The sequence below is a fragment of the Liquorilactobacillus aquaticus DSM 21051 genome, from assembly GCF_001436755.1.
In the GTDB taxonomy this organism is placed as follows: domain Bacteria; phylum Bacillota; class Bacilli; order Lactobacillales; family Lactobacillaceae; genus Liquorilactobacillus; species Liquorilactobacillus aquaticus.
This window is the reverse complement of the sequence record NZ_AYZD01000011.1, coordinates 173,015-230,685: the sequence shown is the minus strand read 5'-3', so window position 1 is coordinate 230,685 and position 57,671 is coordinate 173,015. Positions and strand designations below refer to the sequence as shown.

The 57,671-nt window shown below is 37.7% G+C and carries 48 protein-coding genes (2 of these 48 running past the window's edge); 38 read left to right on the top strand and 10 right to left on the bottom strand.

The features are described from left to right. From FC19_RS02880 to FC19_RS02845, 8 genes are all read left to right on the top strand, one after another. Positions 1 to 80 carry the final stretch of an ACT domain-containing protein gene (locus FC19_RS02880; protein ID WP_057875489.1) on the top strand. 190 nt of this gene lie to the left of the window's left edge, so the window shows 80 of its 270 coding nt (coding positions 191-270); its start codon lies beyond the left edge, outside the window; its stop codon occupies positions 78 to 80. Between the two features lie 10 nt (positions 81 to 90). Beyond that, a complete protein-coding gene (locus FC19_RS02875; RefSeq protein WP_057875488.1) occupies positions 91 to 1,434 on the top strand; it encodes a PFL family protein in 1,344 nt (447 codons plus the stop codon). A gap of 387 nt (positions 1,435 to 1,821) precedes the next feature. Continuing rightward, positions 1,822 to 2,577 carry a DeoR/GlpR family DNA-binding transcription regulator gene (locus FC19_RS02870; RefSeq protein WP_057875487.1) on the top strand — a complete coding sequence of 252 codons (756 nt, stop codon included), beginning with the start codon at positions 1,822 to 1,824 and terminating at the stop codon, positions 2,575 to 2,577. Beyond that, a complete protein-coding gene (gene pfkB / locus FC19_RS02865; protein ID WP_057875486.1) occupies positions 2,574 to 3,491 on the top strand; it encodes a 1-phosphofructokinase in 918 nt (305 codons plus the stop codon). Before FC19_RS02870 ends, pfkB begins: the two co-directional genes overlap by 4 nt. 17 nt (positions 3,492 to 3,508) lie before the next feature. After that, positions 3,509 to 5,470 (top strand): PTS fructose transporter subunit IIABC, encoded by a 1,962-nt coding sequence (locus FC19_RS02860; protein ID WP_057875485.1) that lies wholly within the window; start codon positions 3,509 to 3,511, stop codon positions 5,468 to 5,470. A 573-nt stretch (positions 5,471 to 6,043) separates the two neighbouring features. Continuing rightward, positions 6,044 to 7,411 carry a glycosyltransferase family protein gene (locus tag FC19_RS02855; protein ID WP_157061240.1) on the top strand — a complete coding sequence of 456 codons (1,368 nt, stop codon included), beginning with the start codon at positions 6,044 to 6,046 and terminating at the stop codon, positions 7,409 to 7,411. A gap of 127 nt (positions 7,412 to 7,538) precedes the next feature. Continuing rightward, positions 7,539 to 9,191 carry a glycosyltransferase family protein gene (locus tag FC19_RS02850; protein WP_057875483.1) on the top strand — a complete coding sequence of 551 codons (1,653 nt, stop codon included), beginning with the start codon at positions 7,539 to 7,541 and terminating at the stop codon, positions 9,189 to 9,191. A gap of 188 nt (positions 9,192 to 9,379) precedes the next feature. Beyond that, complete coding sequence (locus FC19_RS02845) at positions 9,380 to 11,101, top strand: glycosyltransferase family protein (protein WP_057875482.1); 1,722 nt, start codon at positions 9,380 to 9,382, stop codon at positions 11,099 to 11,101. Positions 11,102 to 11,276: 175 nt separating this feature from the next. Here FC19_RS02845 and FC19_RS02840 read toward each other — a convergent pair whose 3' ends face one another. Continuing rightward, on the bottom strand, positions 11,277 to 11,729 hold the full coding sequence (locus FC19_RS02840) for an Lrp/AsnC family transcriptional regulator (RefSeq protein ID WP_057875481.1): 453 nt from the start codon (positions 11,727 to 11,729) through the stop codon (positions 11,277 to 11,279). A 529-nt stretch (positions 11,730 to 12,258) separates the two neighbouring features. Here FC19_RS02840 and FC19_RS02835 point away from each other — a divergent pair. Continuing rightward, a complete protein-coding gene (locus FC19_RS02835; RefSeq protein ID WP_338037335.1) occupies positions 12,259 to 13,632 on the top strand; it encodes a glycosyltransferase family protein in 1,374 nt (457 codons plus the stop codon). 108 nt (positions 13,633 to 13,740) lie between these two features. Here the strand turns inward: FC19_RS02835 and thrC are convergent, their stop codons facing one another. Next, a complete protein-coding gene (gene thrC, locus FC19_RS02830; RefSeq protein ID WP_057875479.1) occupies positions 13,741 to 15,237 on the bottom strand; it encodes a threonine synthase in 1,497 nt (498 codons plus the stop codon). Between the two features lie 236 nt (positions 15,238 to 15,473). Here thrC and FC19_RS02825 point away from each other — a divergent pair, with 236 nt between their 5' ends. The 19 genes from FC19_RS02825 (at position 15,474) to FC19_RS02735 (ending at position 35,430) form a co-directional block, all read left to right on the top strand. Beyond that, complete coding sequence (locus FC19_RS02825) at positions 15,474 to 16,757, top strand: homoserine dehydrogenase (protein WP_057875478.1); 1,284 nt, start codon at positions 15,474 to 15,476, stop codon at positions 16,755 to 16,757. A 26-nt stretch (positions 16,758 to 16,783) separates the two neighbouring features. After that, positions 16,784 to 17,659, top strand: a complete 876-nt coding sequence (thrB, locus tag FC19_RS02820; RefSeq protein WP_476703309.1) for a homoserine kinase — start codon at positions 16,784 to 16,786, stop codon at positions 17,657 to 17,659. A gap of 285 nt (positions 17,660 to 17,944) precedes the next feature. Beyond that, positions 17,945 to 18,592: a sugar transferase gene (locus FC19_RS02815; RefSeq protein ID WP_057875476.1), complete on the top strand. Its 648-nt coding sequence runs from the start codon at positions 17,945 to 17,947 to the stop codon at positions 18,590 to 18,592. A gap of 37 nt (positions 18,593 to 18,629) precedes the next feature. Then, a complete protein-coding gene (locus FC19_RS02810) occupies positions 18,630 to 19,412 on the top strand; it encodes a DUF4422 domain-containing protein (protein WP_083488307.1) in 783 nt (260 codons plus the stop codon). Further along, complete coding sequence (locus tag FC19_RS02805; protein WP_057875475.1) at positions 19,402 to 20,232, top strand: LicD family protein; 831 nt, start codon at positions 19,402 to 19,404, stop codon at positions 20,230 to 20,232. Before FC19_RS02810 ends, FC19_RS02805 begins: the two co-directional genes overlap by 11 nt. Further along, positions 20,229 to 21,374, top strand: coding sequence for a glycosyltransferase (locus FC19_RS02800; protein WP_057875474.1), 1,146 nt, complete (start codon positions 20,229 to 20,231; stop codon positions 21,372 to 21,374). Before FC19_RS02805 ends, FC19_RS02800 begins: the two co-directional genes overlap by 4 nt. 41 nt (positions 21,375 to 21,415) lie before the next feature. Beyond that, positions 21,416 to 22,282: a glucose-1-phosphate thymidylyltransferase RfbA gene (gene rfbA / locus FC19_RS02795; RefSeq protein ID WP_057875473.1), complete on the top strand. Its 867-nt coding sequence runs from the start codon at positions 21,416 to 21,418 to the stop codon at positions 22,280 to 22,282. Positions 22,283 to 22,300: 18 nt separating this feature from the next. Then, positions 22,301 to 23,275 (top strand): glycosyltransferase family 2 protein, encoded by a 975-nt coding sequence (locus tag FC19_RS02790; RefSeq protein ID WP_057875472.1) that lies wholly within the window; start codon positions 22,301 to 22,303, stop codon positions 23,273 to 23,275. Between the two features lie 27 nt (positions 23,276 to 23,302). Next, complete coding sequence (gene rfbC, locus FC19_RS02785) at positions 23,303 to 23,872, top strand: dTDP-4-dehydrorhamnose 3,5-epimerase (RefSeq protein ID WP_057875471.1); 570 nt, start codon at positions 23,303 to 23,305, stop codon at positions 23,870 to 23,872. Between the two features lies 1 nt (position 23,873). Beyond that, positions 23,874 to 24,857: a dTDP-glucose 4,6-dehydratase gene (gene rfbB / locus FC19_RS02780; RefSeq protein WP_057875470.1), complete on the top strand. Its 984-nt coding sequence runs from the start codon at positions 23,874 to 23,876 to the stop codon at positions 24,855 to 24,857. A 19-nt stretch (positions 24,858 to 24,876) separates the two neighbouring features. After that, positions 24,877 to 25,716, top strand: coding sequence for a dTDP-4-dehydrorhamnose reductase (gene rfbD / locus FC19_RS02775; protein ID WP_057875469.1), 840 nt, complete (start codon positions 24,877 to 24,879; stop codon positions 25,714 to 25,716). 17 nt (positions 25,717 to 25,733) lie between these two features. Next, complete coding sequence (locus FC19_RS02770; RefSeq protein ID WP_235809303.1) at positions 25,734 to 26,540, top strand: DUF4422 domain-containing protein; 807 nt, start codon at positions 25,734 to 25,736, stop codon at positions 26,538 to 26,540. Between the two features lie 36 nt (positions 26,541 to 26,576). Continuing rightward, complete coding sequence (locus FC19_RS02765) at positions 26,577 to 27,587, top strand: glycosyltransferase (protein ID WP_057875468.1); 1,011 nt, start codon at positions 26,577 to 26,579, stop codon at positions 27,585 to 27,587. Positions 27,588 to 27,635: 48 nt separating this feature from the next. Then, positions 27,636 to 28,751, top strand: coding sequence for a UDP-galactopyranose mutase (gene glf / locus FC19_RS02760; RefSeq protein WP_057875467.1), 1,116 nt, complete (start codon positions 27,636 to 27,638; stop codon positions 28,749 to 28,751). Positions 28,752 to 28,754: 3 nt separating this feature from the next. Next, complete coding sequence (locus tag FC19_RS02755) at positions 28,755 to 30,188, top strand: oligosaccharide flippase family protein (protein ID WP_057875466.1); 1,434 nt, start codon at positions 28,755 to 28,757, stop codon at positions 30,186 to 30,188. An 11-nt stretch (positions 30,189 to 30,199) separates the two neighbouring features. Continuing rightward, positions 30,200 to 31,396, top strand: coding sequence for a hypothetical protein (locus FC19_RS02750; protein ID WP_057875465.1), 1,197 nt, complete (start codon positions 30,200 to 30,202; stop codon positions 31,394 to 31,396). A gap of 321 nt (positions 31,397 to 31,717) precedes the next feature. Continuing rightward, positions 31,718 to 32,923, top strand: a complete 1,206-nt coding sequence (locus tag FC19_RS02745; protein ID WP_057875464.1) for a DUF2075 domain-containing protein — start codon at positions 31,718 to 31,720, stop codon at positions 32,921 to 32,923. 47 nt (positions 32,924 to 32,970) lie between these two features. Beyond that, a complete protein-coding gene (locus tag FC19_RS02740; RefSeq protein WP_057875463.1) occupies positions 32,971 to 34,575 on the top strand; it encodes an APC family permease in 1,605 nt (534 codons plus the stop codon). Between the two features lie 228 nt (positions 34,576 to 34,803). Further along, entirely contained in the window at positions 34,804 to 35,430 is a 627-nt protein-coding gene (locus FC19_RS02735) for a L,D-transpeptidase (RefSeq protein ID WP_057875462.1), read from the top strand. A 98-nt stretch (positions 35,431 to 35,528) separates the two neighbouring features. Here the strand turns inward: FC19_RS02735 and FC19_RS02730 are convergent, their stop codons facing one another. From FC19_RS02730 to FC19_RS02705, 6 genes are all read right to left on the bottom strand, one after another. Further along, complete coding sequence (locus tag FC19_RS02730; protein ID WP_057875461.1) at positions 35,529 to 36,026, bottom strand: DoxX family membrane protein; 498 nt, start codon at positions 36,024 to 36,026, stop codon at positions 35,529 to 35,531. Between the two features lie 317 nt (positions 36,027 to 36,343). Further along, entirely contained in the window at positions 36,344 to 37,207 is an 864-nt protein-coding gene (locus tag FC19_RS02725) for a DegV family protein (protein WP_057875460.1), read from the bottom strand. Positions 37,208 to 37,355: 148 nt separating this feature from the next. Further along, a complete protein-coding gene (menC, locus tag FC19_RS02720) occupies positions 37,356 to 38,483 on the bottom strand; it encodes an o-succinylbenzoate synthase (RefSeq protein WP_057875459.1) in 1,128 nt (375 codons plus the stop codon). Further along, positions 38,480 to 39,283 (bottom strand): 2-succinyl-6-hydroxy-2,4-cyclohexadiene-1-carboxylate synthase, encoded by an 804-nt coding sequence (menH, locus tag FC19_RS02715; protein WP_057875458.1) that lies wholly within the window; start codon positions 39,281 to 39,283, stop codon positions 38,480 to 38,482. Before menH ends, menC begins: the two co-directional genes overlap by 4 nt. Then, complete coding sequence (gene menD, locus FC19_RS02710; RefSeq protein WP_057875457.1) at positions 39,283 to 40,989, bottom strand: 2-succinyl-5-enolpyruvyl-6-hydroxy-3-cyclohexene-1-carboxylic-acid synthase; 1,707 nt, start codon at positions 40,987 to 40,989, stop codon at positions 39,283 to 39,285. The genes menH and menD overlap by 1 nt, the downstream gene beginning before the upstream one ends. Then, positions 40,964 to 42,292 carry an isochorismate synthase gene (locus FC19_RS02705; protein ID WP_057875456.1) on the bottom strand — a complete coding sequence of 443 codons (1,329 nt, stop codon included), beginning with the start codon at positions 42,290 to 42,292 and terminating at the stop codon, positions 40,964 to 40,966. The genes menD and FC19_RS02705 overlap by 26 nt, the downstream gene beginning before the upstream one ends. A 462-nt stretch (positions 42,293 to 42,754) precedes the next feature. Here FC19_RS02705 and FC19_RS02700 point away from each other — a divergent pair, with 462 nt between their 5' ends. The 3 genes from FC19_RS02700 to FC19_RS02690 all read left to right on the top strand — a co-directional run bounded on the left by FC19_RS02700 (position 42,755) and on the right by FC19_RS02690 (position 49,803). Then, a complete protein-coding gene (locus tag FC19_RS02700) occupies positions 42,755 to 44,803 on the top strand; it encodes a methyl-accepting chemotaxis protein (protein WP_057875455.1) in 2,049 nt (682 codons plus the stop codon). A 266-nt stretch (positions 44,804 to 45,069) separates the two neighbouring features. Beyond that, entirely contained in the window at positions 45,070 to 47,328 is a 2,259-nt protein-coding gene (locus FC19_RS02695; protein WP_057875587.1) for an ATP-binding cassette domain-containing protein, read from the top strand. Positions 47,329 to 47,736: 408 nt separating this feature from the next. Then, positions 47,737 to 49,803, top strand: coding sequence for a methyl-accepting chemotaxis protein (locus FC19_RS02690; protein WP_057875454.1), 2,067 nt, complete (start codon positions 47,737 to 47,739; stop codon positions 49,801 to 49,803). A gap of 471 nt (positions 49,804 to 50,274) precedes the next feature. Here FC19_RS02690 and FC19_RS02685 read toward each other — a convergent pair whose 3' ends face one another. Both FC19_RS02685 and motA read right to left on the bottom strand, forming a co-directional pair. Continuing rightward, the gene (locus FC19_RS02685) at positions 50,275 to 51,033 is read right to left on the bottom strand and encodes an OmpA/MotB family protein (RefSeq protein WP_057875453.1); all 759 of its coding nucleotides are present in this window, start codon (positions 51,031 to 51,033) and stop codon (positions 50,275 to 50,277) included. 17 nt (positions 51,034 to 51,050) lie between these two features. Beyond that, positions 51,051 to 51,839, bottom strand: coding sequence for a flagellar motor stator protein MotA (gene motA / locus FC19_RS02680; protein WP_057875452.1), 789 nt, complete (start codon positions 51,837 to 51,839; stop codon positions 51,051 to 51,053). Between the two features lie 491 nt (positions 51,840 to 52,330). On the opposite strand from motA, the gene flgB reads away from it, so the two are divergent. The 7 genes in view from flgB to fliI are tightly spaced (at most 24 nt apart) and all read left to right on the top strand, a layout consistent with a single transcriptional unit that may run on beyond the window. Beyond that, complete coding sequence (flgB, locus tag FC19_RS02675) at positions 52,331 to 52,705, top strand: flagellar basal body rod protein FlgB (protein ID WP_057875451.1); 375 nt, start codon at positions 52,331 to 52,333, stop codon at positions 52,703 to 52,705. A 19-nt stretch (positions 52,706 to 52,724) separates the two neighbouring features. Next, a complete protein-coding gene (flgC, locus tag FC19_RS02670; RefSeq protein ID WP_057875450.1) occupies positions 52,725 to 53,168 on the top strand; it encodes a flagellar basal body rod protein FlgC in 444 nt (147 codons plus the stop codon). 16 nt (positions 53,169 to 53,184) lie between these two features. Then, positions 53,185 to 53,508, top strand: coding sequence for a flagellar hook-basal body complex protein FliE (gene fliE / locus FC19_RS02665; RefSeq protein WP_057875449.1), 324 nt, complete (start codon positions 53,185 to 53,187; stop codon positions 53,506 to 53,508). 24 nt (positions 53,509 to 53,532) lie between these two features. Beyond that, positions 53,533 to 55,113: a flagellar basal-body MS-ring/collar protein FliF gene (fliF, locus tag FC19_RS02660; protein WP_057875448.1), complete on the top strand. Its 1,581-nt coding sequence runs from the start codon at positions 53,533 to 53,535 to the stop codon at positions 55,111 to 55,113. Between the two features lie 16 nt (positions 55,114 to 55,129). Beyond that, positions 55,130 to 56,134, top strand: coding sequence for a flagellar motor switch protein FliG (gene fliG, locus FC19_RS02655; protein ID WP_057736858.1), 1,005 nt, complete (start codon positions 55,130 to 55,132; stop codon positions 56,132 to 56,134). Beyond that, positions 56,118 to 56,846, top strand: a complete 729-nt coding sequence (locus FC19_RS02650; RefSeq protein ID WP_057875447.1) for a FliH/SctL family protein — start codon at positions 56,118 to 56,120, stop codon at positions 56,844 to 56,846. Before fliG ends, FC19_RS02650 begins: the two co-directional genes overlap by 17 nt. A 5-nt stretch (positions 56,847 to 56,851) precedes the next feature. Further along, a protein-coding gene (gene fliI / locus FC19_RS02645; protein WP_057875586.1) for a flagellar protein export ATPase FliI crosses the window boundary here: on the top strand, positions 56,852 to 57,671 show its 5' portion. It continues 527 nt past the right edge of the window; only the first 820 of its 1,347 coding nucleotides appear in the window; it begins with the start codon at positions 56,852 to 56,854; its stop codon lies beyond the right edge, outside the window.

The following is a 57,671-nucleotide window of genomic DNA, read 5'->3' as shown; positions in this document are numbered from 1 at the left end:
TGGATGAACTTGGCAAGCAACTGGGAGTTGAAATCAAAGTCAGACGTGAAGAGATTTACGATGCAATGCATCAACTGTAGGAGGAAATAAATGGAGACAGAAAAAATAAAAGAAACGATCCATATGATCTCCGATGAGAATCTGGATGTCCGCACGATTACAATGGGAATATCTTTGCTGGATTGTATTGATAGCGATAGTGATGTCGCATGTAAACGAATTTACGAAAAAATAACAACAAAAGCTAAACACTTAGTGGAAGTTGGACATCAAATTGAGATTGAATATGGAATTCCTATTATCAACAAGCGAATTTCTGTGACCCCAATCTCAATTATTGCAGCGGCTTCGAACGACAAAGATTATTTTAAATATGCACAGACGCTTGATAAAGCAGCTAAGGTTTTAGGAGTTAACTTTATTGGCGGTTTTTCAGCACTAGTTCAAAAGGGCTATCAAACTGGAGATTTGAAGTTGATTCGTTCACTGCCACAGGTATTAGCAGAAACAGAGCTGGTCTGTGCATCAGTGAATGTTGGCTCAACACGAAGTGGAATTAATATGGATGCTGTTGCTGAGATGGGAAAGATCATTAAGCAGGCTTCTGAGCGCTCGTTTATGTCCAATACTAAATTAGTTGTGTTCTGCAATGCAGTAGAAGACAATCCTTTTATGGCAGGAGCCTTCCATGGTGTAGGTGAACGTGACACGGTTATTAATGTTGGTGTCAGCGGGCCAGGTGTTGTTAAGCACGCACTTGAAAAGGTTAAGGGAAGCTCAATGGATGTTGTCGCTGAAACAATTAAGCAGACAGCATTCAAGGTAACAAGAATGGGTCAGCTGGTAGGAACAATTGCATCTGAGCGATTAGGTGTTCCTTTTGGAATTGTTGACCTTTCCTTAGCACCTACGCCAGCAGTTGGCGACTCTGTTGCACAGATTCTGGAAGAAATCGGTTTGGAGAAGGTTGGAACACATGGGACAACAGCTGCCTTGGCTCTCTTGAACGATGCGGTCAAAAAAGGTGGCATTATGGCTTGCAGTCATGTTGGAGGACTTTCAGGTGCATTTATTCCAGTTTCTGAAGATGCCGGAATGATCGATGGTGTAAACAGTGGGTCATTAAACATTGAGAAACTTGAAGCAATGACAGCCGTTTGTTCCGTTGGACTTGATATGATCGCAATTCCAGGTAAAACACCGGCTGAAACGATTTCAGCGATGATTGCTGATGAAGCTGCAATTGGGATGATTAATAACAAGACCACAGCTGTCAGAGTTCTTCCAATTCAAGGCAAGGATGTTGGTGAGACAGTTGAGTTTGGCGGTTTATTGGGGTATGCACCAGTAATGGCGGTCAATAATGCTTCATCTGCTGCTATGATTCACCGTGGGGGACTGATACCAGCTCCGATCCATAGCTTTAAAAATTAATTAGTTACTGTAATTTTCAAAACACGGTATAGTTTGTAGAGCAAGTATGAAAACAAACGATTTTTACTTAAAAATATGCGAAAAAACATGTTTATATTACAAAAGATTTAGATATTTGGACGAAATAGCAATTAAGTATGACAAATTAAATTTTGTCATATTTTTTTCTGCAAATTACAAGCAAAAGTTTGCAACATTTGAAGTCTTTTTTATATTAAAATATAGATTTAACAAGAGTTTCAATAGGGAATAATGGCCGTTTTAATTACTAATCTTTCAAAAACAATCAAATATACTTAATTATATGGCTAAAAATGAATTTTTTTGCGTTTTTGTGATTGATTTTTAGTTTGTTAGGTGGTAATATATTTTTTGGAGGTAATGTAAGTGCTTGCAGAAGAACGACAACAAGTTATCTTGTCCATGCTTAAAACAAGTAGTGTTGTTAAGCTTCAAGATATTTGTAAAAAAGTAAAGTGTTCTGAGTCGTCCGTGCGACGTGATTTGCAACTGTTGGAAGAAAAGGGCTTACTTATCAGAGTTCATGGAGGAGCAAAAGTTAAGCATTCGCTTCAACGCGAACTTGATATGACTGGTAAGTCCTTGAGGAACGTACAGCAAAAAAGTTCTATTGCGAGGTTTGCCGCGGAACAGATTCAAGATGAAGACGTTGTTTATCTTGATGCGGGAACTTCAACGCTTGCGATGATTCAGTTTTTACATTCTGGTCAACATTTAACTGTTGTTACGAACGGAGTAGTACATGCATCAGCTCTGGCGGATCGAAATATTCGCACGATTCTGGTTGGTGGTGAGCTGAAAACTACCACAAAGGCGATTGTGGGAATAGAAACAATCAACTCATTGCATCATTATCGCTTTAACAAAGCTTTTTTGGGTACGAATGGAGTTCACCCGCGTTTCGGTTATACGACCCCTGACCCAGATGAGGCTGCAGTCAAGAAAACTGCGCTTGATCAGAGTGAGAAAAATTACGTTTTAGCTGATGAATCCAAAATTGATCAGGTTTCGTTTGTTAAGGTGGCTGAACTCGCAAAAGCAATTATTATTACTAATAGATTACCCAAAGCGGTTCTCGATCAATACAGTGATCAAACAACAATTCAGGAGGTTTCAATATGATTTATACGGTAACGGTTAATCCTTCGATCGATTATATCGTCCAATTAGAGAAGCTCACATTAGGTGAAGTTAATCGAATGGACTACGATACCAAATTACCTGGTGGTAAAGGAATCAATGTTTCGCGTATTTTAAAGGAACTTGGACAAGATAATGTAGCTCTAGGATTTTTAGGAGGCTTTACAGGAAAGTTCGTTGAAGATGCTCTTAGAGCAAAGGAACTTAAGACAAACTTTACGCATATTGCCGATGATACAAGAATCAATGTTAAAATTAAGGCTCAAGATGAAACTGAAATCAATGGTAAGGGGCCGCAAGTAACAGCTGAAGAAGTCAATGCATTTAAGAAACAATTTGATAATTTGACTAGTGAAGATGCTGTTATTTTATCAGGAAGCTTGGTTCCAAGCTTGGGTCAGGACTTTTATTTCGATTTAATCAAGTTGGTTCGTTCAAAGGGTGCACAATTCGTTATTGATACAACGGGTGAGAGCTTGATGAAGACGCTTAAAGAAAACCCACTGGTTGTTAAGCCTAACCACCATGAGTTAGCTGAACTGTTTGGGGTTAAGTTTAACGGAATTGATGACATTGTTACCTATGGTAAAAAACTATTGGATTTAGGCGCACAGCATGTGCTTATATCAATGGCCGGTGATGGCGGTCTGCTGATCACGCCTACAGAAGTTTATTACAGTAAAGCTCCTAAGGGGACAGTTATTAATTCTGTTGGAGCTGGTGACTCGATGATCGGAGGATTCGTAGGAACATTTGCTGCAACTAAGGATCCCGTTGAGAGTTTCCGTTATGGACTTGCGTGTGGAAGCGCAACAGCATTTTCTGAAGATTTAGCTGATCGTGCTAAGATTGACGAAATTTTGCCTGCAATAAAAATTGAAAATTATTCTAAATAGATAGGGGAGTGTCTTTAGTGGATATTCGTGACTTGTTATTAAAAGACGTTATGATCATGGATCTTAAAGCTTCAACTAAAAAAGAAGCTATTGATGAAATGGTTCATAAGTATTATGTTAACGGCGTTATCAATGATGAAGACTTTTATAAGAAAGCAATCATTGCGCGTGAAGAACAATCAACAACTGGTATCGGTGATGGAATTGCCATGCCACACGCTAAAAACAAAGCTGTTCAGCGAGCAACTGTTTTGTTTGCTAAGAGTAATGCCGGAGTGGACTATGATGCCTTAGATGGCAATCCTGTACATTTATTCTTCATGATCGCTGCTCCAGAAGGTGCTAATGATACGCATTTGCAAGCATTAGCAGCATTGTCTGGTTTATTGATCAATCCTGATTTGGTTGCCAAACTGAAAAAGGCCCAGACACCTGATGAAGTTCAACAACTATTTGCAGATGCTGAAGCTGCAAAGGAAGCAAAAGAAGCTGAAAAGCAAAAAGCCGAAGCCGCAAAAGCTAAGTCTCCTGCAACAGAGAAAAGTGACCGTCCTTACGTTGTAGCTGTAACAGCTTGCCCTACCGGGATTGCTCATACTTACATGGCTGAAGAAGCATTGATCAAGCAAGCAGAAGCAATGGGAGTGGACATTAAAGTTGAAACAAATGGTTCAGAAGGTGTTAAGCATCTTTTAACAGCTGATGAGATCAATCGTGCAGCAGGGGTTATCGTTGCTGCTGATAAAAAGGTCGCTATGGACCGTTTCAATGGAAAACCTTTGGTAAATCGTCCCGTAGTTGACGGTATCAAAAAATCTGAAGAACTTATCACAGAAGCTGTGCAAGGCAATGCGCCAATTTATCACGCTTCGCAAAATGATTCTTCAGCTGAAGAAGAGGCTGCAAGTGGTTCTGTTGGAAGCCGTATTTATAAAGATTTAATGAACGGTATTTCACACATGTTACCATTCGTTGTTGGCGGCGGTATCTTAATGGCACTGTCATTCGTTATTGAACAATACTTTGGTGGACCTAAGTCAATCGAGTTTATTTTCTTGAATAATGCTGGTAGTATGGCGTTTGCCTTTATGATCCCTGTTTTAGCTGGTTTTATTGCTGAATCAATTGGTGATCGTCCAGCCTTGATGCCTGGGTTTGTTGGTGGATTCATGGCAACCGTTTATAGTGGTTCATTCGGTGGCGCTTATACAGCCAATGTGATGACACATGCTCAAAGTTCAGCCGGTTTCTTAGGCGGGATTGCTGCTGGTTTCTTAGCTGGTTACATTACTATTCTCTTGCGTAAGTTATTCTCTCATCTGCCAAAATCACTTGAGGGTATGAAACCGATGTTGCTTTACCCAATCTTCGGATTGCTGATTATGGCACTTTTGATGTTCTTCATCGTTAACCCGATTTTCTCTGTTATCAATGAAGTTGTTACAACCTTCTTGAAACATATGGGAACAGGGAACGCTGTTGTCTTGGGAATTGTTTTAGGTGGTATGATGTCAATCGATATGGGTGGTCCTTTCAATAAGGCTGCTTATGTCTTCGCGGTTGGTGCGTTCACTTCAACTAATAACGGTGACTTAATGGCTGCTGTTATGGCTGGTGGTATGGTTCCTCCATTCGCAATTGCGCTTGCAACAGCTATCTGGCCTAAGAAGTTCACGGATGATGAACGTAAAGCAGGTATTACCAATTGGGTTTTAGGTTTCTCATTCATTACCGAAGGTGCTATTCCATTTGCAACAGCTGATCCATTGCGTGTGATCACGTCTGGTGTAATTGGGGCTGCTATCGCAGGTGGACTGACACAATTCTGGCATGTTTCAGTTCCAGCACCACATGGTGGTTTCTGGGTAACACCATTAGCAACTAATCCATTTGGATATATTATTGCGGTTGTCATTGGAACAGTTATCGCAGCGATTATCTTAGGATTGTGGAAGAAAGAAAAGGAAACTAGTAAGTAAAAATAATTAATAATAAATAAAGTCTCACTATTATCAGATTTAACAATCTGTAATAGTGGGGCTTTTTTTGCTTGAATATAATTAAAATATAACAAGATAAAAGCACCTATTTATCTTAATTATTTGAAAATAGGGTGTACAAAGGGAAAAACCAACTTTATACTGATGTATATTATGAGGGATAAGTTCGGATGGGAGAGGAACAAAATTAGATTTTTTAAAATAAGCGACAAAACCAAACATATCATAGTTTATCCGTTTTTTATGGCCGTCTGCTTTTTAGTGATGGTTCCGTTTTGGAGACATAATGTTCTTAATAGCGGTTCGGATATGCAATTTCACTTGCAACGAATTTATGAAATTTATATGAATCTGAAAAACGGCAGTCTTTTTCCATATATTTCTGTGTATTCGTTCAATAATGTTGGTGCCCCTTTAAATTTGTTATATCCTGCATTATTTCTTTACCCATTTTCGATTTTTATGTTGCTGTTACGGAATCCAGTACACGCAATTTATTTAGGAATGTGGTTAATTCTTTTTTGCTCAATGGCGATTGCCTATTGGACTGGTATGAAGTATTGGAAGGGAAATTTTAAAAAAAGTGTGCTTTTTTCCTTTTTGTATACTATATCAGCTTGGTATTTTCATGTTCTTTTTAGCGGTTTCACTTTAGGTGAAGGAATAGGTATGATTTTTCTCCCGCTTATAGCTTTTGGTACATATAGTATTTTTTTTAGAGTTGAACATGAATGGTGTATCCTTGCAATTGGCATGAGTGGTGTGATTTATAGCCATTTATTGAGCGCGGCAATGTATTCAGTAGTAGTAGGCATCATTGTATTGTTAGGTGTTTTCTGTACTTCAAACTGGATTAGAAACTTGAAGTTTCTGTTGTTTGCAGTTTTGAGTACTATTTTCATTACTTCTTTCTATTGGATTGGATTTATTCAAACAATGTTCAATAATAAGTTGAACTTAACGATGGTCGTAAACCTACAAAAAAGTGCTTTGCCCTTTGGTGATTATATTACTACCTCATTGAATAATGATATGATTGGCATTTTACCCATTTTATTTATTTTACTCGCATTCATATTATGGAAAAAGTTAGACAATGAGACTAAGTGTATAGCAATTATTGGTGTGTGTTTCTTCTTAATGGTAACTTCCGTTTTTCCATGGCGTCTACTACAAAATACACCTGTGAAAAACTTACAGTTTCCTACACGTTTGCAAACAATTGTTAATTTGTTCCTGGCTCTATTAGGAACAAATATTATAGACTATCTAACTTCTTCCAAGATTTTAACGAAGAAGGTATATGTTTGTGTTGCAAGTCTGACAACTATGTTTTTCATAAGTAATGCTTTTAATTTCTTCAGCAACACCTCATCTCAAACAGAAGTAGATTATAAGCCGTCATCAAGCAGGAATATGCCTTTTATGGGATTCAAGATCGATCCCAAAACTTTTTACAACATTTTAGGATACAATTTGGGAGTTGGGTCAACGGATTACTGGAAGAAAGACAGTGTTAGTCACAATCGTGATCTTGTTTCACATATAGGCTATGTCGACGGTGTGAAACAAGAAATGATCCCTCAAATTTTTCCGAATAAGGAGAAGTTCAAGGTCAAAACTAAAGGTGCTGGAGAAGAAATTGATCTGCCGATTATGAATTATAATTCTTATAATGTGACATTGAACGGTAAAATGATCTCTTATAAAGAATCTAAAAGAGGAACAATTATGGTTTATTCAAAGGAAAAGCAAAATGTTATTACAATTGAGTATAAAACTTCAGCAATGCTGGTAGCTGCAAAATATGTTTCTCTAATAAGCCTAATAGTCACCCTTGCTTTTCCTATCAGACGAAAACTAGCTAAGACGAAAAAACTAAAGCGAAATACAGTTAAAAAATTAATTAATGGGAAATAAGCGTATTTTTTAAGTTTTGTCTTAATAATAGCAACACTATAGTTCAGACGGTGCTTTTTTGCTTGGTTACTTATAATAAAAAAGCAAAAAATAGTGGTACGTTTGATTTTTAGAAAAGAGGTTTTTTATGATAGTGATAATTAAAGATTTAAGGGAAAAAGTACAGAAAGCTATTCCTTGTTTTTTTATGGTAATTATTTCGGTGATATCAACTGTTCCAGCATTTACGGGTGGAAAGTTCAAATTAAATTATGATGGTCAATTTCATTTGGCGCGCTTTGAAGATATATACAGGGCTTTGCTGCATTTCAAACTGCCACCGCTTGTGAATTTAATCGGGCTTAGTCATCATGGGTTGGCAGTTAACGGGATGTATCCATGGTTAACGGGACTAATTTTTATTGTTCCAAAGTTCTTTATACATAATTATATGTATGCTTTAGGTACAGGTTTTTTTATCCTGAATTTTTTAACAATATTTAGCATTTATTGGCTGATCAAATATGTTACTCAAGACAAGTGGATACAGATATTAGGAATTTCTTTGTATCAATTTAATGCATATCATTTATCGCTAATGTATTCACGGGTTGCTCTAGGAGAAGCGATTGCATATATGCTGCTCCCACTGGTTTTACTCGGATGTTTGAAAATATGGAACAAAGAATCAAATGGTTGGCTTTACTTGGGTCTAGGAATGGGAGCAATAGCCAATACACATGTGCTTTCTTTACTCATGTTGCTGGGATTGATTTTCAGTGCAGAACTAGCCCGTATCTTTCAGAGAAAGTTTGATAAAGCCGAATTTCTGGACTATCTAAAAGCAAGTATTCTAGGAGTACTTTCGGCCTTTTACTCATTGGCTAATATATATTGGCTATCATCGCGTAACCTTCTCAATAATCCCAGTGGGCCATGGGTTACTATTAAGCCGAATACTCTTTTGCAGGCTTTGCTGAATAATTCTATTGCTGAAGATGCTAATAGTTTCAATATAGGAATTGTACCGGTGTTAGTGCTTTTTGTTCTTACGGGGATGTTGTTCACAGGTAAAAAAGGAACTTGGAGAAGATGGACAATTTTAGCTTGTGTTTCTTTAGTTGGGACGTTTAGCTGGTTTCCATGGCAGATAATTGCAAATCAGATAACTTTTGTGTCAATTCAATTTTTAGGGCGTTTTTTGAGTTTTACAGCTCTTTTTCTAACGATGGCGCTGGTGTGCTATTTTGAAGAACAGAAATTAAAAACGAAAGATATAGCTTGTCTGATTGCATTTTTGGTGATGATCAGTGGAATTTGCGCTGTGCATTCTTACCACAGTGAAAAAACGAATGATGGTTTTAAAACATGGGTTAATGCTGAACAGTTAAAAAGCAGTACATATAATAGTTTCTTAGGTAATGATTATGCACCTCTTAACAATAAAAAAGATAGGGTTTCGGCGCTAGTACAAAGCGCAGGAGTTAAAATGGAAGTTAAGAAACAAAATTATAATAGTTTGCACCTCCAATTGACGGTCAGCAAACCAGGAGTTTATAGTTTGCCTATTGCTCGTTACGCTGGTGTGAAATATGAAGCGGTGTTGAACGGTAAGAAAATATCTAATTTAAGTGAAAAAAATATCAAACTGGATCTTTCCAAGGACACAAATGATTTTTCACTTTCAAGCAAAGCAACGATGGGCAGTTATCTTACAATAATTATTTCATTTTTGACAACGATTTGTGGGGTTGTGCTATTGCTTGGTCAAGCATTTAGAGCGAAGAAGGGAAAAGATTAATACTAATGAAGTGGTGAAAGCTCTAAAGCTGTCTAGACAATAGAATTAAGGAAGATTGTCAGAAAGGCGCATACTTTCTGCAAGAGATTATCTGTAAACGACAGCAAAAATTATTTTTATGAAAGGAAATCTCTATAATTACAAATAAAGTGAGAATCGATATTTTATTTGTATAGAAATAATAATTTATGACAGTTGAAAAAAAAGTAGTAAAAAATTTGATAATTAACTTGGTGTTTGTTTTATTGTCATTGATAATGGTGTCAGTCTTTGTCCTCAGTAAAAAAATTTATGGGGGAGGAGATTTGGTTTTTCATATTAATCGAATAGACGAACTTGCGAACGCTTTGAAAAATAACAATAATATTATTGATCTATTCAGCTTTGCAACTTTTAACAATATTGGTAATGCAGTGCAGCAATGTTATCCTAATTTCACATTGATTCCTTTTGCAATATTCAAATTACTTTTTTCGAGTCCAATTATAGCTTACTACGCAGGGATTGTTTTTTATTCATATATAACTTTTGCCATTGCATATTACTCATGCTTAAAGATGGACAGCGGTGCGCGCCAAGCATTCATATTTGCTGTTCTTTACGCTTTTTCTCACTATCGCTTGATAAATATTTTCCGTCGTTTTGCAATGGGAGAATGGATTGCAATGAGTTTTATTCCGCTAGCTCTTGTGGGTGCGTATTTGATATTGTTTAGAAGTCAGAGCCGTTGGTATTTGCTGTCAATTGGATTGACGCTGATCATTTACTCGCACGTGTTGTCACTTTTACTGGTAGTGGGATTGATTATAATTATGGCAGTGTGCGCTCTTTTATTTCGATCAGATCATATTGTTAAGAGGTTTGCCTTATTGATTGGTGCCAGTTTCTTATCTTTAATACTGGGATCAGTGGAAATGTATCAAATATTTATGTACGTTCATGGTGGAAATCTTTATCTGCCTGCTGGACAAGCAACATTGTCGAGCAGCGCCCTACCTGTGAAATCCCTTTTGGCAAATGCTTTCAGTAATGAAATTGCTTCATATACTGGGTTAGAAGCGATAATTACATTTATTTTAGTCCTTTTATTTTGGAGGAAGCTATCTTATGTCTCGAAAAGTGCATCTTTTCTTTCTGTGCTTTTTTTGATTTTAAGTACCACTATTATACCTTGGAACTTACTGGCTACGACTCCTTTAGAAACCATCCAGTTTCCATGGAGATTTTTGACGTTGTTTTCTGTGTTACTGGCTTTTGCTGGTGCGGAGGTTTTGGAAAATCTTCTGAATATGATTACACATCATTATTTGGAAAAACTAACTTTTATAGGAGTGATAGCAAGTACAGTTGCCTTAGGGGTCTATCCGCTTTATAGATGGCAGGAAAGTGCTAGGCAAAACACGCAAGCAGCAACTGCGGTTAACTATGATTCAGTTTGGCCGGGTTCACATATTTTTAATAAATCCAGTTATAAGATGATGTCACACAATAGCACATCATTTATTTACGTTGATTATTGGCCGACCGCTAGCGTAAAGAATCGGGATTCAATCAATAAAAAAGAAGTACTCTTAAATGGCCATCAAAGTGGTACCATAAGTTTTTTATCTTATAAAGACAATATCGCGTCTTTTAGTTTTAAGGCAAACAAGGGTGATGCCGTTTATGACCTGCCGGTCCTTTTCTACGGGAAAAGATACAAGATAACTGTTAATGGGAAGGCAACTGCATACTCGAAAAGTCAGCGAAGCACAATTCAAGTTGTACTAAGAAAAGGATTAAATAAAATAGAAGTAAAAAGGCTAACGTCTAAAAAATTGTTAGCTTTTGAGATAATATCATTACTAAGTTGGATTATATTGATTGTATATGTATTTAAAGATAGAGCAAAAAGAAAGAATGAAAATTAAAATGAATGAAAACAGCAAAAGAGGTATTTAGGTTAGTTAGAGTTTTCATGCAAGAGGAGCAAGCCAAAACATTCGTTTTGACTCACTCCTCTTAATCGTTCTAAAAAAACTATTTTTCTGGGGAAGCTTTTCTTATTGAAAAATTAATAGTTATCTCGAAAAATTTACAATGACTCTAAAAATAATTTTTTCCTGGATTCAATTCCAATGGCCGCTGATCGACACTTGTTGAAAAGACGATCTGTGTTTTGGTCTCCCCGAAACGTTGGATATCATTAATAAAGTTATCAAGAGATTTAGTGCTTTTGAAGTAGCAGACAATGATTTGCGAGTAACTTCCAGTAACACAGTCGCAAGAAACGACATTCCCAACAGATTTTATGTAAGGATAAAAAGCATCCTTATCTTTGGGAGATAAGCGTAAGCTAACATATGCTTTTATTGGAAAACCCAGTACTTTATAGTTGATAGCTGTGTGATAATCAGTTATTATCCCACGTTCTCGTAGATGTGTTAAGCGGGTGGAAACAGCTGGTGCAGAAATAAAACAGATATCTGCGAGTTTTTTTAATGATATACGCGCGTCTTTTTGTAAAGTCGAAACAATTTTTAAATCAATTTCATCCATTCTAATTCCTCCAAGCGTGTCTTTATGTAATATAATATAACATAGATAGTCAGCTGGGTAAAATTTCGCAGAATATGGAAAGTTATATAATGCACTTTGAGAATATAATGAAAAGCGCATCAGCTTTGCGACTAACATTTAAATTTTGATTAATTTATATGTTATAATCCAAATATGGCATCTTTCTTAAAAAGATAATGTAGTATGAAAATCTCTTTTAGAAGGCCTATTTACAGTAAGCTTTAGTAGTAATGCTTGTTGGTAGTCGAGTGCTAAAGACGATTTGCTATGTAAGTGTGTTTATTGCTACTTTTTTCTGACTAAGGTTGTCTTTTTTAGGTTTCTTGAGCATAGATGCTGATAAATATAAAAAATGGAGTACATAGATATGATAACTAAAAAGCATATTTTCTTAACGTTTAACAATTTACTTATTTCGGCTTTTACTGTTTGGATGACCATTGTGTTGGTTGGAGCCATTCGAAATGATCATTTTTTTATTGGAAATGTGTCAGCATTAGCGATTAGTTTGATAATTTTATTAATTTTATTAATCATTGTTTACTTAAAAGTGTCAAAGTTTAGAATGGTTTGTAAATTGCTCTTTGTTAAATATGCGTATGTAGCTGCACCGACACTATTAGTACTAATTCTTTTATGGCAACTATTAATTCTGAAACAAACATACACTAAGATTGGTTTTGATGCAGGGCTTATTCATAACTTTTTGAAAAATCCTCATTTGAGTACTTCTTATTTAAGTACTTATCCAAATAATTTGTTTTTGCTTTTTTTTCAGAAATATCTGTTAAATTTTTTCAATATGAAACTCAATTGGTTAAACGCCGGATATCTTTCATTGATTTGTACAGATGTTTCAGTAGTACTAAACCTTTTGACAGTGGGAGTAATAAACAAGAGAAAGATTAACCTTGCCATCTATATTCACTGTGTTTTTTTATTCCTTTTTCCAATGATTATAGTTCCATACTCTGATACGATGGTTTTGCCCTTTGTTTCTGCTTGTTTGTTTGCTTCTTCATGTGTAATCTATCTTAAAAATGAGATAGTCAGGATTGGCGCTGCTATTTTTTTAGGAGGAAGTTTATCGGGGGCCTACTTGATGAAGCCATCTTCTATTACACCAATTATTGCCATGATGATAGTATATGGTTTATATATGTGCACTTTAAGCAGAAGAGAAATTTTTTCAAGAGAAATGTTAGAAAAAGCATTTTTGCCAATTTTATTTATTTTTGTTTTTGCAGGAATAGGTGTTGTTTCATTTAATCATTACACAGAAGAGCAAAACTTCGTCCATGTTCAAAAAGGGATGGCATTGCCTCCAATACATTTTATCAGCATGGGAATGATTGGAAAAGGTGGTTACAACCAAGAAGATGTTAGAAGAACCCTTTCGCTCAAAAAACCTGAGGCAAGAAGAAAATATTCAAAGGAAGTCATGAATAATCGGATAAAGCAAATGGGACCACTCGGATTCGTTAAGTTTCTTCTTTTTAAAAATTATAATAACACTTCGGATGGATCTTTTGGGTGGAATGTTGAAGGTGGATTCATAACTGCTCCAGTTGGAAAAGGGAGTAGGGGATTCTTTCAGTCTTTCTTATATCCAACAGGAAAAAGATTAGGAGACTTTTATTGGTTTGCTCAACTGGGTTGGTCAACTATATTAATTACAATTATATTAGGTTATGATAACAGAACGAGATACACTCAGATGCTACGTTTGAGTATTTTAGGTGGACTTTTGTTTTTACTTATTTTTGAGGGTGGACGTAGTAGGTATTTAATACAATTTCTGCCGATGTACTTGATATTGGCGATACTAGTTTTTGACAATGCTAAAGAAAGACTGACGAGAGTAGCAAACGGTTTGCGGTGAATTAAACTTATATTATGCATGATGACTTAGAATGCTATTCCTGAAAGTAAATGAAAAACTCTGAAAACCAAAAAGTTTTCAGAGTTTTTTGTTGAAAATCAATGCAATTTATTTATCAATACCTAATATTTCAGTTACGGTTGTTTTCATTAAGGCAGGCTTGACTTCGCGAGGATGTCTCAATGGAAGTGTAGCCAGTTCTTTAATTGTTTGTGGAAGCGGAGTGTCCGTTTTTGTGTGAAGGGCATCAATCATGGTAAAGGGTGAATCAGAACTGTAATTAGCGTGAAGTGCAGTAAGTACAAATTGCGGGAACTTGTATGGACTCGCGGTTGAGACTACAACAGTTTCATGCGGATCCGCTGTGTTTTTCTTGTAACTCTCAGCTACATAAGACGCGACTGCTGTATGTGGATCAATTGCAACTTGATCCTCTGCAAAAACTCTAGCAATTTCCTGACCAGTTTGCTCCTCAGTGGCATAGGCTGCATAGAAATCGGCAAGTTTAGCCCGCATAGAATCATCAATCTTGTAGATGCCTTTGCTTGTAAGTTCATCCATTAAGAATTTCGTTTTAATTGAATCTTCGCCACTGATATAAAATAGCAGCCTTTCCAAATTGCTGGAAACCAGAATGTCCATTGAAGGAGAAGAAGTTACATAAAAGGGACGGTTCTTATCGTAGACTCCTTCATTGAAAAAGTCGGTCAAAACATTATTGCGATTTGAAGCACAGATAAGCTTATTAATTGGCAACCCCATTTTTTGAGCAAAATAACCAGCGAGAATGTTGCCAAAATTTCCGGTGGGAACACTAAAGTTGATAGCCTCTCCATTTTTTATTTTACCAGTACTAAGCAGTTGACCATAGGCATAGAAATAGTAGACAACCTGCGGGAAAAGGCGACCGATATTAATTGAATTAGCAGATGAAAAACGGAAACCATTTTGATTTAGAACTTTATTAAGTTCAGGATCGTTGAATATTTTTTTCACATTCGTTTGTGCATCATCAAAATTGCCTTCAACACCAACGACAAAAGTATTTTCTCCTTTTTGGGTTAACATCTGTTTTTCCTGCACAGGACTGACTCCATCCTTGGGATAGAAAACAATTATTTTAGTGCCAGGTACATCTGCGAAACCAGCCATGGCTGCCTTGCCAGTGTCACCTGATGTTGCAGTCAAAATCACGATGTCATCCTGTAAGTTGTTTTTGCGGGCTGCGGTGGTCATTAAATGTGGCAGCAGCTGCAAAGCAATATCCTTGAACGCGATTGTTGGGCCATGGAATAATTCAAGGTAGGTATTTCCAGCATGTGAAGTAATAGGAGCGACTTTAGGGGATGTGAAGTTAGGCCCGTAAGCTTTATTGATGCAGTTTTTTAGTTCTTGTTCGCTGAAATCGCTGTAGAAAGCTTGTAAGATGTGATATGCTAACTCGCGATAAGATAGTTTTTCTAAATCGGATAATGGTAATTCAAATTTTGGAATGGAAACAGGAACATATAAACCGCCGTCTGGACTAAGGCCCTGCAAAATTGCTTGAGATGCCGTGACCGTTTGTCCATTTTTGTCGCGGGTGCTCCTATAAAGTACATTCATAAAGGTTTTCCTCCTCAGTTTCTTAATGATCTCCTCATTATATAGTATATTTTACAAGAAGAATAACATAATTGCGAGAACGATGACAGTCAATCAGTGATTAAGGAAAGATCTTTTTAACGTGTTCTTGTAGTTAAGAGCTATTTTTAACCAAAATTAAACTAATTTCATTTAATGATTCAAAAGTTAAATTTATATGATAAAATAATTTCATTAGAAGAATTGGAGGATGCGACATGCAAGTCATTAATATTGGAATTTTGGGTCTTGGAACTGTCGGCAGTGGTGTGGTAAGAATCTTACGTGATCATCAAAATAAGATATCAAGCATCACGGGGCGAAAGTTAGTCATTAAAACTGTCGTGGTCCATGATCTTGCTAAGAAAAGGAATGTTGACTTAACAGGGATTAATGTGACGGATAAGATTGATGATTTGATAAACGATAAGGATATACAGATTGTCGTTGAAGTAATGGGGACCGTTACAACAGCTAAAGAATACATTGAAAGATTATTGAATTCAGGGAAACATATTATTACTGCGAATAAGGATTTAATTGCAACTTATGGGTCTGAACTTGCCGAACTTGCTGGCAAGAATGATTGCGATTTGTTTTATGAAGCCAGCGTAGCAGGGGGCATCCCTATCTTAAGAACAATTGTCAATTCATTTGCAGCTGATCGAATTGTTGAAGTCAAGGGGATTGTTAATGGAACTACCAACTACATTATGACACAAATGAGTCAAAATCATGTTGATTATCAAAAGGCATTGAAATCGGCACAAGAACTTGGTTTTGCTGAGCCAGACCCAACGAATGATGTCGAAGGAATCGATGCGGCTTATAAGATGATTATCTTAACGCAATTTGCTTTTGGAATGAACGTAACACTTGATGATATTGAAGTTGAAGGGATTAGCAGAGTTGATCTTGAAGATATTAAACAGGCTAAAAAACTGGGATATAATATTAAGTTAGTAGGGATTGCTAAGTTAATTAACGACCGCATCAACATTTCAGTTGGTCCTGTACTAATACCGGAAGACCAACCCTTAGCAGCTGTTCAAAATGAAAATAATGCGGTCCTTGTTACTGGAGCAGCGGTTGGAGAAACAATGTTTTATGGCCCTGGAGCAGGTGAGTTACCGACCGCTAACAGTGTTTTAAGTGATATTATCGCAGTTACTAAGAATATTGTTCTGGGAACGACTGGCAGCAGGTTCAATGATTTTTCACGCGAAGGCAAGCAAGCTTTGCCGGATGAGGTTGTTTATCCATATTACATTTCGTTGCGTGTTAAGGACCAACCGGGCCAAATGCTAAAAATCACAGAGGTTATGACGAGTGTTAAAGCAAGTTTCCATCTTATTCTTCAGACCGAGATCGACAATGATTATGCTCGTATAGTTATGACGACACATGAAATGTCTGAGGCTCAACTGAAGGAAATCGTTTCAGCGATTTCTGACTTAAAAGATATTGATGTAATTGCTTCTTACAAAGTTTTGCCAGATTAATTATGGAGATGAATCCACAAATGCAGATGCAAATTAGAGTTCCTGCAACAAGTGCTAACTTGGGACCCGGCTTTGATTCATTGGGAATCGCAGTTACTTTGTACTTGACGGTTAGTGTTGGTGAAGAGACAAAGAAATGGTTCGTTGAGCACACTATGGGAGTTGAAGTTCCTAGTGATGAGTCAAATATGATTGTTAAAACAGCTTTGAAGATTTTGCCTAGCCTTAAAGCACATCGAATTAAAGTGGAATCTGACATTCCTTTGGCTCGTGGATTAGGGAGTAGTTCCTCAGCGATTGTAGCAGGTATTGAGCTGGCAGATCAGCTTGGAAAAATGAATTTAACAAAAGAACAGAAAATTCAACTCGCTACTGAAATTGAGGGCCATCCAGATAATGTTGCTCCAGCGATTCTAGGTGATTTTGTTGTTTCGACTTTTGTACAGCAGAAGAATACGAGCATTAAGGGACATTTCCCTGAGTTGCAATTCATCGCTTACATTCCAAGTAATGAACTATTAACGACGGAAAGCCGCAATGTTCTTCCAAAAGAACTTTCTTTTAAAGAAGCTGTGAGCGCTGGAAGTATAGGGAACACTTTAGTAGCTGCATTATTGACGGGTAGAACAGAGCAGGCAGGTCGCTTAATGGAAGAAGATCTTTATCATGAAAGATACCGACTAAAACTTGTTCCTCACTTGGCCAAGATAAGAGAGATTGGTCACAAACATAATTCGATGGCAACGTATCTAAGCGGTGCAGGACCAACTGTAATGACGATTTTGCCGATGCAGGAGACAGCTGCATTTTCACAAGAAATAAAAAAAGCAGGCTTGCTTGGTAAGATAGTCGCGCTAGATGTTGATCGGCAAGGGACAATTATAAAAAAACTGAGATCTTGATGGATTCAAAATAAAGTTTTCACTAAAAACAAATATTTTTAAAAGATGTGTGGCTGAAAGTAGTTCACACGTCTTTTTGCTTAAAAAAATGTTAGTTTCTAGTTAAGGGTTTATCTTTGTGCTTTACATTAATGTTTTTATTAGTAAAATAGAAAATGTGTATTTGTAGGTTTTTTTATCATACGTCTACCCCATGATTTTGGAGATCAAGAATCAGCTTCACAAGTTAAAGTCTTGCTTTCTCAATCGAATTTTGCGAGGGGTAGCATTTAGAGGAGAAGTATAATGGCTCAAAATGTCAAAAAAAAGGGTCCCAGTTATATATATTTGGGGGTTAAACGGCTAGTAGATATTATTATCTCTATAGTGGCTTTGATTTTAATGACCCCTATATTTATAATAATGTTTATCATATGCCACGTTGGTCAAAATAAAGGCCCTCTTTTTTATAAGCAGCAAAGAGTTGGGAAAAATGGGCGCAAGTTTTATATTTATAAGTTCAGATCAATGATTGTTGGAGCAGATAAAAAATTGAAGAGCGACAAGAGACTTTATAAACTGTATGTTGATAATAGTTATAAACTACCAGCGGATGTTGATCCCAGAATAACAAAATTGGGGCGCTTTCTGCGTAAGTCTTCTATTGATGAACTGCCGCAATTTATTAACATTTTCAGAGGAGATATGTCGCTGATTGGACCACGACCTATAATTGAGGAAGAGTTACAGGAGTACGGGGACAGGGTAGATAAATTTTTGTCAGTTACGCCGGGGGCTATGGGATATTGGCAGGCTTCTGGCAGAAGTAACATTGAGTATCCTGAAAGATGTGATTATGAACTGTATTATGTCGATCATGCATCTTTAATGTTCGACATAAAGATTTTATTCAAAAATATTGTAGCCATCTTTAAGGGAGACGGTGCATTTTAATGTGTAATGAATTGATAGTTGAGGATGTGAAATCTTTTTGAAAACAGAAGTGTATGTTGTAAGTCACAAAAAAACAAAAATGCCAAAGGACAGTATTTATGTACCGGTACAGGTAGGAAACAACAAGGAAAATTTTAAAGGCTTTCATCGTGATAATACTGGAGAGAACATCTCCTCAAAAAATAAAAATTATTGTGAGCTTACTGCGCAATACTGGGGATGGAAAAATAGAGTTGCGGATGTAAAAGGATTAGTGCATTATCGCAGATTTTTTTCTAATGGGGATACTAATTTTTTTAAAAATAGTCAAGCTAAGTTTAATGATATAATGAATAAGGAGAAGCTTGAACAAATAATAGCTGAACATGATATGATTCTTCCGCGGAAACGTAATTATTATGTTGAAACTTCATGGTCGCACTATAAGCATGCACATCATATTGAGGGGCTTAAGGCTGCGAGAGATGTGCTTTCTGAGAAGTATCCAGACTATGTGTCGGCTTTTGATGAGGTTGTCAACAGAAAAGCTGTACACATGTTCAATATGATGATTGCGCGTGCAAATATTTTTGATGATTATACAGAGTGGCTTTTCTCGATTTTAACGGAGGTTGAAAAAAGAGTAGATATTTCAGGTTATTCTGAATATGAAAAACGTATTTTTGGATTTGTTAGTGAAATATTAGTTGATGTATGGGTTGAAAAAAATCAGATTGATTACGTCGAAGTTCCTGTGATGTTTATGGAAAAACAGCATTGGATGAGAAAGATTGCTGCATTTCTTTTTAGAAAGTTTGGAGGTAACAAGCTTGAAAATTGATTTTAGTGATAGAAAATTGCTGCAGTCTTCGGAATTAAAATTAGTTGAAAGCTTTAGCCATTTTTGTGATCTGCATGGATTAAGATATTTTTTAATGGGCGGGACTTTTTTAGGGGCTGTCAGACATCATGGCTTCATTCCGTGGGATGATGATATTGATGTGGGCATGCCGAGGCCTGACTATGAAAAGCTATGCGTTCTGATGGAAAAAGAAAACAGTAGAGTAGGTAGCTTTCCTTTCAGAAATTTCAAAAACTCTGATACATATGAGTATGTGGCAAGACTAGAAAATCCTGAAACAAAAATTATAGACCGTTCGGCGGCAGAAGTTGAAAAAAGAAATTCGTGGATGGATATCTTTGCCTTGGATGGTATGCCGAATAATGCCCTTTTGCGTAAGGTGCATAGTTTCAACTTGATGCGCCTGCGCTTGATGCTGAAGTATTCTGAGTTCAATAAAGTTAGTGTGAACTATACAGAACGGCCGTTCTCAGAAAAAGCTTTGATCAAGGTTGGTAAGATTATTCGGCCCGAAAAGTGGTTGGATACGAGGAAGTGCTTAGATAAATTAGATAAAGCACTTCAAAAGTATTCTTATGAATCTTCAGAGTATGTAGTTAATTTTATGGGCGCTTATAAATTGCGTGAAATGTTTCCGAAGCGTTTTTATGATGATGATTGTAACTACACATTTGAAGATCTTAATTTGCGAGGCCCTAGAGATTATGACGCAGTTCTTTCCCAATTATACGGTTCTGATTACATGGAACCACCTTCTGATCAAATGAAAAATAAACATTTTACAGAGGTTGTAAGATGAAAAACAGCAAAAGCAAAACAATTATTGTATTAGGCAGTTTTAATACAAATAATGGCATCACGACTTTTGTAAAAAATAATTATACGTCTTTAGCTGAAGAAGGATTTAAGTTTGAATTTATTAATATTGCTAATTCTGCGCCTGCAACTGAGTTAGCAGAAATCGGAAAATATATTCAAGTTGTCCAATTTAAACTGGGAATATTAAAGCATATTACTGGATTAAAAAGTGCACTTAAGCAAGCACGTCAGCACAGTACGACCATCCATATGCATTTGGATTCTCTTCATAACTTTATACCTGTAGTTTTGGCTAAAGCGGCTGGATTTAAGCGGATAATCATTCATGCGCATTCAGATCAAAGAGGACAGTACTCATTCACTAAAAATGCGGCACATGGCTTTGGCATGTGGATAACGGGCTTCTTAGCAACTGATTATCTTGCATGTTCTCAGAATGCTGCTGATTTTTTCTATAGTCGTGGTACACAAAAAAAACCGACTTTTAAAATTATTATTAATGGAGTGGAACTTGATCATTTTAGATATGATGCTAAGAAAAACGTTCAGATCAGAAAAAAACTTGAAATTCCGCTTAATACAGTAGTTGTGGGACATTGTGGACGTTTTGCACGGCAGAAGAATCATCCGTTTCTAATAAAGAGTTTTAAAATTTTTCATGAAAAAATGCCTAATTCTGTATTAGTGCTGGTTGGAAATGGTGAACATTTCGAAAAAATAAAATGTCTGGTAAAAAATCTTAAAATTCAGGATAGTGTTCGTTTCTTGGGATATATTGATAATGTTGCAGAAGTACAGAATACTTTTGATATATTTGCTTTTCCATCTTTATATGAAGGGCTATCGCTATCTTTGATAGAAAATTTGGCCAATGGTACGGAATGTTTGATATCTGATAACCAATCTCCAGAATCTTTTCAAGCACCTACGGCACATAAAATGACAATAGCAAATGAAACTTCAATAAATCAATGGGCCGAAAAAATGCTTTTTGTTAGTAAGACAACAGCTAACAAAAATTTGAAAGAAATCAATAGTCAGGGCAACATTGATGTATTGAGAACTAAAGGATTTGACAAGAGGGCAACAGTTGCATCCCTTGAGAAAGTGTATGAGAATTAGTACGGTATCTATTTTGTTGTATTGAAAAGGAGGAAATTTTTATGAAAGGGATTGTTTTAGCTGGTGGGAGCGGGACACGTTTATATCCTATTACTAGAGGAATATCAAAACAGCTTATTCCTGTTTATGATAAACCAATGATTTATTACCCATTATCAACGCTTATGCTGGCAGGAATACGTGACATATTAATTATCTCTACTCCACGTGATACACCGCGTTTTAAAGATCTTTTAGGAACAGGTGAGAATTTTGGAGTGAATTTATCCTATGCTGTGCAAGATAAACCAAATGGATTAGCTGAGGCTTTTATTATCGGCGAAAAATTCATTGGCGATGATTCGGTCTGTTTAATTCTTGGAGATAATATTTATTATGGAAGTGGTCTTTCACAAATGTTGCAAAAAACTGCCGATAAAAGTGAAGGGGCCACTGTTTTTGGTTATCATGTTAACGATCCTGAACGCTTTGGTGTAGTGGATTTTGATGAACAAATGCACGCTTTGTCAATTGAGGAAAAACCTGTCAATCCTAAAAGTAATTACGCCGTAACAGGTCTTTATTTCTACGATAATAATGTTATATCTATTGCCAAAGCTCTTAAACCTTCTGCGCGGGGTGAACTGGAAATAACCGATATCAATAAGGTATATCTTAAGCGTGGTAAACTTGATGTACAGCTTATGGGTAGAGGATACGCATGGCTAGATACTGGAACACATGATTCGATGTTAGAGGCTTCTAGTTTTATTGCAACAATTCAAAAGAGACAGAACTTAAAAGTTGCTTGTCTGGAGGAGATTGCGTTCCGAATGGGGTATATCACGGCAAGAAGATTATGTGAATTGGCCCAACCTATGAAGAAGAATGATTATGGAAAGTATCTTTTAGATATCGCAAAGAGGTAATTACAAGGAGGACGTTTTGTGGTGAAATCTGAAGTAGCTATTGTGATGTCAACATATAATGGTTCAAGGTATCTAAGAGAACAAATTGACTCTATCTTGGCTCAAGATTTTAAAGACTGGGATTTATATATTCGTGATGATATGTCCAGTGACAACACTAGCATGATTTTAAGGGATTATGAAGAAAAATATGATAATATTCACGTTGTAGAAAATAATAATATTAATCTGGGTGCAAAAAGATCCTTCTTGAAATTAGTGCAATTTGTAGATGCAAAATATTATATGTTCAGTGATCAGGATGATTTTTGGTTGCCAAATAAAGTTTCATTAACTTTAGAAGCAATGAAAGCTGCTGAAGAAGAAAGCTCAAATATGAGAATTCCTGTTTTAGTTCATACTAATTATCGAATCGTTGATAGTAAGTTAGCTGAGCTTAGGACGCCGCCCGCATCTTTTAAAAGCTATACCGATTTGTCCAGTCTATCAATAAATAACTGTATTACTGGCTGTACAATGATGATAAATCAGGCACTCAAAAATTTAGTTGGTGACGTCGTCGATGCTGATAGTGTTGGGATGCATGATTGGTGGTTTGGACTAATTGCGAACTGTTTTGGTACGGTCAGTTATCTTCCACAAGTGACAATTTTGTATCGTCAGCACGAAGGAAATGTTGTTGGAGCTAATACTGGGATGGCAGATTCTGGATCAGGTTCAAAGATGAAAAAAATTTTGAGAGGAATCAGAAAGAATTTGCGGTACTATCGAAAAGAATTTAAGCGTGATTCTATCACAGCTAGGCAGATTTACTATTTTCGTGAGCACTATTCTGAGATACTCACAGATGATAAGAAAAGGGAACTTGATGTTTTGTATAAAGGACTGATCGGTGGTCCTAGGGCAGGGATAGCTTTGATTAAAGAACTAAAACCGCAAAGTAGAAATAAAGAAGTAAAATGGGTAATGTACTATGCTTTGATTACTAAATAATAGTGTTTGATGGGTGGAAGTGTAATTATGAAAATTATTGATACTAAATTAAAAGATGTTAAAATTGTTGAAACTGATGTATTCGGAGATCATCGTGGCTTTTTTACTGAAACCTATACGCAAAACAAATTTCACGAAGCAGGGATCGATGTCGATTTTATCCAAGATAATCAGTCATTGTCAGTTGAACCAGGTGTGTTGCGTGGTATGCACTATCAAAGAACGCCATATGCACAGACTAAATTATTGCGTGCAGTAACTGGTGTTATTTATGATGTTTTGGTTGATATTCGTAAAGGCTCGCCAACATATGGTAAATGGGAAGGTTACCTCTTAAGCGAATACAATCATCGTCAGTTACTCGTTCCTAAGGGTTTTGCACACGGATTTGTTACTTTAACCCCAAATGTCAATGTTGCTTACAAAGTTGATGGATACTATGCGCCAGAAGCTGATGGCGGGATTGCTTATGATGACCCAGATATTGGAATTGAATGGCCGATGCCGTTGAACCATTTGATCCTGTCAGATAAGGATAAAAAGCATCCATGTCTTAAAGATGCCGATGTGAACTTTGTTTACAGGGAGGATAAATAAGATGAATCTACTAGTAACTGGCGGTGCGGGTTTCATTGGAAGTAATTTCATTCATTATTTTCTAGACAAATATCCAGACTGCAAAATCGTTAATTTAGATCTTTTGACCTATGCTGGAAATATTCACAGCCTTGAAGATGTCCAAGAAGATCAGCGTTATACTTTTGTGCATGGAAATATCACTAATCGTGAGTTGGTCGAACATCTTGTAACCGAATATCAACTTGATACGATTGTCAATTTTGCTGCTGAAAGCCACGTGGATCGCTCAATCTTGCATCCGGAGATTTTTGTGGAAACTAACGTTCAAGGAACTTTAGCACTTTTAGACGTTGCTAAGAAACTTAAGTTAAAGAAGTATTTGCAAGTTTCAACAGATGAAGTGTATGGGACTTTAGGTGCTGAAGGTTACTTCAAAGAAACGACACCATTAGCACCAAATTCACCATATTCTGCCAGCAAGGCATCTGCAGACTTGTTGGTGCGGGCATATTATGAAACTTATGGGCTAAATGTTAATATAACACGTTGCTCGAATAACTATGGACCTTATCAATTTCCAGAAAAGTTGATACCATTGATGACATCAAATGGAATGGATGGCAAAAAGTTGCCAATCTATGGTGATGGCAAGAATATTCGCGACTGGCTGCATGTTTCGGATCACTGTCAGGCAATCGATTTAGTTTTGCATAAGGGACAAAAAGGTGAGATTTACAATGTTGGTGGGCATAATGAGCGCTCCAATAATGAAATTGTCCATTTAATAGTCGAACAGTTAGGTTTGGATGAGGGCGCGATTGAATATGTTAAGGATCGTCTAGGACATGATCGCCGTTACGCGATTGATCCAACTAAGATTGAGACCAAATTAGGCTGGAAGCCAAAATATACTTTTGATGTAGGGATTAAAGAAACAGTTGACTGGTACTTGAACCATGAAGACTGGTGGCGTCCGTTGAAAAAACGTGCGGCTTTGAAGTAGAACGGAGGATTTCACACAGATGTCTATTTTGATCACAGGAGCTAGAGGACAACTGGGTCAGGAACTAACCAATTTATTGACTGAACGGGATACAGCTTTTTATGCCTGCGGGTCACAGGATTTGGATATTACTGATGAGCGGGCTGTTGAAAATTATTTTGCTAAAAATAGACCTACAGTCGTTTATCATTGTGCAGCCTATACAGCGGTTGATAAAGCAGAGGCCGAAGGAAAAAAACGTAATTATTTGGTCAATGTGACAGGAACTGAAATTATTGCCAAAGCTTGTCAAAGGCACAATACAGTGCTGGTTTATATCAGCACGGATTATGTTTTTGATGGTACAAAAGATGGTGAGTATTTACCAAATGATCCGACGAATCCACAAAATGAGTATGGCAAAGCGAAACTTTTAGGCGAAAAGGCAGTCCAAAAATATTGTGATAAATATTACATTGTAAGGACATCATGGGTTTTCGGAAAATACGGGCATAATTTTGTGTACACGATGCTGAATCTTGCCAAGACGCATGACAGCTTAACAGTTGTTGATGACCAGGTTGGACGTCCAACTTGGACAAGAACGTTAGCAGAATTTATTACGTACCTAGTTGATAAAAAAATTAAATGTGGTATTTACCATTGTTGTAATGATGGGAATTGTTCGTGGTACGAGTTTGCCTGTGAAATATTGAAAGATAAAGATGTTAAAATTAGTCCTGTTACCTCTGCAGAATATCCTACAGCTGCTTATAGACCTAAGAAAAGTGTAATGAAATTGTCCAAAGAAACAGGTTTTTCCTCTTTTAAAGATTGGAAATCGGCTTTAAGTTCATTTATGTCTGATAAACTTGAATAATACTTTTTGATGATATAATGAAAATTCAAATGATAATTGTGGTGATTTTTTTGACAATGTATGTAATAACTCATAAGAAATTCGATTATTATCTGCCAGAACACTATGTTCCTTTGTTAGTGGGGGCAGTAAACAAAGATAAAATAGATGGGTATCTTAGTGATGATGAAAGGGATAACATTTCCGCAAAAAATAAAAATTATTGTGAATTGACAGGATTGTATTGGATCTGGAAACATAGCAGTGAAAGTATAGTGGGTCTATCGCATTATAGGAGATATTTTAGTGGCAATCCTATGGGCTTCTTCGGTGAAGTTATTGAAACAATGGTTTTTGGGAAACTTAAACCTTTGTCCGTGTCAAAATTGAATAAATGTTTAGAGAACTATGACTGGATATTACCTACCCCAGAAAAAAACTACTTCAAAAAAAGAAGTGTCCGGCAACAATTTCAAGCTTCACATGATATAAGGGACTTAGAAACGACTAGAGAAATTTTAGGCGAACTATACCCAGAGTATCTTCCTGAATTTGATGAGGTCATGGATGGTCATCAACTTGTCATCTGCAACATGTTTTATACACATAAGGAATACATGGATGAGTATAGCGAGTGGTTGTTTTCAATACTTTTTGAGATAGAAAAGAATATTGATATAAGTGATTATGATGATTATCAAAGCAGGTTATATGGTTTTCTTTCTGAACGTTTGTTCAATGTTTGGATAAAACATCATAAGGAACGCTTTAGAATTAAATATTTGAGTATATTTAATACAGCTAAGATGAATCGGAGTTTTATAAAAAATAAGATATTCAAATGATTCTTATTTATCTGAAGTGTTGGATTAGGAGATAAAATGACTGAAGATTTTGTAATTTCAACAATTGAGAGATCGGACAATGATGCTGGTCCTAAAGCACAGCATGATATAATTAAGTTTCTAAGTCAAAGTGGATATCAAGTCATCAAAACTAGGCTACCCCAAAAAAGAATCGATAAAGTACATTATACATTAGGGACTCTACCTGATATTTTCAAGGGGAAAACAATGGATACAGTGGTTTTTCAATACCCAATTTATTCATTATTTCTAACCAAGAGAATAATTAAGACTATAAAAAAGTATACATCGGCTAAAATAATATTAGTGATTCATGATGTTGAATCATTGAGGTTATTTCACAGTGATGAGCGGTTGGTTAGAAAAGAATTGAATATTTTCAACATGTCGGAAGTTAATGGGTTGATCGCGCATAATAAGGCGATGAAAAATTGGCTTGAAGAAAAGGGAATTACGAAAAAAATAGTAGAATTGGAAATATTTGACTATGACAACCCTCAACCTTTTAGGATCCAGAATACTTATAATCGATCAGTTTGTTTTGCTGGAAACCTGGCCAAGGCGGGTTTTCTCGAAAAACTTGACGTACAAAATGAATTTGTGGTTTTTGGACCAAATAATAAATTGCAGATGCACGAAGGCATGAGATACGGGGGGCAATACCCCCCTGATGAACTCCCAGCACATTTGCAGCAAAATTACGGGTTGGTTTGGGATGGTTCTAGTTTGGATAAATGTGATGGGAAATTTGGGGAATATTTAAGGTACAATGCACCGCATAAAACATCATTATATCTGAGCTCAGGTATTCCTGTTATCGTGTGGAAGCAGGCTGCAATCGCAGATTTTGTGATAAAAAACAATGTTGGGATTGTAATAGATGATCTCAGTCATCTAGATGACTTGTTGGAGAATATTTCAGAGAATGACTTCCATAATATGAAAACCAATGCGGTTATAGTTGGAAAAAGAATGCGTTCGGGTTATTATATTAGACATGCTGTAGAAGAGTTAATGGAAAATTAAATTTAAAGTATTATAATTAGATGATTGATATCGGAGTGGAGGACGAAGATGAAAAAGTATTTAGTTGTAGGGGCTGGACTTTTTGGAGCAACATTTGCGCATGAAGCTGCTAAAAGAGGTCATAAGGTCAAGGTTATTGAAAAACGTGATCATATCGCTGGAAACATCTATACTAAGAATGTTAATGGTATTCAAGTTCATCAATATGGAGCGCATATTTTCCACACTTCCAACAAACATGTCTGGGAATATGTGAACCATTTTGCCGAGTTCAATCGTTATACTAATAGTCCTGTGGCTAATTATAAAGGTGAGATTTACAACCTTCCTTTCAACATGAACACTTTTAATAAGCTTTGGGGTGTCATTACGCCTGAAGAAGCACAGGCTAAAATAAATGAACAGCGTGCTGTTTTAGAGGGTAAAAAGCCTGAAAATCTTGAGGAGCAAGCTATTTCCCTAGTCGGAACTGATATTTACGAAAAATTGATTAAGGGTTATACTGAAAAACAATGGGGACATTCTACTAAAGAATTACCAGCTTTTATTATTAGACGGCTTCCAGTCAGATTGACATATGATAATAATTACTTCAACGATGCATATCAAGGTATACCAATAGGGGGCTATACCCAGATCGTTGAAAAAATGCTAAAGGATGATCTTATCTCCGTTGAAACAGGTATAGATTTCTTCGATCGAAAAGAAGAGTATAAGGATGACTATGATCGTATTGTCTTCACGGGCATGATAGACGAGTATTTTAATTACAGATTAGGAGAATTGGAGTATCGTAGTTTGCAATTTGAGACTGAGAAATTGGATAAAGACAATTATCAAGGTAATGCGGTTGTTAACTATACTGACGCAGAGACACCTTTTACTCGTATCATCGAACATAAACATTTTGAGTTTGGTAAGGGTGATAAGGGCAAGACGGTTATCACTCGCGAATATCCTAAAAAATGGCACCGAGGCGATGAACCATATTATCCCGTTAATAATTCACAAAACAACGCACTCTATAAGGAATACAGAACATTAGCGGACAAAGAGGCAAAAAAGGTTATTTTCGGTGGTCGCTTAGGCCAATATCGTTATTACAACATGGATCAAGTAATCAGTGCAGCTTTGACGACTGTTAAGAACGAATTTGAGGAATAAAAAATGAAGATTTTCAAGAACTACTTCTACAATGCCGGGTACCAGCTATTAGCAATGATTCTTCCTTTGGTGACGGCACCATATGTCACTCGTGTGTTGGGAGCTACCAATATAGGTATCAATGCGACGACAAATGCTAATATTCAATACTTCGTTTTGTTTGGGAGTATCGGTATTGCTTTATATGGTAATCGAGAAATTGCTGCTATACGTGATGATAGGCACGAAATGAGCAAAACTTTCTGGGAGATACAGCTTTTAAAGACTATTACCATTAGTATTACATATCTGCTGTTTCTCGGAGTTTTGATGCTGTTACACAGATATCAATTTTATATGCTTATTCAATCGCTATACATAATTGCTGCGGGAGTAGATATTTCTTGGCTTTACATGGGGATAGAAGATTTTAGAAAAACAGTTTTGCGCAATACATTTGTTAAAATTTTGTCGATCATTCTGATTTTTATTTTTGTCAAAGAAAGAAACGACTTATGGGCGTACATTTTGATTCTTGCAGGTTCTGTACTTTTGGGAAATGCAACTTTGTGGCCATATTTGCGTAAAACCTTAACAAAGGTTAAATTTTCAGAGCTAAATATTTGGAGGCATTTTAGACCATCGATTACTTTTTTCGTGCCACAAGTTGCAGTTCAGGTGTACCTTATTCTGAATAAAAGTATGTTAGGCCTTTTAGGCCCAGTTTCTTCTTCTGGTTTCTATGATAGAGCGGATACGATAGTTAAACTCATTTTGTCCTTGGCAACTGCTACTGGGACAGTGATGCTGCCACATGTAACTAATGCTTTTTCGCGAGGTGACAATAAACGAGTAAATCATTATCTTGTCGAGTCTTTTGACTTTGTGTCTTTTATTGCAATTCCAATGGCATGTGGCTTAGCAGGTATCTCAATTAAATTAGGCCCGTTTTTTTATGGAACTGAGTTTATACCTGTAGGACGGGCAATGTTACTTGAATCCGTCATTATTATTTTTATAGCTTGGAGTAATGTAATAGGACAGCAATTTTTGTTGCCGACCAACCGAATTAAGTCCTATTCAAGCTCTGTTATATTGGGCGCAGTTGTTAATATTATATGTAATGTTCCGTTCATATATTTTGGAGGATTATACGGTGCAATGGCAGCTACAATTCTTTCAGAACTTTCAGTGACTTCATATCAGATATGGAAAATAAAAAATTTAATTAGTTTAAAACAGCTTTTTGTGAATGTTCCTAAATATCTTTTAGCAGGATTAGTTATGTTTGCAGTAGTTTTTAAATTAAACAATTCTGTTCATTTTTACGTTATTTCATTAATCTGGCAGATACTATTAGGTGTTTTCATATATGGAGGCATGTTGCTGCTTTTACGACCAACAATCTTGGATAAAATTAAAAAAATTGTCAGCAATTTTAGATCACAGCATAGGTGAGGTAAAGAGTTATGATGGATATAGGTGCTAAAAGAGAGTATGCACAAAACTATTTAAATAAAAGATTTAAAAATCTACCAGAAAAGTTGTATTTCGTAGGCTTCATAATTTATTCGCTAGTTAATTATCTTCGTGGAACAATGTTTACCCAGTATCTAAGTTCTCCTTTACTATACGATTTTATGAAGATATCATCAGTTTTTATAGTGCTGAAGATATTATTGTTCGATGACTGGAAGTTGAAGGATTTTATTATCTTTTTCTTATTGGGAATTTTAATAGAATTCACGTGTCGAATATCTTACGATTATGATATTTACTATTATTGTTTGTTAGTATTGGGAGCAAAGAACATCAAATTCTCAAGGATACTCAAGACCTATTTGGTTCTTATCAGTTCTGCCTTGATCCTTACAATTGTAGCATCACAGCTAGGATTAGTTTATAATATCACTTTTGGTCGTAGTGGAACCCCAATTGTTCGTTATGCTCTCGGAGCCGTTTACCCGACTGATTTTGCGGCGAGAGTCTTTTATTTGATGTTGTTTTATGCAGTCTTTAAAAAATTCAAGTTGAACATACCCGAATATATTTCTTTGTTTGCATTGACAGTTGCAATGTATGTTTTGACAGATACAAGGTTAGACACCATTTTAATGCTTTTAGTTATTATAATTGCAATTTTTTATAGACCAATTATTAAATTTGTTAGTTATATCAGTACGAGGTTAATGAGTTTTCTAATAGCTGCCTTTGTTGCATTTAATATATTGCTAGCGTATTTCTTTGTTCCATCTAACCCTGTTTTTAGTATTATTAATAAGATTTTGTCCCAAAGATTGGTTTATGGTCATTTGGTTTTCAAGCGCTATAATGTCCCATTGTTAGGTCAATTTATTCCGCAAGTCGGAAATGGAGGCCTGCATAAGGGCCCATATAACTATTTTTTCGTAGACTCTTCTTTTATTCGGGTATTGATGATGCACGGAGTATGGGCATTTATACTTACAATGACTTTAATAATTTTTTTATCGCATAAATTTATTTCAAAAAAATATATTGTCCTAGAAATTGCATTATTACTTGTAATTTTAAGTTCTGTCATCGATCAACACATGTGGGAGATATCCTTTAATATCCTTTTTGTTGGTTTATTTGCAAAAATTTCTGATGAATATGCGGTGCATAAAAATGATTTGAGGTCATGAAAATATTCTGGGAGTTGTTTGTAATAAGAATCGAAATGGAGACTTGAGCTGTAAGCTTGGTTATTAAATCGGTTATGGGTAATAAAAAACTCCGCCTAGGCAACTTATGCTAGGCGAAGAAAGGAATATCGTTAGTAATTAATGTAACGATAGGGATATATTCATTTACTTTATTAGGGGGAGTAAATGAAGTTGGTTAAATATCATGTTACAAGCATAGTTTAATGCTAAATTCTGAAGAATTTCTGAAGAATTGCTTCAAAAAGAGTTAAGGTTATTTGTGATAAGGGTTATTCTTAGAAAGATACAGGTGAGAATGATATGAATAGGTCAGCTAACAGAGCACTTAATAAGTTGGCAGCGGTGAAATTAACAACTGAACAGCAAGATCTAGAAAATCAAATCTTCAAGTTTTGCAAAGACCTTCTCGCTGGACAAGAGCGAGGGGTTTTTGTTGTTTCAGGAGATGCTGGGACGGGGAAGAGTGTGGTTTTGACTTCTATTTTCAACACGATTCAGAAAATGTCCAAGGATAAGGGTTCAATATTTTATAAAACGAAAAATTATCTTCTGGTTAATCATCCAGAAATGTTAAAACTTTACAAGAACATTGCTGCTGGATGCCCCAGCCTGCTAAAAAAGAATTTTGAGCGCCCAACAACCTTTATTAATCGTTCATATAAAAACCAACAGGAGTCTGACATAGTATTGGTTGATGAAGCACACCTCCTCTTGACAAAACGTGATCCATATAATCATTTCAAACAAAACAACCAACTCCAAGAAATTTTGAAGCTCAGCAAGATCGTCGTGCTAGTTTTTGATGAAAAGCAAGTTTTGAAGGGGAAGAGTTATTGGGATAGGGCTAAACTCGACACACTAGTTTCTTCAAAAAATGTGCGATATTACCATTTGACTGAGCAATTCCGCGTCAAAGCCAATGAAGATGTTAAAGACTGGATTAAGTCACTTGTTGAAAAAAGGATTTCTGCTCCGCCTGCCCCGCAGAAGTTTGACCTTAGGATCATGAATGATGCGCAAGAAATGTACGAGTTAATAAAGCAAAAAGATGATACGGTTGGTTTAAGCCGGATGCTTGCAACATATGATTTTCCATATCGCCTAGATGGAAAAGATTATTTTGTAACTGCAGGTAGTTTCAGATTGCGATGGGATCGAAATCAGCCACAAGCTATGCTGCCTTGGGCTGAAAGGGACGATTCAATTAACGAGGTAGGTTCTGTCTATACGATACAGGGATTTGATCTTAATTATGCAGGGATCATTCTTGGACCAAGTGTTAGGTATGATTCCACGCATGACTGCGTTAGCATACACCCAGAGATTTACCAAGATCAAGCGGCTTTTAATGGTTTGGCTAAACGTAGGGATGCAGACGAAGTAAAGGAAAGGTTGATTCTAAATTCAATAGATGTTCTTTTGACGCGAGCTCGTTTGGGAATGTACATTTATGCAACAGATACTGCTTTGCGCTCACGATTGCTTAAAGGTTACTTTAAAAAATAGTATGTTGGTTGATTAAAGGACTGCATTTTAAGCAAGAAAGAGAAAAATTGGATAATTTAGAAAAAAATAGACATTATATTAGCTGGCCTGTGCTGGCTTTAATGGCATTTGTCACAGTTATTGGTTTTGATGATATAATTTACAATTTTAAAAACCAAGGTATGGGTGTTATTACTTCGTGGATTCTAATGCTTTTTTTGTATGTAATTCCATATTCTTTAATGGTTGGTCAGCTAGGATCAATCTTTAATCAAGAAGGCGGCGGGTTAAGTTCATGGATTAGAGGAACAAATGGTGAGTTTCTTGGCTATTTTACTGCATGGACTTACTGGGCTGCGTCAATTCCGTATGTTGTTGACACAGCTAATTCAGTTGTTATCGGTTTGGGTTGGGCAATTGAAGGAAGCGGAAAATTTCAAGATACAATGTCTAATGGGCAGTTTGCCTTGTGGACTCTGCTAGTGTTTGTTGTTTTTATTATGGTTCAATCGCGCTTTAAACGTTCATTGGAATTACTGAGTTCAATTGGCGGGATCGCTATGTTTGGAATGACGGTCCTGTTTGTTATTATGGCACTCTCATCCTTGGGGCTGGGTGGGCATATTGCGACGCAGCCAATGAATCTCAGCGCTATTGTTCCAAAATTTGATTTGAAGTATTTAACAACAGTTGGATTACTGATTTATGCTGTTAATGGATGTGAACTTATTGCGCCATTTGTAACTAAGATGAAGAATCCGCGTCGGGAGTTTCCTAAATCAATGTTGATGCTAGTTATAATGACGGCTTTTTTGACCATTTTTGGATCTTTTGCTTTAGGAATATTTTTTGATGCACATCATTTGCCGAATGATCTAAAAATGAACGGATCTTATTATGCCTTTCAGGCACTTGGGCAGCAATATCATGTCGGAAATTTGTTTATGTATCTTTTTGCATGGACTGAAGTTGTCTATCTTGCAGCTTTATTGTCTGTTTTATTAGATGCCATGACCAGGATGCTTATTTCTGATACAGGTAGAAGGTATATGCCACAGTTTCTACGTAAAACAAATCGTGCTGGTCTACCGATCAACGGGTATTTGTTGACGTGTTTATTATCAGGGTTTATTCTTTTTCTAGGCATTTTTTTACCAGAGATGAATGATGTTTTCAACTGGCTGCTTAATCTGAATGGAATTATTTCACCTGGTGTGACATGCTGGATTTTCTATGCATTCATGCGGGTACGCAAGAATCCTAAACAGTATCCGTCTGAGTATGTTTTTATTAAAAACAATAGGTTAGCATGGTGGATTGGCCTATGGGCTCTAATTATTACTGCAATTGCGACTGTTTTTGGAATTGCTCCGCAAGATGTTGCAGAGTTTAGCCCTATATGGTGGCACGAGCTGGTTATTAATATTGGCGCAATTATTGTTTTGATCGGGCTAGGTGCAGTGTTACCCGTAATAACCAAGCGCGAAGAAAAGTATGGGGTAGCTTTCAGTAAATCACAGTGTTTTACAATGCTGCTACTAACTATCACCACGATGATTCTAAGCGTGATTGTTGGCAGTACAAAATTGGTTGAACGTAATTTGATCGTGGTAGGTATCATTGTGTGTGGATTTGTTGTGGTCTATTTAGTTGGTAAAAGAAGGCCGCAGTGAAAATAGATATTTTAAATATTACTAAGTTCGCTGCAACTATCTTGACTTCATTTTCAGTGAAGTTATGATTGAGACGTAGGCAGGAATGCGGCGAAGTAGGATGAGAAAAACGGTTTGGGGATGTGTTCTTTAAGTTAAAAAGGTTGGGATATAAGGCAGCAATTAGTTTTACCACTAAGCTGTGAAACTCGGCAGCAACCTACCGTGGAATTGGGGAGCGAATGAAAGATGCGATTAAATAGTAAATTTTTGCGGCTGGTTTTGGGAATTATCATTGCAGGCTTACTTGTTGTTTTTGTGGGTAAGAATATGCAGTTTGTTAGTAAACAGCACCACAATGAAGTTACGAAAGCAACGAGTGTTAAGAAGAGTAAGACAGTAGCTGCTAAGAAGAAGGCAGAAAAACAAAAGACCATCGACTGGCGCGCACCATCGATGAAAAAAGCATACCCAAGCGTATCCAAGCACCCTAATTTATGGGTACACGTTTCAATCAAGAAGCAACGTGTTTATCTAATGGATAAAAATAAAGTACTTTACACAATGTATGCTTCTACTGGAAAACCGGGTAAGACTGCGACTCCAACGGGCGTTTATCACATTCAAGGTGAACGCGGTGATTACTTTTATAGTCAGACAGAGGAAGAGGGAGCTCATTATTGGGTCTCGTGGAAGAACCATGGTGAGTTTCTATTTCATTCAACCCCCACAGATGCTAACGGTAACTACATTAAATCGGTTGCTGCTGATCTAGGCAAGAGACCATCGTCGCATGGTTGTGTCCATCTAACGGTGGCTGATTCTAAGTGGATGTATGAGAATATTCCATATGGAACCAAAGTTGTTATTGACTAGTTTGTTAGCAGGCGAAAGATTTATTTCAAAAAAGTCCACACAGGCAGCTAATAAAAGCTGTTTGTGCGGGCTTTTTCTCTATTTAGTACTTTTAAATGTCAATTATCAACTGTTTTTTCTAAAAAAGGAATTTTTTTGCGTAGAAAAGGAATGATAAAGTAGTCGAGTCCTAGTTTAGAGGCATTAAATCCGGCAACAAGGATAATAAGTTCTAAAAAGATATATTGGGGATTCACCGAAATAGCACCTGCAAGAAGGTAGCTGAAGTTCATCAGCAAAGCAAAAAAGACGGCGGTTGTTGCAAAAGCACCTAAAATCAAGCCGAGTCCAATGAAAATTTCGCCCCAAACAACAAGGAAATCAACTAAATTTATGTTTGGCATGACAAAATTTTTTAAAATTTCTGTAAACCATCCATATACAGGCTGACCATCAGGGCCTACCACCGGATTCTTAATTCCATTTTTAATGAATGCCTGTGCTGTGAAACCATGCAGTTTCGCAATTCCCGATGTTAACCACAAGTAACCAAGGTACACACGAATAATCGTTGTTACTATACGACCGCTAAGCGACTGCCGCAACCACTTGATCATGAAAGCACCTCCTTTATCGTTTTTTAAATCGCTTACATAAGCTAATTTTAAATATTAAAATAATAAAGTGCAATTTTTGTGCTCATTTTTAGATTATTGGAAACGTTAGTTTAAGCAGCTTGATAAACCGCACCAGTTTCGAAACTAATACTAGCTATAAAATTTGGGTTGACTATTACATATTGAATAAATTCAAATGAAACTAGGCGGCACATCGCCGATTAAATATCGACTCTATGCCGCCTAGAGGGCTAAATGACTATTTTATTGAGGTTTCAAGAAGTATTAGTTCTAAACATCAATATTTGTTTAGAGATTTACGCCTCTTGTGGTTCTGGTTTTTCAGAAAGAGTAATTATCCCAACAGCATTCAAACCTGTGTGGGTCATGATAATTGGGCTTGTCAGACGTTTCAAATAATTAGCCTGACTATCACTTGGAAGTATGATATTTTTCAAACGCTCAAGAAACTCTTGATCAACACCGACATGTGAAAGTGAAAGATCAAGAATTTTGTTATCTTGATGTGCATCAGCAACTTGCTGGCAGAATTTTAAAAAAGTTTTGCGACTGCGACCCTTGGAAACTACATCAAGACTTTTGTTGTTAAGCTGGACGACAACTTTAAGATTAATAAGTTTAGTCACTGCTCCAGCAAAACGGCTGATTCGTCCACCCTTAACGAGACAATCCAAGTTATCGATCAAAACGTTAATACGAGTTCGCTTATAGATGTCAGAACAATGCTGTTTGATTTCAGAAATTGTTTTACCAGCAGCAACATCTTTAGCCGCAGCAAGAACTTGGAATGCTAAACCACGATCTGTTGATTTACTATTAATAACTGTAACTTGTGCGGATGACATTTCGGCAGCTGTTTGAGCAGTATTGAATGTTCCACTCAGCACATCGGAAATAGTGATTGCGAGAACTTCACTGCCATCTGAACCTAATTTATCATAAAGTTCAACGAACTTTCCTAATGGTGGTTGACTGGTTTTAGGGTATTTTCCAGCACGCAGATTGTCTATTAATTCTTGGCGAGTAATATTCTCCCCGTCGACATAATTTTTGCCCTCAATTTCAACAGACAATGGGACAATATGGATATTATATTTTTCTACTTCCTCAGAGGTAAGTTGGACAGACGAGTCTGTCACGATTTGGATTGATGTTTTCATATTATTAAGCTCCTTACATGTTTCTGATGATTAAAAAAATCATCTTACTACTTCATTATACACTACATAGTTTCTCAGTCAAAAAGATGTAAAACCAGAGTCTAGGTTTCGTACACCTATACTAGCATGATTATACCAGAAACCTCTTTCAAAGTGTGTTTAAAAGATCAATCTGTTTTAACAAATGATCTTCGATTTCTTTTTTTAGAGTTACGCCAATTCCGATGCTTGCTGGTAAAGTTAATTTACCACTTTTTAAGTGGAACTGTTCTTCAATAACATCTTCTTGATAGTATCGATTCGATGCAGAAATATCACCAGGGAAAGGCAAAGACTCAAGACTGGCAAGCGCGAGATTTGCAGCACGTCCGATCCCACCTTCCAACATACCACCACACCATACAAGGAGACCATGCGTATTGCAGAAACGGATGATTTGAAGCGCATTTGCAAGACCTCCAACGCGGGAAAGCTTGAGATTAATAGCTTGAGCACTACCAAGATGATAAGCGGTGCGGACATCATCTAATGAAAAAATATTTTCATCAAGACAGATTGGGATATGGAGTTGTTTTTGCAACTCAGCGTGTGCGCTAAAATCCGTTGTCGCAAGGGGTTGTTCCAGCATAGAGATATCGGCTTTTTCGAGTTCTTTGAGCTGAGCAATATTTTTCAATGAAAAGCTAGAGTTGGCATCCAACATGTATTTCAATTTAGGAAGAAATGGACGAATTTTGCTGAAAGTTTTTATTTCGGAGCTATTTGTTACTTTAAGCTTAATACGTTGGTAGCCCTGCACAGCTGCTGCGGAAATCTCCGATGTCATTTTTGAAGCTTCAACCTGTGCTCCAAGGCTGATTCCGACTGTGATGTTTTGCCTGTAACGCAGCTGGGAATGCTCAGATAGTAGTTGCGCTAGGCTTTTATGAGCATGCTTGGCGAATAGATCCCAAACAGCTGTCTCAAGAGCCGCTTTAGCCATTTGATTCCCTTGAACTGTTGCAAAAATAGTGGAGACATCTTCTGGACAGGTTAATTTTTTGTTTTTTAATAATGGAAGTAAATGCTGGCAAATAATGAAACGAGCAGTTTTCTGGGTCTCTGGAGTATAATTCGGTTCTGTGAATGCCTCAAGTTCGCCGTAGCCTCGTTGTCCATCGTCCGAAACTAGGACAATCAGGGTAATTGTCCGGAAAAGAATGGTCTCATGTGCTGAGCGAAAAGGTTTTTTGAGTTTTAAATTATATGGCAGCATTTTAGCATGAATTATTTTCATCTGTTTGCGCTCCTGTTAACAACTTCAGCTGCAGTGACAGGTTGCTCCAGATGAACATTATGTCCGGCAGCAGGGATAATATATCGCATTCCGTGCGGTACCACTTCAGCAAATTGTGCGGAAATCTTAGTGTATTTTGAGTCAAGTTCACCGGCTAATAAGATTATCGGTAATTTTAATCGGTGAAGTTGTGACCAGTAGTTAGGCATTGTTCCAGTGCCCATCCCAAGCAGGCTATTCGCGAGGCTGAAGCTACTTTGATTCATACGTTGCTGATGAATCAAAGCTTGTTGTTCCAGGGGAAGATTTTTTTGTGAAGAAAAAAGTTCAAGCTCTTCCCAGGTTGAAACGAATTCTGGTAGGCGATCTTGGCGTAAGACTTTTGCCAAGTGTTGGTCGTGCTGACGGCGTTTTAAACGTTCAGTCGAGGTTTTAAGCCCGGCTGTACTGCTTTCAAGGACGAGGTGCTTTATTAATTCAGGATGTTTTAATGCTAGTCCAAGTGCCAAACGGCCGCCCATTGAATAGCCCCAAAGGTTGATAGGTGGTTTCATCTGCTGTTTTATGAGGGTGGTCAGATCGTTTATTTGTCGATCAATATAATAACGTTCATAAGGAGCATTTGTTCGACTTTTTCCATGGCCAAGCAGATCTGGAAGCAAAATTTTGCCATGCAAGCGTCGAATGAGGGAGTCAAAGTCATGATGACTTCCCATAAAGCCATGTAGTAAAAGCCATTGCGGCTGCCCGCTTCCACTAGTGGTAAAGTAATAGTTCTCATGATCAAGAGTGATTTCCATTAGCAAAACTCCTCAGATAACTTTTGGGCAATTGCTTGAAGCATAGCTTTGTGTACACTGACATTAGTGGTTCGGTCAGTTGGAATTTCAATGATTTCCAACCCGTGCAGTGGTTTCTGAAGAGCTTGTACACAATCAGTGATATTTTGCACCTTTATGTATTCAGCATGGAAAAGTTGTGCAACCAGATCTAATGCTAGATTCTGTGGTGTCCCAAAGACATTTTCAAAATCTGTTGTATTGGCTTGAGGGAGGAAGGAGAAGATTCCGCCGCCGTTATTGTTAATGACGATAACACGCAATTGCAGGTGATAGCGCTCAGCCATCATCAGACCATTCATATCATGAAAGAAAGCTAAATCGCCAGTCAATAAAACATTGTTTTGAAATTTACTACTCATGCCCAAGGCACTCGAAATGATACCATCTATTCCATTGGCTCCACGATTGCAGTACAGGTAATGGAAGCTTTTTTGCGGAAGAAAATAACTGTCGATATCGCGGATGGGCATTGAATTACTAATGAACAAGTGTGCTTTTACTGGAAGGTAGTGCTCTAACATCTGTGGTATCAAAGGTTCAACCAGATGATCTGAGTTTATGGCTGCAAGATTCTTTTTGATTGTTTTTTGAATCCTATTCCATTTACTTAGCCAATCGCTTTTCGGAGCAGGATAAGGGCAAAGTTCAAAAAAAGAACTGGTTGGAAGCGGCAAGATGTTTGTTAGCGTTTCAGTGTAGTCATTTAATTCAGAGTTGGGATCGAGATAATAGACTGGAACGTCGATCTGTTTCAGCCAAGTTCCCAGGGCAGCGGAAACGAAAGTCCCACCGCTGCGAATAATCACGTCAGGTTTGAGGCCATCCAATAAAGACAGCTGTGTTTTAAGCAGAATGTCATAGGTTGAGATAATACATTTTGAATCATAGCCGCGCAACTGGCTCAAAGGATCCGCTAAAATTGGCCACTCTGCTTTTTCGGCCCAGTGCAGCAGTGCAGTATAGTCTGTCTGAGTTTCATCGGGGCCCATAATGATCAAACCGCGTTTGTCAGAAAAAGTTGTGCTCAATGCAGTTATTTCGGCTGTCGGAAGGCTAGGTTTCATTTCGGAGCGTACCAGTTTTTTAGGCTGCTCCATAAATGATAGCGGCAGTTGCGGCATTAGTGGCTTGCGTAATGGCAGATTCAAATGAACAGGTCCGCGAGGAACGCTGGTAGCCTGAATGACACTTCTTTGAACCATAAAATTAGTATATTGACGTTCGTTGAGGTTATCCGAGGCAAGCGGCAACTGAACGAACTTCTTGACTTGATGACCATAAAAGCGATCTTGATCTAACGCCTGTGGGGCTCCAATTTTGGTTAACTCTGGCGGACGATCTGTTGTCAGTACAATTAGAGGTATGTGTGAAGAGAAAGCTTCGCAAATAGCTGGATAAAAGTTAGCAGCCGCAGTTCCAGACGTGCATAATAGCAAGACGGGTTTAGCAGTCGTTTTAGATATTCCCAGAGCAAAAAAGGCAGCTGAACGTTCATCAACATCAACGTATAAATTAATTTTGTGTTCTCGTGCCAGCTGTGCCAGCCCTAAAGCAAGCGGTGTTGAACGTGAGCCCGGCGCAAGAACTGCATCATGGACTCCTTGAATTAAAAGAGCATTTAAAATGTTTGTAACTTGGTTAGTCAATATCTGTGTGTTCTTCATTTTGATCTCCTAAAACATGCAATAGTGGTCGGAATTTCAATTGCGTTTCAGCAACTTCTTGTTGTGGAATAGATTCTGATACGATACCCGCACCAGCGAATAAATGGGCGGAGCTACCGGTCAATAGTGCAGAACGGATTCCAACGGCTAATTCGCCTGTTCCATCAAATTGAAAGTAGCCCAGCGGACTACCAAAAAGTCCACGTGTAACAGGTTCGACTTGTTCAATTTGCCGGAGGGCTTTCTTACGCGGCAGACCTCCTAGAGCTGGGGTTGGATGCAAGTCATGAAGAACTTTAAATAATTCGAAACTGCCATTAGCCATGATTGGGGTATAGAGGTGTTGAACGTTTGGATTTTTCAACAATTGCGGATGCTTCGAATATCTGACAGTTAAGCCGTGTTTTCTGAGAGTATTGCTAATTGTCTGCAGAACATAGTTTTGTTCTTGCAAGTTTTTATGATCTTTTAGAAGCTGAGTGCCTAAGCAATCATCTTCAGTGCGAGTTTGGCCGCGTCTGATAGTTCCTGCGACTGCCGCTGTTTGGAAACGATGCTCTTGGAATTTCGCGAATCTTTCAGGAGTTGCACTGATGAAAGAGCCCCAAGCAGTCTTTAACAAAATGTGATAGGTCTGCGGCTGAGTCAAAGTCAATTTTCGCCAAACAGCGAGCGGTTCAATCACATCATTGAAGTTTGTTTCAAGCGAACGAGCCAAAACGACTTTATCCAACTGATGTTGTTGTATTTTAGCAGTCGTTGCAGCCACAGCGGCAGCCCATTGATCTAACGTTGTATCGTTTTTCACGAGCGGGGCGTGCTCTGCTAAAGTTAGCGAGCAACTTGGCATACGCTGAAGCTTTTGTGCAAAGAGTTTACTTTCTTCTTCTAAGGTTGCCGCATCAAAACTGCAAGTGATCAATGCGGTACTGTTACCGGATTTAATAACGGTATATTTAGGCAGGAAAAAGTATCCTTGGGCCAATTTTCCCCAGAAAACATTACTTTTTTCAGATGTTGGATTAAAGGCGAAACTGCCAACAAGCGCAGGCTGACCTTCACTTGTGGAGCTAGGAGTAGCTAATTGAGCCTTTAGATCGGATTGCCAGCTTCTTAAAGCGTCAAACTGATCTTCATTCTTAGTAAAATAGCGTTCCGCAAGCGCTCCGTAGGCCAAGCGGATCGTATTGTTTGAAGGTGCTTGAAAGATAAAGCCAGTTTGCCACTCGGTCATCAGCGACAGCATTTTCTTTAATTTTATGTTGGGTAATTCAGTTCTTAAGTAAAAAATAGGCTGGTTCATTGGTTGTCTCCTTGTTGAATGCATTCTAACTCGATCAGCGTGACGCTCTATTAAAGTTGCGGGGCAGAAAAGTGCTGATCACAACATAGATTTTAGCATAATTTTTAAGCTTTGCTGGCATGTAATGTTATTTTTTGTAAAAGGTTTCATGCTATTGAGCACCGCCGCCTAATAAACTACCCGTAACGTAGTTTTTAGATAAAAAGATCAGATTAAAATTGAAGCATGAGAATGTACTTGTAACAAGCAGGCTATGAGAAAAAAAGCTTTAGAAAAGCATTTTTCAAAAGTGTATTAACTTAAGCATCTGATTCTTTTAAGTTTAAAAAAAACAAATTTGCTTATGATTGTTAACTTTCCTTTGTTTCTTCCGATATTAAAAGTGTATATTACTTTTCTTTTATGTTTTTTGCACTTTTAAACATTGAGATCTGAAATAAAAAACAAAGGAGCATATAATTTATGGAACAGAGGAATAGAAGCATTGGCGGTTTAGTTGCAGCAGTTTTGATTATGACCGCTTTGATCCCAATTGTCGTGATGCTGATGAGTTCATATCATAGTACGAAAAATCTTTTGCTAGAGCGAACATCCAGCAGTCGTGAGAGTGCTGTCAAGACAGTACTTGATAGCCGCGATTCGATGAATAATTCAGCAGTCAAAGCACTGACAACATTATCTTCGGAAGATCTGTTTAGAAATGATTTTGATATGAATAATATCAAAAAAATAATTTCAGCAGCAGAAAGCGAAAATGACGTGATGCTGGATACGATATTTGTAAATTCTGATGGCAAGTACGTTTCAACCAAAAAGACTTTCTCAAATGGTTTTGATCCCACTACACGCCCTTGGTACAAGGGAGCACTAAAGGACATTGGGCAGGTCTACTGGTCTAAACCATATTACGACAAAGCCTCCAAAAGCAATGTTATCAGCATTTCTGAAGCGATGCGCAATTCCAAAGGACAAGTCGGGGTCTTGTCATTTAGAGTTTATTATGATGATGTTCAACAGATTTTAGATCACCTAAATGTTGGACGAACTGGGAACGCAATGCTAGTCGCAGACAATGGTACAGTTCTTGCATCAAAAAATACAAAATTAGTTGGCAAAGATATCGCCAAAACAGCTGCGTTTAAAAAAGTGGCAGCAGCTTCTGCTAATTCAGGGACGGTTTCGATAGCAGGGACATCACCAGTACAGAAAGTCTATTATAATCATGGAAGCAACAACAATGGAACCTTTGCAATGGCACAACTTGAGAAAAACGAACTTACACCGGAATTGCAGTCTTTGATCAGATCTTCAATTATTGTCCTAGTGGTCATGCTGGTTCTTGCAATTTTGATGGCTATTATCTTTGTACGCGCGATCAAACAGATTGTTAATACACTTAGTTCATTTTTCGCGGAAGCAGGAAAAGGCAAGTTCGAAAAAATTGTACCAAAACGTCTGAAGGCAAAAAATTTCTTTGAAAGAAAGATCAATAAATTTGTCCATCCTTCTGAATATGGTAATGAACCACAACGATTGGCTTATGAATATAATCGCATGATTGATTCAGTCGGCGGACTTATCCAAGATGTCCAAAAGGAAGGAAAGAAAGTTGCCGAAATGTCAGAATCATTGTTGGAATTGTCAAAACAGACTAATACAGCTACTGAAGAAGTTGCAAAAACAATTACAGGAATAGCTGAAGTCACAAGTTCACAAGCAGAAGATACGCAAAAGGGTGTTACACAGTTGCGTGATCTCTCGGAAACAATTCAAGAATTGCATACAAATATTAAAGACATGAGCGACAAGTCTCAAGAATCAAGTGAAATGAATCAGGAAAATATTGATGTTACTGGAGAAGTCAATTCTAACTGGCATAGTGAACTGAATAAAATGGAAGAATTGATGCATGGCGTCGAAGAGATGAATGGTAATATTCAGAATATCAATAAAATTATCGGGGTTATTAATGAAATATCGCATCAGACTAATTTACTTGCTTTAAACGCATCAATCGAAGCAGCAAGTGCGGGTGAATCAGGCAAGGGGTTTGCAGTGGTTGCATCGGAGATCAGAAAACTTTCTGATCAGAGTAAGGATTCTACTAAGGAAATTGCATCTATCATTGAAAAAATCCAAGGACAATCTTCGCAGATGGTTAAACAGACTTCGGATTCACTTGCTGGGGGTGAAAAACAATCTGAGTTGATTAAGAATGCGATTGAATCATCCAAGGATGTTTATTCTAAGGGACTGAACATACTTGAAGGAATCCATCACATTGAAAAAGCAAGTGGGCATATTGAAGGAATTCAAAGTACGGTCTTAGAAAATCTTGAAAACATTTCAGCTTCGACGGAAGAAAATTCAGCAGGAACAGAAGAAGTTTCAGCTAATTCCGAAGAAGTGCTGGCAACAATGGAAGAATTTACAACACATGTTGCTGAATTGAAGAAAATTTCAGAGAGACTTGAAAAGAATTTAACGGAAGAGTTCAAAATTATTGAATAGATTTCGTTCATAATTATAGGATTATCCGAAAAGGTCTGTGACAAGACATAAGTTTTGTCACGGGCCTTTTTTTCGCAATTAAAGTGAATCCAAATTATGAAAAGGGCATGTTGAAATTGATTGCGAATATAAAAAATATTTTGAAAAAGATAACGTTTAAGATAAAGTGGTAGATCTTGGTTATTTGAATTACCTGAGAGTTAGTGTCAAAATTATTATTAGGGGACAATTTGTTATTTGGAGGGGTAAATGTGAAAAACGGCAATATTTTTGAACATGGTTTTATTAAAGTCGAAGATGCTTGGCAGAACAATCTGCAGCATATCAGCCTAAAAATACCAAAACAGAAGATAACTGTTTTTGTGGGCTTATCGGGTTCAGGAAAATCGTCGCTGGTTTTTGACACTGTAGCAGCGATGTCTCGGCGTGAATTGAATGAGACTTTCCCAAGTTTTACGCAACAGTACCTTCCCAAGTTCGGACAGCCGCATGTTGGTCAGATTAGCAATTTACCAGTAGCAATAGTGATCGAACAGAAAAGATTGACTGGCAGTGCACGTTCGACGTTAGCAACTTATACTGGTATCTATTCATTACTGCGACTGCTGTTTTCACGTGTAGGGAAACCGTTTGTTGGATATTCGGACAGCTTTTCCTTCAACTTGCCACAGGGAATGTGTCCGCAATGTCAGGGACTAGGTTATGTCGATGAACTTGATGAAGGCAAACTCGTTGATCCGACAAAATCATTAAATGAAGGAGCAATCCAATTTGTCAGCTTTGGACCGGGCACATGGCGTTGGAAAAGATATGCAAACAGCGGTTTATTTGATAATGATAAACCGCTTGCAGATTATACGTCAGCTGAATATGAGCTTTTAATGCATGCACCTCAGCAAAAACTGGAAGATCCACCGAAAGGATGGTATAAAACAGCGAAATATGAGGGCTTGGTACCGCGTATCAAGCGCTCAATTCTTTACAGCAAGGAAGGTGAGCATCACAGAGAAGCACTTGCAGACATTGTGGAACATAAGGTATGCCCCACCTGTCATGGTTTGCGCTTAAATAAGAAAACATTGACAAACAAAATTAATGGATATAATATTTCCCGGGTTACAAGCATGGACCTTGTGCACGTAATTGCGTTTTTGAAGAAAGTCACTGCACCTTTGGCAGCGGATGTAATACGTGAGCTGCAGACTAAAATTCAGTCACTAATTGATATTGGTTTGGGATATCTGACACTGGACCGGAACACGGGAAGTTTATCAGGCGGTGAAGCACAGCGAATAAAGATTGCTAAGTATCTAACAAGTTCATTGGCAGACATGGTCTATGTTCTTGATGAACCAAGTGTAGGACTGCATCCGCATGATATCAAATTGATCAAGCAGGCATTGACCAGACTGCGGCAGAAGGGGAACACCATTATGATTGTGGAGCATAATCCATCCCTGATTTCTTTTGCAGACTATGTAATCGAAATAGGCCCTAAAGCAGGTGAAAAGGGTGGTAGAGTAACCTTCAGCGGCACATATCCCGAGCTGTTAGAATCAGATACTTTAACGGCAAATTGGTTGAAAAAAACACGCCATTTTAGAAACGGAAGGGAACATAAAGGGCAACTGGTTTTAAGACAAATTACATTGCATAATTTAAAGGAGATCAGTACTGCTATCCCACTAGGTGTTATGACTGTGATCTCTGGTGTAGCTGGGTCCGGTAAAAGTTCGTTACTGACAGCATTGAAAGGCAAGTTGAAAGAAAACTATATCGACCTTGCACAAGCACCAATAGGAGTGAATATCCGGTCAACCCCAGCAACATATTTAGATATTCTTGACCCTATTCGTCGTTTGTTTGGGAAGGGTAATCATGTCTCAACACAGCTTTTTAGTTACAATAGCAAAGGTGCTTGTCCACGTTGCAAGGGGAAAGGGGTAACTATTACCAACATGGCTTTTATGGATCCAGTTGTGCAGGTATGCGAGTTGTGTCATGGGAAACGATATAATGATGAAGCCTTGAGTTATTTATACCATGGGAAAAATATCGCTGAAGTTCTAGCTTTACCGATTAAAGAGGCTGCGGTTTTTTTTGATGACATTCCAGTTTTGAAAAATAAACTAACTAATTTGATACGAGTTGGACTGTCCTACTTGAAACTCGATCAACCGTTGACAACTCTATCGGGTGGTGAGTTGCAGCGCTTGAAACTGGCATTCGAACTTGATAAAAAGGGACAAATTTATCTCTTAGATGAACCAACAGCGGGCTTGCACTTGCAGGATACCGAAAAATTGATCAGATTGTTTGAAGAACTGGTCGTACAGGGAAATACCGTTATCATTATTGAGCATAATCTGGATGTAATCATTGCCGCTGATTGGCTGATCGATATTGGACCGGATGCGGGTATTTATGGAGGACAAATTACATTTAGTGGTCATCCACAAGATGCACTTAGAGTGAAGAAATCACGGACAGGAATGGCTTTGGCAGAGTATCTCAGGAGAGATTGAACATGACAGCTGGCCTTATTAATTTTTTCCGTAAAAATGAGTATGTGATTGAAGCGTGGATTTATTGTAAAGAGAACCGTGATGGAATCTTGAAAATACGTTGATTTGAAAAATTAAAATAACTTTAGGGCTGGAGGATTACGTCACTCAGCCTTTTTTTAGGTAAATGATAAGTAAAATTTCATTTCTTGATCGTAGCAACCATAATCTGCTCAAGAAATATTCTCGTTTTTCTAAATATACACCTTTAAACTTTAATTATTTAAACCGATAACTCCTATATAGGCAAAGGGGCCTATTTTTTTACAATTCTGTGTTGTATAAGAACTTGGCTTTTTGTGCAGTTTTAATGCAGGATTATTTTGAAAAAGCCCCGTTTGTGCTTGCATAAATTGAGGGGGAGTTTTGATGAAACGCGGTAAGAGCAAAAGTATTAATAAAGTAGTTACGTTAATGTTACTCTTGATTGCATTTATTCCGGTTTTGATAATGTCGATTGATCCATACATAGCTACAAAAAAATTACTGATCAGTCGAAATAATATCAATAAGCAGAGTGCGACAGCAGTAGTTTTGGCTTCAACAGAAAATATGCGTCAATCTACTGAAACAGATTTAAAGAATCTTGCAAGTTTACCTGTTTTCAAGACAAAATTTAATTTAAAAGACATCCGCAGCAGTCTTTCAGCGGCTAAAAAGGGCAATTCGAGCTTGCGAATGATTGAATTTGGAACATCAGATGGACAAACTGTTGCTTTCCAAAAATTACCGACGGGTTTTGATCCGCGAACGAGGCCTTGGTATACGGGGGCTGTCAAGGATAACGGAACGGTTCACTGGACAGCGCCGTATCGTGATGCGACAACAGGCGATTATGTGACAACGGCGTCTATAACAGTGCACAACGGTCAAGGTCAAAGTGCTGTTTTAGGTGTTGATGTGTCATTTAAAGAGGTACAAGAAACTGCCTCAGCATTGAAGATTGGCCGAACAGGAAGCGTCACGCTGCTTTCAAAAGACGGTCGTGTCATTGCGACGGGAGATCCATCTCATTCTGATGGGTATAAGTCGGGTGAAGACATAAGTAAGACTGAATTATTCAAGAAAATGTCAAAAGCTAAAAAAACAAGTGGTGTGATCAATCTTTCCAACTCGAACAGTGTCAGTCAAATATCTTATAATAAGCTTTACCCATCAAGCACGATGTGGGCATATTCGAAAGTTCAAAAGAACGATTTGAATAAGGAGTTAAATACACTATTGATAACGACAGCAACAGCTGCGTTTATTATGCTGATCTTGGTTATAGTAGTGACATTATTTACAACTAAGCTTATTCGAGCAACAGTTGCCGTCTTTACTTCTTATTTCAAACGAGGCAGCGAAGGTGAACTGGTTCCGATCAAAAATGCTGAAAGTGGCAGGGGAAAACTTTTCAGTATAAAAAGAATTGCAAGTAAGGTAGTCGCGCCGGATGAAAATGGTAATGAAATCAACCAAATTTCGGCCCAATACAATAAGATGGTTCGCTCGATAGGAGACCTCATCAAAGAAGTTCAGAATCAAAGTGATAAGGTAGCTGAAAAGGCAGAGTCACTGCTCGAGCTTTCCAAACAAACTAACACAGCCACGGAAGAAGTTGCGCAGACAATTACTGGTATTGCAGAAGTAACAAGTTCGCAGGCTCAGGAAACGCAAAAAAGCGTAGATCTATTCCAAAACTTAGCATCAATTGGTGAGGAATCTGCAGCAAATACTGCAAACTTAGCGGATAAATCAGAAAAATCCAGAATTCTTAACCAGGAAAATATTGAAATTACAAAGGATATTACTAAAGGTTGGGATAATGAGCTAAATAAATTAAAAGAATTGATGAACGGTATTCAGAGTATGGATGACAATATCCAAAATATCACTAAGATAATTAATGTTATTAATGATATTTCACATCGCACAAATTTATTGGCTCTGAATGCTTCGATTGAGGCAGCGACAGCAGGTGAGTCTGGGAAGGGCTTTGCAGTTGTTGCAACCGAGATCAGAAAGTTGTCGGAACAGAGCAAGGAATCAACTAAAGAGATTGAAGAGATTGTTGGTAAGATCCGTGAACAGTCTACAGATATGGTACAGCAAACGTCTGAATCAATCACTGACAGCGATAAGTTAACGGGTAAGATGCAGCGATCTGGAGAATCGACACAGGAAGTCTTTGATAGCAATAAGGAAATAATAGAAGGCATTGAAAAAATCTTTGAGTTTGGCAAACGTCTCGAAGATATTCAAAAACAGGTTCTAGAAAACTTAGAAAACATCTCTGCTTCGACGGAAGAAAATTCGGCGGGGACAGAAGAAGTTTCAGCCAATTCAGAAGAAGTCCTGGCAACAATGGACGAGTTTACTAACCATGTTAGTGCTCTGAAAGATGTTGCAGATGTGTTGAAAAAGAATACAAACAAGTTCGATGTTCAAGATTGATCAAGAAGTGGGTAAAGAGGCTTGTCTCTTGGAACACCATATCATTAAAATTTTGAATGAATGAAGTTCAGATTCAGCTGGAAATTAATTTCTGGCTGAATTTTTTTGCTCTATTTAGCTGAGGGGATAGGTCTTTTGAACTTGATAAGGAGTTTGCGATATATTTTTTGCGCTTGCTGTCGTGAGATAGGCATATGTAGTTTTACTCTAAATTTAAGTGACAACGTATAACTAGAAGGAAGTATGGATGAAAACTGCAAAGAATTGTAAGTTAGAATTGTGCGAGATGGGCATCAATGCGTCGTTTCACAAGTGATAGTATGAGTCGCCCCCATTAATTAATATGGGCGCTGAAAAATAGTGCAACGAAAATAGACCAAAACTCAAGGGCTTTGGTCTATTTTCGTCGGGTATCTTACATAGAGAATGAACCGACTATTGCAGGCTTTTATGAATTATGCTAATAAAATGTTAATTATTTATTCGTTGAATTATTACTTCGACTCTCCGATTTTGAGCGCGGCCGTCAGGTGTGTCATTGGAAGCTTTGGGCTTGTTTTCACCATAAGCTTGAATCGAGACATTGCTTTCAGAAAAAACTTTCTTGGAGACGAAAAAGTTCATTACTGAGATCGCACGTTCAGCACTCAAATTCCAATTGGAAGCAAAGCGACCGTTTTTCCTGATGGGAACGTTATCCGTATAGCCAGCAATAATAACCGGATTATTGTTTAAAACCTGTAAATGTGGCGAAAGGCCTTCTAGGCTCTGCTGTACTTCTGGAGTGAGGTCAGCACTGCCTGAAGCAAACAAGGCATTGCTGTTCATAGTAATATGAATGCCGTCGCTTTGAAGAGTAACACTAACATCGTTCTGTAAGTTTGCTTGTGCAAAATCTGTTTGCAGTTGCTGTCTGACAGTTTCCAGTTGCTTCGTTTCCAGCTGTCGTTGGGTTTTGGCCTCTTGTGCAAGGGCATGGGCTTCACTGCTGGATGTTTTACCTTGCTCTTGTTTCACAACTGCTTTAGTGCCGATGATCGAATCTGATCCAGGCCCAGAACGAGTCGAAAGGATGGAATTGAATTCAGTTTTGATTTGTTGAAACTTCTTATCATCGACTTTAGCCATTGCAAATAAAACGATGAACAAAGCGAGTAGAAGCGTTAGCATATCAGAGTAAGGCAGAAGCCAGCCTTCATCAACTTCCTCTTCTTTTTTTTTCTTTTTCAATGGGTTTCAACACCTTTTTATTCGTCTTCTTTGTCATTTTCGTCGTCATCACTGCTGCGATCACTTGGATCAAGCATGCTGGAGAGCTTTTTTTCGATACTTTTAGATGATTGTCCTGCTTGAATTGCCATAACTCCTTCAAGGATAATCGTTAAAGCCTGCATCTCTTGTTCAGATTTAACCGTTAGACGTGAACTAAAAGGAATTAAAATAACGTATCCGAAGAAGATACCAAACAAGGTTGCTACGAATGCCGATGAAATTGAATGACCTAGTGCATCAACATTGTTTAAATTTCCAAGGGCACCGATTAAACCGATTACGGCTCCTAAAACACCCAAGGTTGGAGATGTACTGCCAGCTGTTTTAAAAATTCCAGCTCCCACGTGGTGTCGTTCTTGAATACCGTCGATCTCATTTTCCATGATTTCACGTATTTGTTCAGGTTCGATTCCGTCGACGACCATTTCAAGACCATTTCTTAAAAATGGGTTTTCTAATTTTTGGACTGGATCCTCTAAAGCCAAAAGGCCGTTACGACGAGCCAGATTTGACATTGTTACTATTTCTTGGATTATTTCAGCATAGTCATAATGCTGATTCTTTACTAGTACACCAAGTATTTTGGGGATCCTTTTTAATTCTTTGCTGGGATAAGAATTGACAATTGCGGCGATTATTCCGACAAAAATGATGATTACTGCTTCAGGGTTGACCAAGACCGCAATACTTGCACCCTTGGCGACCATACCAACAACAATAGCTCCGATCCCTAAAAATATTCCGATGAATAAGAACAAGTCCATTATTAATTCCTCCTAAAACTAAATGACGATACTTGCGTATAAATATTATATCGGTTGAGACAATTGAAAACTTAAGACGGGGTGTTTTAAAAATAGCAAGCACTAGATTTAATGAAAGGGTAATAAAAAGGAATTAAATAAGGGAGATAAGTCGTGCGTGAGGTATTGAGGCATATAAAAGAGTTATATTATATTCTTTTAAGTACAAAATAATAATTCCCATTAGAAATAAGAATAAAATATTATTACTAGAATACGTTTATGTGAATTGTGTTATAACTTAATTCTTTATTGAAACTGCGTGATTTAAAACTTGTCTCCGCATAAAAGCTTATTTAAAAGCATTTTTGATGTTGAAATAATTTTTTCTTTCAAGTATACTTTCTTAAGAATCTTTTAAGAAGACTCGATTTAATATAAAATGTTATCTACTTTTTAACGATTATAATAATAAAGTCAAAAAAATTAACCACATACTTAGGAGGGATCAGATGGGTACATATGATTTGCTAAAACAGGCTATGGATGTTTCGTCTACACGTTCACAGCTTATCTCAAGCAATATTGCGAATGTAAATACAGCTAACTACAAAGCTAAAAGTGTGGATTTTGAAAATCAACTAAACAAGGCATTGGGGTCAGACGGATTTAGTTTAGCCACAACTAATAAAAGACACCTTCAGTCGTCTGATCTTGTGACACCGACTATCAAAACAAATTCTGGTACAAGTGTTAAGGAAAACGGCAATAATGTTGATCTTGATGTTGAGATGATGAATCAAGCTACTAATGGTTTGTATTACAGTGCCTTAGTTTCACAATTGAACGGACGTTATCAGATGATGAACTATGTTTTGAACCATTAGAGAAAGAAGGTAAAAGTTGATGAGCATTTTCAATGGCTTGGCAATAAATACCAGTGGATTGGCGCTGGAACGGTTAAAACTAGATACGATTTCGACCAATATCGCGAATGTGAATACCACGAGGACTGCTGAAGGCGGTCCATACAAGCGCAAATCGGTGGAGTTTTCTGAAAATTTAAAGAATGCGCAGCAGACTGACTCTACTGGGACGCAGCTTAAAGGGACACCGCAGAGTTATGGGGTTAAGGTCACCGGAATTCAGACGGACAATACTGAAAAAACCAGTTATGATCCTTCCAATCCCGACGCTGATAAAAATGGCTATGTTCGAATGTCTAATGTCAATATGGCCGACGAGATGGTCGATATGATTCAAGCCATGCGGACTTATGAAGCTAATACTTCAGCAGCTGAGATGAATAAGACCATGCTAAAGAAAGCTTTGGAGATATCGAAGGATTAAGAAATGAGGGCAAAACATGAATGGATTAACAAGTGTTTCTGGTTTACAGAACTACCAAAAGGCATTAGAAGGTGTGACGGATCTAAACAAATCCTCTGTTCTAGGAACACAGAGCAGTGGCAAACAATTTGGTGATTATCTTTCAGATGCTGTTTCAAGTTTAAACAGCAATATGAAGGTCATGGACAAAGGAACTACCGACATGATCAAGGGGGATCAAAGTGATTTAGGGAGCATTATGACCAAGATGACTGAAACCCAGCTATCACTGCAGACAGCAGTCCAAGTGCGAAATAAGTGTCTTGATGCATACAATGATCTCAAAAATATGCAATTCTAAAGGCCTATTGGAGGAAATGACTAAGTGTTTGATAAATTAAAAAATGGGTTGGGACGGTTAAGAGATCGCTGGCAATCACAGAGTCGTATAAAAAAAGTGTCGCTTTCACTTGCACTTATCAGTGTTTTTGTTGTTATTGGTATTGTTTATTACATGAACACCAGAATTCAATATGGTGTACTGTTTACGGATTTAAGTGATGCGGATGCTGGAACAGTTACGAAAGAGCTGAAGAGTGAAAATATTCCATACAAATTAACGGACGATGGAAAAACGATTATGATCGATCAGAGCAAGGTTGATCAAACGCGAATTGATCTGGCTGTTGATAACAAACTGCCGAACAGTTCAACTGGATTTGAATTGTTCGATAGTACGAATGTTATGACAACAGATGAAGATCGCAAGGTCATGTACCAGCGGGCAGTGACTGGTGAGCTGGAACGAGCGATCGAATCGCTTAATGAAGTTGAAAAAGCAAAGGTCATGCTTGTAACACCAAAACAAAGCGTTTTTGATGATGACGGAAAAGAAAAAAAAGCTAAAGCATCTGTTGTATTAACGCTTAAAGGAAGCGGGATTACCGATTCAGCTGTTCAAGGAATCGTTGCACTGACTGCTGGAGCGGTCGAAAATCTGAGCCCGCAGAATGTCAAAGTTGTAGATAGCAATGGACAATTGTTGTCAGGTAACAGTAGCGATGATAATCAGATGTCAAATTACAGCACAAAGTACATGGGGATCCAAAAGGCCTATGAAAAAATGCTGGAAGATAAGATTAACAAGCTGCTCCGACCGATATACGGGACTAATAAACTTCGAGTTTCAGTCAATCTTGATTTGAATTTTGACTCAATCGAAAGAAAAATGGTTACATACAATAATCCTAAGATCAGAAGCGAAAATGTCCAGACGACTGGAAACGGTCAGGCGACACAGAATACACAAACGGGCGAGGCGAATAACAATGCTTCTAACGTAACAGGAAGCAGCAGCAGTAGTGATAACGGTTCTTACAGCCGAAGTGTTAATAATGAATTAGATACACAGACAACAAAGATCATCAGTGCACCGGGCTCAATCAAGAGAATGACGAGCTCAGTTGTAGTCAACGGAGACTTGTCTCAAAATGACCAGAATCAAATCAAGACGCTTGTTTCTTCAGCTATCGGCTTCGACCAAGGGCGAGGAGATGCGATCAATGTTCAGGGTATTGATTTTGTAAAGCACAGAAAGAGTACGAATGATAATACAAAATCTAAGAAGAAAAAGTCAAATCTTTGGTTATACGTGGGAGCTGGTGCAGGGGCATTATTGCTGATCGGTTCGATTATAGGCACTATCTTGATTATCAGGAAGAGACGTCAGAACAACGAGGATGAATACTACGAGGATGCGGATGTAACACAACCAACAACCCCACAAGACGAAGAAAACCTCGAAGAACAGTCAGAGAAAAAAAGTGCAGAAGATAAAAAGGCGTTGGAGCTCGCGGCTAAGCGTGAAAGGGCCCAAAAAGACAAGGATGAGAAGGCAAAAGAATATGCTGACAAGCATCCTGAAGAAGTAGCCGATCTTCTTAAAGCATGGATGAAAGAAAAATAGATTTGAGGTAAGCGAAATGGATTCAATCGAAGGTATTAAAAAGGCAGCAATCTTATTGATTTCGCTTGGGTCGGAAACATCATCTAAGATCATGAAGCTGCTTCCAGAAAACTTTATTCAAAAAGTGAGTTATGAAATTGCAAATACGGATGCTGTTAGTCCTGAACAGCGCGAGAAAGTCTTGGAAGAATTTGTTAATACGGCTGCGGCAAAACAATATGTCCTGGATGGCGGGATCGATTACGCTAAGAATTTATTAAATCAAGCTCTAGGGCCTCAAAAGGCAAAGGAGATCATTGATCTTTTAAATCAAATCCAGTTAAGGGAAAGACCATTCAATATTGCACGTAAAGCTGATACGCAGCAGCTGGTCAATCTGTTGGTTGATGAGCATCCACAAACAGTGGCGTTGATTATGTGCTATATGCAGCCAGATAAAGCTGCAGATGTTTTATCACAATTTCCGATGGATTTTCAGGTAGATGTTGCGGAGCGCATTGGGACAATAACAAGTACTTCACCTAAAATTGTCAAAAGAATTGAGAAGGTCATTGAGAATAAATTCTCAAATTACGCTGAAAACGATACTGAAAATGTCGGTGGTGTTCACACCTTAGTTGATATCTTGAACTCGGCAAGTCGAAGTACTGAGAAGAACATTATTAATGATCTGGATGTTCGCCAACCCGAGTTGGCTAGTGAAGTTAAGGCTAGTCTCTTCACTTTTGAAGATATTATTACGCTTGAAAAAATGGATGTTCAAAAAGTTTTGCGTGATGTTGACAATGACGTTCTTGTGCTGGCCTTGAAGGGAACAACTGAGGATATTCAAAACTTTATCTTCGAAAATCTTTCGAGTCGTGCAGTTGAGAATCTTAAAGAGGAACTTGAGTTTATGGGACCAACACGTTTGTCGGCAGTTGAAGAAGCACAGCAAACTATTGTTGGAGTTATCCGTAAGCTAGATGAAGCGGGTGAGATTTATATTGGAAGAGGGGAGCAGGATGCAGTTATCAAATAATAATCTGTTAAAGCAAACCAGTATTTCAAAGAATAAAAGCTCAAAATCAATTGTCACCAAGGCTGTTGCTAAGCCGCATGCAAAAAAGAAGAAGCGATCGCCTAAAGATGCGTTTAACACAAGCGAGCTGAGCGCAAGCCAGCAAAAAAGTATGGAGATCATCAGGCAGAAGATACTTGGTAACGCTAAAGAAGAAGCGGCTAGGATCAAAGAAACAGCTTATCAGCAGGCCAAAGAAGAAGGTTATCAGGATGGTTATCAAGCAGGTGAGCTTGAGGGCAAAAAGGCTGCGCAAGAGCTGACAGAACAAGCAAAAAGAAATTTGGCCGAAACAATCGACAGTACGAAGCAATACGTCGCAGCAGAGCGGAACAGGATCATTTCTTTTGCGATTGAAATGACGGAGATACTGGTAAAACATGAGTTGGACAAAAATAGTGAAGAATTACTGCCATTGCTTGATCCGATTCTGTTCAAGCTTGAGAAACCAGATCAGGTAATCACGATTCACGCTAATCCACGCTACCATGAAGTATTGGTAAAGAAAATGGAAGCAAAGAAAAGGGAGACAGCTAACTTAAGATACATTGTACTAGACAATCTGAAACTGTCACCATATGAAATAACAGTGGAGTCCACGGAATCATTTGAAACATTTGATCTTCAAGAAGAATTGCGCAAATTTCTACAGCAAATACAGGAAACTGAGTGATCGATATGGAATTTAAACTGAATTTAGATGATTATCTTGAAAAAGCAAAAGAGCATGAATTCTATACCTCGTATGGCAAGGTTAGTGAAATTGTCGGATTGATTATTAAAGTTGAAGGCATGGATGTTTTCATGGGAGAAATCTGCAAGGTTATGATCAGTAGCGGCAAAAAAGTTGCCTTGACAGAAGTTGTTGGTTTTATCAAGGAGACAGTGCTGCTAATGCCGTTGGATGAACTTGAAGGAATCGGCCCCGGATGCTTGGTCAAAGCAACAGGTAAAGTTTTAACGGTTAGAGTCAGCGATGAATTGTTGGGGCATACGCTTGATGGTTTAGGAAGACCTTTTGACCATGAGATAGACACAATGAAACTGACTGATTATCCAGTTATTCAAGATTCACCTGATCCGTTCCAGCGCAAGAAAATCGATGCAATTCTAAGTACAGGTGTCAGAGCAATTGATGGTCTATTGACAGTCGGTGAGGGACAGCGAATAGGGGTTTTTGCAGGCAGTGGTGTCGGTAAAAGCACACTTTTAGGCATGATTGCCAAGTATTGTGAGGCAGACGTGATTGTCATTGGTTTGATCGGCGAACGTGGCCGTGAGGTCAAAGAATTTATCGAAAATGATTTGGGGCCAGAGGGATATCGTAAATCAGTTGTTGTCTGTGCTACCTCGGATATGCCGCCGCTTGTTCGTTTGAAGGGAGCCCACGTTGCGACTGCAATTGCTGAATATTATCGTGATCAAGGGAAGAAAGTAGTGCTCATGATGGATTCAGTTACTCGTTTCGCGATGGCACAGAGGGAAATCGGGTTATCGA

Coding starts and splice junctions, on each gene's coding strand:
- FC19_RS02825 (WP_057875478.1), top strand. CDS start 15,474: ATGCAAGTCATTAATATTGGAATTTTGGGTCTTGGAACTGTCGGCAGT.
- motA (WP_057875452.1), bottom strand. CDS start 51,839: ATGGACTTGTTCTTATTCATCGGAATATTTTTAGGGATCGGAGCTATT.
- FC19_RS02850 (WP_057875483.1), top strand. CDS start 7,539: ATGATAGTGATAATTAAAGATTTAAGGGAAAAAGTACAGAAAGCTATT.
- rfbB (WP_057875470.1), top strand. CDS start 23,874: ATGAATCTACTAGTAACTGGCGGTGCGGGTTTCATTGGAAGTAATTTC.
- FC19_RS02765 (WP_057875468.1), top strand. CDS start 26,577: ATGACTGAAGATTTTGTAATTTCAACAATTGAGAGATCGGACAATGAT.
- FC19_RS02750 (WP_057875465.1), top strand. CDS start 30,200: ATGATGGATATAGGTGCTAAAAGAGAGTATGCACAAAACTATTTAAAT.
- FC19_RS02800 (WP_057875474.1), top strand. CDS start 20,229: ATGAAAAACAGCAAAAGCAAAACAATTATTGTATTAGGCAGTTTTAAT.
- FC19_RS02730 (WP_057875461.1), bottom strand. CDS start 36,026: ATGATCAAGTGGTTGCGGCAGTCGCTTAGCGGTCGTATAGTAACAACG.
- FC19_RS02770 (WP_235809303.1), top strand. CDS start 25,734: ATGAAAATTCAAATGATAATTGTGGTGATTTTTTTGACAATGTATGTA.
- FC19_RS02745 (WP_057875464.1), top strand. CDS start 31,718: ATGAATAGGTCAGCTAACAGAGCACTTAATAAGTTGGCAGCGGTGAAA.
- FC19_RS02840 (WP_057875481.1), bottom strand. CDS start 11,729: ATGGATGAAATTGATTTAAAAATTGTTTCGACTTTACAAAAAGACGCG.
- pfkB (WP_057875486.1), top strand. CDS start 2,574: ATGATTTATACGGTAACGGTTAATCCTTCGATCGATTATATCGTCCAA.
- menC (WP_057875459.1), bottom strand. CDS start 38,483: ATGAAAATAATTCATGCTAAAATGCTGCCATATAATTTAAAACTCAAA.
- rfbA (WP_057875473.1), top strand. CDS start 21,416: ATGAAAGGGATTGTTTTAGCTGGTGGGAGCGGGACACGTTTATATCCT.
- rfbC (WP_057875471.1), top strand. CDS start 23,303: ATGAAAATTATTGATACTAAATTAAAAGATGTTAAAATTGTTGAAACT.
- menH (WP_057875458.1), bottom strand. CDS start 39,283: ATGGAAATCACTCTTGATCATGAGAACTATTACTTTACCACTAGTGGA.
- thrB (WP_476703309.1), top strand. CDS start 16,784: ATGCAAATTAGAGTTCCTGCAACAAGTGCTAACTTGGGACCCGGCTTT.
- FC19_RS02855 (WP_157061240.1), top strand. CDS start 6,044: ATGAAGTATTGGAAGGGAAATTTTAAAAAAAGTGTGCTTTTTTCCTTT.
- fliG (WP_057736858.1), top strand. CDS start 55,130: ATGGATTCAATCGAAGGTATTAAAAAGGCAGCAATCTTATTGATTTCG.
- FC19_RS02725 (WP_057875460.1), bottom strand. CDS start 37,207: ATGAAAACATCAATCCAAATCGTGACAGACTCGTCTGTCCAACTTACC.
- flgB (WP_057875451.1), top strand. CDS start 52,331: ATGGGTACATATGATTTGCTAAAACAGGCTATGGATGTTTCGTCTACA.
- FC19_RS02705 (WP_057875456.1), bottom strand. CDS start 42,292: ATGAACCAGCCTATTTTTTACTTAAGAACTGAATTACCCAACATAAAA.
- FC19_RS02735 (WP_057875462.1), top strand. CDS start 34,804: ATGCGATTAAATAGTAAATTTTTGCGGCTGGTTTTGGGAATTATCATT.
- FC19_RS02845 (WP_057875482.1), top strand. CDS start 9,380: ATGACAGTTGAAAAAAAAGTAGTAAAAAATTTGATAATTAACTTGGTG.
- FC19_RS02875 (WP_057875488.1), top strand. CDS start 91: ATGGAGACAGAAAAAATAAAAGAAACGATCCATATGATCTCCGATGAG.
- FC19_RS02755 (WP_057875466.1), top strand. CDS start 28,755: ATGAAGATTTTCAAGAACTACTTCTACAATGCCGGGTACCAGCTATTA.
- menD (WP_057875457.1), bottom strand. CDS start 40,989: ATGAAGAACACACAGATATTGACTAACCAAGTTACAAACATTTTAAAT.
- FC19_RS02700 (WP_057875455.1), top strand. CDS start 42,755: ATGGAACAGAGGAATAGAAGCATTGGCGGTTTAGTTGCAGCAGTTTTG.
- glf (WP_057875467.1), top strand. CDS start 27,636: ATGAAAAAGTATTTAGTTGTAGGGGCTGGACTTTTTGGAGCAACATTT.
- FC19_RS02815 (WP_057875476.1), top strand. CDS start 17,945: ATGGCTCAAAATGTCAAAAAAAAGGGTCCCAGTTATATATATTTGGGG.
- fliE (WP_057875449.1), top strand. CDS start 53,185: ATGAATGGATTAACAAGTGTTTCTGGTTTACAGAACTACCAAAAGGCA.
- thrC (WP_057875479.1), bottom strand. CDS start 15,237: ATGAATGTACTTTATAGGAGCACCCGCGACAAAAATGGACAAACGGTC.
- FC19_RS02650 (WP_057875447.1), top strand. CDS start 56,118: ATGCAGTTATCAAATAATAATCTGTTAAAGCAAACCAGTATTTCAAAG.
- FC19_RS02690 (WP_057875454.1), top strand. CDS start 47,737: ATGAAACGCGGTAAGAGCAAAAGTATTAATAAAGTAGTTACGTTAATG.
- rfbD (WP_057875469.1), top strand. CDS start 24,877: ATGTCTATTTTGATCACAGGAGCTAGAGGACAACTGGGTCAGGAACTA.
- flgC (WP_057875450.1), top strand. CDS start 52,725: ATGAGCATTTTCAATGGCTTGGCAATAAATACCAGTGGATTGGCGCTG.